Here is a 57,671-nt window from a genome sequence, read left to right on the forward strand (position 1 = left end):
CTTCACCGACTCGCGCGTCCAGGAGAAGACCTGGCGGGCGTGGGCCCGGGTGCCGGGCGTCCAGGCCGCGGAGCCGCTGGGGATCACCACGGTGAAGGCCGAGGCGGCGGGGGACGCGAAGGCGGAAACGGAGGCGGGGGCGGGGACGAGGGCAGGCGCCGGATCACAGGCCGGTAGGGGGACGGGGGCCGGTACGGAGCCGAAGGACGGGGCGGGGTCGAAGGACGGGGCGGGGCCGGGGCCGAGGACTGCCGCGTTGTCCGCGTTCGGCGTCCGGCCGGGTTCGGGCCTCGCGCCGACGGGGACGAAGGTCGCGGACGGCAGCGCCGTACTGTCCGTGAAGGCCGCCGACAAGCTGGGGGTACGGCCCGGCGACACCCTCACCCTCGCCGGGCGGAGGCTGCGGGCCGCGGCGATATCGGGGTCGGCGATGTACAGCCATACGCCGGTGATCTGGACCTCCCTTCAGGACTGGCAGCATCTGGCCGGCAGCGGAGGTCCGGACACCGCCACGGTGATCGCGTTGCGTACGGCGCCGGGCGCCTCCTCGGGCGCTTCGGGCACCGCCGCGCTCGCCGCCGCCGACCGGAAGCTGGGCACCAGGACCGTCACCACCGAGGACGCCCTGAAGGCCATCGGGTCCTTCACCGCCGAGAACGGCTCGCTGCAATTGATGCGCGGCTTCCTCTTCGCGATATCCGCGCTGGTCATCGGTGCATTCTTCACGGTCTGGACGATCCAGCGCGGCGGCGACGTGGCAGTCCTCAAGGCGCTCGGCGCCTCGACCCGGTACCTGCTGCGGGACGCGCTCGGCCAGGCGGTGCTGCTGCTCGTGGCCGGTACGGGCCTGGGCACCGCGATCGCGGCCTCGGTGGGAGCGGTGGTGGGCGGCACCGTCCCCTTCGTCCTGGAACCGGCGACCGTTCTGATACCGGCTCTGATCATGATCGCGCTGGGGGCGGCCGGCGCCGCGCTGTCCATCCGCCGCATCACGTCCGTGGACCCGCTGACCGCGCTGGGAAGTGCCCGATGACCTGGAAGACCGTAATGACGCCCAAGAGGTCCAAGACGTCCAAGACGTCCAAGACGTCCAAGACGTCGAGGACTCCGGCAGCGCCGAAGACCCTGGAGACACCGGAGACTCCGAGAACACCGGAGACTGCGAAATCGCCGAGGACTTCGGAATCGCCGACGCCCTCCGCGACGCCGCAGGCTCACAGGACGCCCGGCTCCGGGCCCGGCCGCCTCGTTCCGGCCCCCGGTCCGGGCCCGCGCCCCGGCCTGGAGCTGGCCGGGGTCACCCTCACCTACCCCGACGGCGCCGGCCGTCTGACCGCACTGGACGACATCAGTCTCCGGGTGCCCGCCGGGACACTGACCGCCGTGGTCGGACCGTCCGGCTCCGGCAAGTCCAGCCTGCTAGCGGTGGCCGCGGCCCTGATCACCCCGGACCGCGGCCGGGTGATCATCGACGGCCGGGACACCGGCGGAATGAGCCGGCGGGAGCTGACCGCACTGCGCCGTACGAGGATCGGTACGGTCTTCCAGCAGCCCAACCTGCTGCCGTCCCTGACGGCCGCCGAGCAGCTCCAGACGATGGCGCACCTGGACGGCCGCTCACCGCGCGGAGCCCGGCCGCGCGCCCTGGAACTGCTGGCCGCGGTGGGCCTGGCCGACCAGGCGGACCGCCGACCGCACCAGCTCTCGGGCGGCCAGCGGCAGCGTGTGAACATCGCACGGGCGCTGATGAACGAGCCGGCCGTACTACTGGTCGACGAGCCGACGAGCGCGCTGGACCACGAGCGGGGCGCCGCGGTCCTGGATCTGCTGGTCACCCTCACCCGGCGCGGCGCCACCGCCACGGTCCTGGTCACCCACGATCCGGCGCATCTGGACGCCGTGGACGAGATGGCCGAGGTCCGGGACGGGCGGCTGGTCTCCCGGAGCGGCCCCCGGGAAACGCCGGCCCTGTGAAGCGGGACGGGTGGGACGGGCGGGACGGGCGGACCGTGGGGCCCGGCGCATCCGGAGGTCCGGCGCGCCCGGAGCCCGGTACGTCCGGGATGCCTGGCGTATCGGGGGCCTGGTGCACCTGGAATGTCCGGCGCATCGCGGGGCCTGGCGCATCCCGGGTCCGGCATATCCGCAGGGGCTGGGCTGGTACGTGGAACCGGGCCGGTACGGTCTGGAGCCGGGGGCGTTCCGCAGTCTGGCCGGGAGTGAGCACGAACGACAGCGGCAGCCCGGCGTGTCAACCGCAGCGTGAATCGTCGTGCGTGCTGCTCAGCCCGCCTCGGGCCGGCCGGGCCGGGCGGCTTGCGCTCTGGCCTGCCGTCGTCGGCGTGCTGCGGTCCGGTCCTGTCCCGGTGGCACGTCGGTATGGTCCGGGCCCGCACAGGCCGTCGCTTCACCACCCGCAGGGCTGGTGGCTGCACCGGCAAGGGAGACCCCCTTTTCCTCGTTTCCCTCTGCTCCCTCGGTTTCCTCGGTTTCCTCGGTTTCCTCGGTTTCCTCGGTCGGTGCGTGTTCCGGAGCGTCCAGGGTCTCTCCCGCTGTCGCCGGCCCGGCCGACTCGCGGTGGGCCCGAACGATCGTGGAGTCCGCTCCGACCGGTTTTAGGCGGACCTGTCCACGTGCGGCGGCCTCGGCGATCAGCGCGGTCATCAAGCCTTGCGGGCACCCCGGCCCCGGCCCAGCCGTTGCATCGCGGGAGCGGTCTGAAGCAGACCGTGGGCCAGGCCCCGTACCGTTCCGGGACGTCACGCCGGCTGCTGCCCGTGCGGAACCGCCGAAGCACCCCGTTGAACCGGTCCCGCACCCGGCGCGGCAGCGGCCAGGTGGCCGCTGCCGGCAGATGCGGCCCGATCAGAGCGCCCTCGGCATCCGTCACATCACACCGCTCCACAGCCGAGTACTACCCGCTACCACCCGTCCGAGGTGGCGCCGCACCGAGCCGCAGCAAGATCCGAACCTTGAACAGCTCCTACTGGTCCTGAGCTCTGGACGCATCCGAGGAACCGGCAGAACCCATGGGGTCTGCGGGGTCTGTGGAACCCGCAGAGCCCGCAGAACCCGCAGAGCCCGCGGAACCCGTAGGGCCCGTGGATCCCAGCGGGCCGGCGGGCGCGTCCGGGCCATGGGCCGGATCGCCGGCTCCGTCACTGTCGCCGTCACCGCCGCGGGCGGCCCGGCCCGCGGCGGGTCGCCGGTGACCTTCCGGGCCACGTCCTGCGCCGGGTCGTCGGCCGCGTGCGAGAACAGTTTCAGTACGGGCACGCCGACCTTGTGGCGGGCGCGGGAGGCCCAGTCCCGGTGGAAGAACTCCTCGACGAAGTGCGGGGCGGTCAGCACGATCACCTCGTCCGCCCCGGTCTGGTCGACGACGCTGCGCAACAGGTCCAAGGGGTGGTTCTCGACGACCTGTCCGACGGCCTCGGCGCCGGCTCCGCGCAGCGCGGCCAGGGTGTAGGACAGGGCACGTTCGGCGGGCAGCTCGGCCTGCGCGCCTTCCGGCTCGTCACCTTCCCGTACGGCTTCGTCGAACTCGCCGAGCGCGATGTCGTCGATGGCCCGCAGCAGAATGTCCTGCTCGCCGCGCGGCTGCATGAGGACGACGAAGGAGACCTGGTCGTCACCGTGCAGTGTGGTGACGAACTCCACGTCGGCGGGCGTCAGAGGCTTCTCGATCATCAATACGCTCGTGAACACGACGGGCGCCCTTCTTCTCTTCTTCGCGGGCTCCACCGGAGCGGAACCCGACGGAAACCGTCCTGCCCCGTCGCCACACGGGGCCTGCTGGCCTTAGTGTGCCCAGCGGAAGCTAAGCGGAACGGACAACTCCGCGGATTGTCGGGACCGGCGGCCGGGACCGGCGGCCGGGGCGACGATCCGGCTCCGTCGCCGGACCCGGCGGTCAGGACCGGCGGTAACGCGTGAAAAGGAAACCGGCCTCCTCCAGTACCGATGCGAGTGTGAAATTCTGCGGAGCCGTCGCCGGCATCGCGTTCATGATCCGCGATGCGTCGCCGGCCACCACCCGTGGCGCAAGTGTCAGACACAGCTCATCGAGTGCCCCGGAAGCGGCGAACTGACCCAAAAGTCTGGGACCGCCTTCCGTGAGCAGCCGGGTGAGCCCCCGCTCGGCCAGCGCTCCGACGACCCGTGAGGGGTCGACCGCCGCGCCCTCGCCCGCGAAGACCACCTCGGCGCCGGCCTTGCGGGCCGCCCGTACCCGGTCCTCGGACGCCCCGGCACCGGTCAGTACGACGGTGGGCACCAGGGGCTCGGTGAACAGCGGCAGCCCGAAGTCCAGGTCGAGGCTGGCGCTGACGACCGCGATGACGGGCGCGGGGCCCTGGCCGGCCGCGGCCCGGCGGGCGGCGAACGCCTCACGGGCACGGGCCGGGCGGTAGCCCTCCTGGCGGACCGTTTCCGCACCGACGACCACCGCGTCGGCGAGGCCGCGCAGCACCCCGAAGATCTTCATGTCGGCCGCGCCGGACAGCGGCTGGGAGCGCCCTTCGTGGTGGGCGGCGCCGTCCAGCGAGGAGACCATGTTCGCGCGCAGCCAGCCGTTCTCGCGGGCCCCGGCCGGGCCCTCGCCGTGCGCCGGCCGGGCGGCGGGCCCGGGGTAGGCGTACGCGTCGGCCAGCTCGTCCGGAGTCCACTCACGGTCCTCCAGACTCCACTCACGGCTCTCCGGGCTCCGCTCGCGGTCCTGCGGGCTCCCCTCGCGGTCCGTGCCGGGCGCGGAACCGGGGGCGGAGGAGGATGCGGGCTGGGCGGGAAGAGGGAACAGGCGTCGCATAGGCGGCAGTGTGACATGCCTCGCTCACCGGGCCGAGCCCTTCCGCGCAGCGACTACCCTGGACGGCTGTGTCGCCTTCCCATTCCCCCTCCCAGCCCTCCCCCATAGCCGGACCGCCGGCCGACGGGGCACGGCGCCCCTCGCGCTCACCGCGCGCGCCCCGCACGTCCCGGCCGACCGCCTGGTCGCCGAGATGGTGCCGCCGCCGCGTTTCCAGGCGGCGCGCTTCGCCACGTACATACCGGACCCGAACCAGCCCAGCCAGACCGCGGCGGTAGGGGCTCTCAGCGATTTCGCCGCGAGCATCGGCGGCGGCAGCGGCAGCGGCAGCGGTGGGAACGGCGGCGACGGCGGACGGCGCCGCTGGTTCGCCAGGAAGCCCCAGGCGCCCAAGGGGCCGCGCGGCGTCTACCTGGACGGCGGCTACGGCGTCGGCAAGACGCATCTGCTGGCCTCCCTGTGGCACGCGACCGCCGCGGCCCCGGAGCTGAAGGCGTTCGGCACGTTCGTGGAGCTGACGAATCTCGTCGGCGCGCTCGGCTTCCAGCAGACCGTACGCACCCTCAGCGGACACCGCCTCCTGTGCATCGACGAATTCGAGCTGGACGACCCCGGTGACACGGTTCTGGTCTCCACCCTGCTGGGCAAGCTCGTGGACGCGGGCGTCGCCCTGGCCGCCACGTCCAACACCCTGCCCGGCAAGCTCGGCGAGGGCCGGTTCGCCGCGGCCGACTTCCTGCGCGAGATCCAGGGGCTGAGCGCGCACTTCAAGCCGCTGCGCATCGACGGCGAGGACTACCGCCACCGCGGCCTGCCCCAGGCCCCCGCCCCGTACGACGACGCGACCGTCACCGATGTCGCGCGGCGCACGCCCGGCGCCTCGCTGGACGACTTCCCCGCCCTGCTGGAGCACCTGTCCAAGGTCCACCCCAGCCGGTACGGCGCGATGTGCGACGGCATCACGGCCGTCTGTCTCACCGACGTACGGGCGGTCCCCGACCAGTCCACGGCGCTGCGCCTGGTCGTCCTGGCGGACCGGCTCTATGACCGGGAGATACCGGTGCTGGCCTCCGGCAAGCCGTTCGACGAGCTGTTCGCGGACGACATGCTGCGCGGCGGCTACCGCAAGAAGTACTTCCGTGCCATATCCCGTCTGACGGCGCTCGCCCGCGACGCCGGGCCGCTGGTGACCGCGTAACGCCACAAAGTACGGAGGTACGGGAGGGTTACGCGGACGCGCGGACGTACGGAGCGGCGGCGCGCGTACGGTTCCCGGCGGCCGACGCGCGTGCTACACCATGCGGGTCACATCAGGTCACACACCTGTCCGCCAGCAGGGAGTTGCCATGTCCGCGACACGACGTCAGATACTGGCCCGAACCGGCGCGCTGGGGGCGGGTATCGCCTTCGCCGGCAGCATCGCCGAAATCTTCGCCGGGCCGGCCACCGCCACCGCCCAGGGCCTGGCCCGGGGCGGTTACGGCCCCCTGATCCCCGACCCCGACGGGCTGCTCGACCTGCCCAGAGGTTTCCGCTACCGGGTGCTGTCCCGTGAGGGCGACCCGCTGCGCTCCGGGGAGGGCCGGGTCCCCGGCAACCACGACGGCATGGCGGCCTTCCCCGGGCCGCCCGGTGTCCCCGGCCGGTCCGGGCGCGTCCACCTCGTCCGCAACCACGAGAACCGCCGCAACTCCCGCGTGGCCGTACCCGCCGTCGAGGGCCTGACCTACGATCCGGCGGGCGAGGGCGGCTGTACGGTCCTGGCCCTGGACCGTGAGCAAGGCGTCCTGTCCGAGCGCGTCGCCATCGCCGGCACCTCCACCAACTGCGCGGGTGGGCCCACCCCCTGGAACACCTGGCTGACCTGCGAGGAGACCGAACTCAAAGCGGGCCAGGAGGGCTACACCAAGGACCACGGCTTCGTCTTCGAGGTCGATCCGTACGACCCGCGCCGCACCGGCGCCGTACCGCTGACCGCGCTGGGCCGCTTCCAGCACGAGGCGGTCGCCGTCGACCCGTACCTCGGCACCGTCTATGAGACCGAGGACGCCTTCGACAAACCCTTCGGCCTCTTCTACCGCTTCCACCCCCGCAGACCGCTGGGCGGACGCGGCTCGCTGCGCGCGGGCGGCCGGCTCCAGGCGATGCGGGTTCCGGGCGTCGCGGACCTCTCCGCCGTCCAGGAGCCCGGGACCGTCTTCGAGCACGTCACGTGGGTGGACGTCCCCGACCCGCTCGCCCGGCAGACCCCGGTCCGCCTCCAGGACTTCGGCCCGGCAGGCATCACCCACGCGCAGAAGCTGGAGGGCTGCTACTGGGGCGGCTCCTGCGTGTTCTTCGTCTCCAGCTTCGCGCGCCGCGCGGCCGGCTCGGCGGCCGACCACTACGGACAGGTGTGGAAGTACGAGCCGTACCGGAGCCGGCTGACCCTCGTGGTCGTCTTCGGCCCCGGCACGGACCCGCAACTGCCCGGCGACTCCCCCGACAACATCTGCCTCGCGCCGGGCGGCGGCCTGATGGTCTGCGAGGATGGTGACGGCGCCCAGTACGTCTTCGGGCTGACCCGGCGCGGTGAGGTGTACGCGGTGGCCCGCGGCCGACAGAACATCGGGACGCCGACGAAGCCCGAGTGGGGCGAGTTCGCCGGCGTCACCTTCGCCCCCGACCGGCGCACGATGTACGTCAACTGCTACACGCCCGGCACGACGTTCGCGATCACCGGGCCCTGGGCGCGAGGGTGAGCGTGAGGTGAGGTGAGGTGAGGGTGAGGGTGAGGCGAGAGTAAGGAACGACGGCCGGGGCACGGGGCGCCTGCCGGCCGGGTGATCCGGCGGGCGCGTCGTACGGACGTACGGGCCGAGCCGGTCACGGCCTGCCTACGCTCCGCCCATGCCCACCAGCCGCCCGCGGTCGCCGTCCACGCTGCTCGCGCTGCTCACACTGCTCGCTGTGGCAACGGCGACGGCGGCTACGGGCTGCGGTGCCCCGGCCCCCGCCTCACGGGTCGCCTCCGCACGGGTCACTGCCGCACCGGCCGCCCCCTCGGCCTCCCCCTTGTCTTCCCCCTCCTTGTCTTCCCCCGCCGCTCCCCCGATCGCAGAGGGAGGGACGGTGGCGACCTTGCCGGCCGCGCCCGGAGGCCGTACCCCCGTCTTCACACACGCAGGACGCGGTCCGGGCGGTGGCCGGGGCGACAGCCGGGACGGCGGCCAAGGGCACCGGCGCGTGGCGCTGACGTTCGACGCCGACATGACCGCGGACCAAGGGGCGCGGGCGGCGCGCGGAGAGCGCTTCGACCACCCCGCGCTGATCGCGACCCTGCGCCGCCTGAAGGTGCCCGCCACGGTCTTCATGACGGGGCGGTGGGCCGAGGAGTACCCGGACCAGGCCCGTTCGATCGGCCGCGACCCCCTCTTCGAGGTCGCCAACCACTCCTACAGCCACCACGCCTTCACGCCCTCCTGCTACGGCCTGCCGACCGTCCCGCCGGGCGGGATGCGCGATGACGTGGAGCAGGCGTTCACCGCGTTCCGGCGCGTCGGGGTGCGGTCGGTGCCGTACTTCCGCTTTCCCGGCGGCTGTTACGACGACCGGGCGCTGCGGGCCGTGGCACCGACCGGGGTGACGGCGGTGCAGTGGGACGTGGTGGGCGGGGACGCGTTCGCCCGGGACCCGGACCGGGTCGTGGACCAGGTGCTGTCGGGGGTGCGGGACGGCTCCGTGGTCGTCCTGCACTGCACGCGCAGCGCCGCACCGGTCACCGAGGAGGCGGTACGGCGCATCGTGCCGGCCCTGCGCGGGCGCGGATACCGTACGGTCAAGGTCTCGGAGCTGATCGGCGGGCCGGCGCCGCCTTCTTGAAAAGCTCGATCACCGCCAGGTAATTGTCGCCGCCGTGCCCCGTTGCGATGGCCTGCTCGGCGAATTCCCTCATCTGGCGGGGCAGTGCGGTGTGCACGTCCTGTTCCTCACTGGTCCGCAGGATGTGTTCCAGCGCGGTCAGGTTCATTTCCATGGAACCCATGTCACCCGGGTAATGCCGTTCGTCGATCGCGGGTGCCTGCGCAGCGAGGGACGCGGTCACCACGGAGGGCATGAACCAACCGAGCGCGAGTTCCGCGAACTTCGTCACTTCGACTCCCGCCGTGCCCACCAGGGCTGCGGCGTGCAGGAATCCGTTGATCGAGGCGTACCGACCAGACCGTCGGCTTTCCCGGGGGAACGATTCCATACGGTCGTGGGGTGACCGGCGGCCAACAGGGCCCGGGCCGGTGCCAGCCCCATGGGGCCGAGACCGATGAGCGTAACGGGCGTATCCGTTGCGGCGGTTGACCGGGACCGCGCCGGAGAAGACGCCCGGGAAGACGGGGCGGAAGGCGTGAGAGAAGAGGGGAAGACGTGGCGATCATCCGCGCCACCGTGCCGCCGGACGCGGCGGCCGGCTCGGCCTGCGCCCCCTGAGACGGGGACACAGGCACTCCGACGGGAGCGGGGAACGCCGGGGAAGCTCAGGTCTCAGAGAAAGGCCGGCGGGAGCGCGGGCACTCCGGCGAGAGTCAGGCTCTCAGTCCCTCAGTGCTTGGCCGCCGCCTCGGGGCGGGCTTCGCTGGGGCGTACGACCACGAAGCCCTCGCCGTCGAGCCGGAGCTGCACCGCCTCGCCGGAGCCGCCGCGCAGCATCGAGCCCAGGCTCTGCGAGCGGTGCAGGGAGGTCTGGAGGGACGCGCTCCAGGCCACCACGGCGTCGGTGTCCACGAAGACCGGGGACTGCGGCGAGACGGGGATGACGATGGGGTTGCCCTCGCACATGATGCCGAGTTTGCCGTGCCCGGTGAAGACGGAGTTGAACAGTCCGCCGGCGGCCATCCCGGCACCCTTCACGATCTTGATCTCATAGGAGAGGCTGGGGTCGAAGCACAGGACGTTGCGGCCGTTGACGGTGAGGGCGTCACCAGGTGCGAGGTCGACGATGAAACAGTTGGCGGCTTCGTGGGCGAACCACACCTCGCCCCGCCCGCGCACGGCCATCAGCGCCAGGCCCTCGCCGGTGACGGCGCGCTTGATGAACTTGCCCACGCCCTGCCCCTGCTTCTCGAACCGCAGGTCGCCGCGGTAGGCGACCATCGCTCCCTGGCGCGCGTAGCACTCGCCGTCGACGGCGTATTTGAGGGACTTGGCGTTCTGCTGGGTCATCCCGGGCGCGGTGGCCGGCTTGACCATGTTCTCGGAGGCGAAGAGGTCGCTGTGCATGGACATGATAATCGCCCGGATTGCCACGATCCGCCAGTTCAGTTCCACGCATGGGTTCCACGTGTGCCGTCCGCGCGCCGCGCCGTCCGTACATGACATGTGCTGCGCGGTCCGTACGACACACGTCGGTCCGTACATCCGCACGTCCGTACAGTCCGTACGGTCCGTACGCCCCACCGTCACAGCGCCCCACCGCCCTTCGCGCCCGGCCGCCGCGGGCACCGTCGGCGCAGGCTGGCAGACTGGCCGGGTGACCAGCACAGCCAGCAACGACCACCCCGTCCCTCCCTCCGGGACGGCCGACGGCGACGGCCCGGCAGAGGCGTTCCGCGGGGAAGCCAGCGACCGGGACGAGGCGCCCCAGTTCGTGCTCCCGCTTGTCGTACGGATGGAGCGGGCCGATCCCCCGGCACGTACGGACGCGCTGGAGACGGCGGCACGGGCCGTCCTGGTGCTGCTGTCGGACGAGCGCGCGACCGGGGACGGCGAGTGGGCCGCGGCCGTACGGGACTGGCAGGACGCCCGTATCCGCAAGGTCGTACGGCGGGCCCGCGGCGCGGAGTGGCGGCGGGCACAGGCCCTCCCGGGGATCACGGTCACCGGCGAACGGGCGGAGGTACGGGTCTTCCCGCCGGTGCCGCTGAATGGCTGGCCGAAGGAACTGGCCCGATTGCAGGTCTCGGGCACCGAGCTGGACGACCCGCGGCCCGCCGCCGCGCCGGACCCCGACCGGCCCGTGCTGTGGCTCAACCCCGGCCTGAAGATGTCGGCGGGCAAGGCGATGGCCCAGACCGGTCACGGCGCGCAGCTCGCATGGTGGGAACTGTCCGAGGCCGAGCGCACGGCCTGGCGCGAGGCCGGCTTCCCCCTGTCCGTACGCGTGGCGGAAACGACGGCCTGGCGCCGCCTGACACACAGCGGACTCCCCGTGGTCCGGGACGCGGGTTTCACCGAGATCGCGCCCGGGAAAACCGTGGTGGCCGAGGGAGGCAGTCGCTACTGCCCTCTCCCCGGTGGACGCCCGTAGGCGGTCGCCTGCGCCCGGAACGCACGGCCGGGCTTGTTGCACCACATATCGGGCCTGTTGCACCACCTATGCGGACCGGGCTCGCCACGACGGCCTTGCCCGCAGGCGCGGTCTTCGCGTGTACGGGTGTGCGGGCAAGGCCGTCGGTCCATCGCTCCTGCTCACTCGTCCGCAGGGGCCGTATCAGGTGGTGATGGTGGTGATGGGGTCGACGCCGTAGGTGCGGGCGTAGCCGTTCTCGGTGCCGACGAGGAGGTCGACGACCTCGAAATAGCGGTCCCAGAACGGTGTTTCGCGCAGGGCGTCGATGAGGAGCTGGTAGGCGTTGTGGTCGTCGGCCTCCCAGACCCAGACGTCGGTGACGCGGGTGGAGTAGAACTCCGTGTCGTAGAAGCGTGACCGGACGCCCTTGGTCTTGGCCTGGACCGCGGGCATGACCTCGGTGGCGAAGGCGTTCACCCGTTCCTGGGGGGTCATGGCGAGCCACTCGGGCATGGTCTTGATGAGCATGAAGGCGGTGACCGGCGGTGCGGTTTCCTCGACGGATGTGACGGACGTGGCGGACGTGACGGACATGGCGGGTGCCTCCAAGGTGGCGGGTTCAGGATGACGGCGGGTCACAAGACCTCGCGGGTCGTACCGAGTGGTACGACCTCATCCTGCGGAGGGCCGCGGTGTTGCCACAATGGGAACTTCAGCAACGGATCATTGCCTGAAGTGGAATAACCCTGGTGAACAATGCAGAGCCGGTCATCGACGCCCAACTCGCCGTCGCGCTGGACGCCCTGCTGACCGAACAGAGCGTCACCCGCGCCGCCGCGCGCCTGCACACCTCCCCCGCCGCCATGAGCCGTACCCTCGCCCGTCTGCGCCGCGTCCTCCAGGACCCCCTTCTGGTCCGGGCCGGACAGACCATGGTTCCCACGCCCCGCGCCCAGGCCCTGCGCGACGAGGCCGCCGCGGTGGTGCGCCGACTGGGAGCGCTGCTCGGTCCCGGCACCGGCGTCGACCCCGCGGACCTGCGCACCACCTTCACCCTCCAGGCCGCCGACCTGGTCGGCGCGGCACTGGCCCCCGGACTGCTGAGGCTGGCCCGGCAGGAGGCGCCCGGGGTTTCGCTGCGGTTCCGGGCCGAGGAGCTGGAGGCCGGGCCGGCCTTGCGCGACGGCCACATCGACCTGGAGGTCGGGGCCATCGACCACGTCGACCCCGAGACGCAGGTCGAGGAACTGGTCACCCTCCGGATGACGGCGGCCGTCCGGCCCGGCCACCCCCTCGCCGGAAAGACCCTGACCCCGGCCCGGCTCGCTGCCGCCGAACATGTCGCGGTCAGCCGGCGCGGCCGGTTCACCGGCCCCCTGGACACCGCCCTGGCCGAGCACGCCCTTCACCGGCGGGTCACCGCGGTCCTCCCCAGCCACCTGGCCGCGATGGCCCTCGCCGCCCGCAGCGACGTCGTCTGTCTCATCCCCACGGCACCTCCCGGCGCCGCCCCCTCGCCCATCACCGACGCCGCCACCACCCTCGGCCTGCGCCTCCTCGACATTCCCCTGCCGCTGCCGCCCGTGACCATCGGCATGGCCTGGCATCCCCGCCACGCCGCCGACGGGGCCCACCACTGGCTCCGCGACGCCGTCCGCCGCGTCCTTCGCGCCCCCGGCAGCCCAACTGCCTGACGCGGCCGGGCCCCTTCGGCTGCGGGGCAGCCGCGACCGGGGAGGAGTACGCGCCCGGGTCCTGCGCGGCCGTCGGGGCTGTCGGGGTCGTCGGGGCCGACTGTTACGTGGTGCGCACGGTCGGCCGTTTCAGGCGGGAAGCCAGGTGCGGCGGTTTCTGGCGATGGTGTGGATGCGTTCGATCCGGGCGGGGGCGAGTACGCCGCCTAGCGTTCCCAGGGCGGCGATGCCGCGCTCGTCGGGGATCACCTGTACGTCCCGCAGCGCCGGGTCGGTCTCCACCCGTGCGGCGCCCACGAACGCCAGTACCGGGCGTGCCTGGACGCGGAATCCACAGCCACGGGTCAGGACGTACGACGCGCGCCGGGCGTTGTGGCGGCACCAGCGCACGTACGGCTGCGGCTGGCGGTCGCGGCCGGCCCGGACGACCTCCTCACCGACCCATACGTACGCCTTGCGGACATAGTGCGTGCTGACACACAGAACGCCGCCGGGGCCGATGAGCAGATGGTCGATGCCGGTGTCGGGCGGCAGCGGTACGGAGTGCAGCACGTACCAGCCGCCGGGCGAGAGGCGGTCCAGCTCCGCACCGACGGCCTGTATGCCCGCCAGGCCGCCGCGCCAGGCGTCCTGCGGCGGATGGCGGCCCAGGAGACGGGCGAGGAGGAGCGGGAGTCCGGCGCGCGGGTGCTCGGCCAGGCGGGCGCGGAGCGTCTCGCCGGGGCGGTTCGGCGCGAGGTCGTCGTCCGGCGGCAGGAACAGCCGGTCCGGGTCGGTCGCGTAGTGCGTCTCCTGTTTCGCTTCCCAGTCAGTCACCTCCCGGGAACGGCTCAGGCGGCCGTCGTCGGGGCGGCCCCGGTCTTCGCGGCTCACCCGGCTCTCGCGGTTCTCCCGGCTCTCGCGGTTCTCCCGGCTCGCTCGGCTTTCCCTGCCGGTCCGGCGTTCGCGGCGTTCCTGGCGTTCGCGGCGTTCGCGACTCTCCCGGCCTTCCCGGCTTTCCCGGTCTTCCTCGCTGCCGCCGGAACCGGTGCCGTCCGCGGCCCTGTTGCGCCACTCGTCCATGCCCCACCACCCCGAGGGCCATAGCAGCAGCCTCCCGGCCCCCGTGCAAGAGGGACAAACATTTGGCTCCCCGGACCGCGTGCACCGAGCCGTCCACTCCTTGGGCATCAGCGCGTACGCGAACGGGTCGTCGCAGGTCAGGGGGATGGAGCAGGGGCGGGGTGAGTATGAGGGGCGCGGTCGCGGGACGTACGGTGGGATCTGCGTCCGGCCCTCGGACGGCCACCAAGCTCAAATCAACCTCTGAACCGTCCGCCCCGAGGGTTGGCCCGCACCGGACGGGGCCATCAAGTACCGGCACACCGTCCACGGCACCCGTGCCACGCAGTGAAAGGGGGAGTCATGCGGCACCTGGGAACCGGCATCGGCTGGCGGCCGGAGATCGCCACCGAGATCGCGGCCCTGCCCGGCATCGACTGGGTGGAGGTCGTGGCCGAGAACATCTGTCCGGGTCATCTCCCGCCCGCCCTTCAGGAACTGCGTGACCGGGGCACCACCGTCGTCCCCCACGGCGTCTCGCTCGGGCTCGGCGGCGCGGACCGGCCGGACGCCGGCCGGCTGGCCGCCCTCGCCGCCCGCGCCGAGGCCCTGGACGCGCCGCTGGTCACCGAGCACATCGCGTTCGTACGGGCCGGCGGCCCGCTCACCGCCTCACCGCCGATGGAGGCCGGGCACCTGCTGCCCGTGCCGCGCACCCGCGACGCGCTGGACGTGCTGTGCGAGAACGTCCGTATCGCACAGGACGCGCTGCCCGTACCGCTTGCGCTGGAGAACATCGCCGCCCTGATCAACTGGCCGGACGAGGAGATGACCGAGGGGCAGTTCCTGGCCGAGCTGGTACGGCGGACCGGTGTACGGCTGCTCATCGACGTCGCCAACCTCCACACCAACCACGTCAACCGGAACGAGGACCCGGCCGTGGCACTGGACGAGCTGCCGGTCGAGGCCATCGCGTACGTCCATGTCGCGGGCGGCGTCGAACGGGACGGCGTCTGGCACGACACCCACGCCCACCCGGTGACACGGCCCGTCCTGGACGTGCTCGGCGAGCTGTGTGCCCGCGTCACACCGCCCGGGGTGCTGCTGGAGCGCGACGAGGACTTCCCGGACGGCACGGAGCTCGCCGCCGAACTGGACGCGATACGCGCGGTGGTGACGGAGGTACGCCATGCCGCTGCCGCCTGAGCCGGATACCCAGAGGGCCGACGTACCGGAGGCCGGTATATCGGAGACCGAAGTACCGGAGGCCGGCATATCGGGGACCGAAGCATCGGGGACCGGCATATCGGGGATCGGTACGCCGAGGACCGAGACGCCCGGGCCCGGTACGCCAAAGGCTCGTGGACCGGAGCCCGGTACGCCTCGGACTCGCACGACAGACGCCCCCGCATCCGGCACCGACGCCGCGCGGCAGCGGCTGGCGCTGGCGCAGACTGCGCTGCTGTCCGCCCTCGTCGCCGGCACCCCGGCCCCGGAGGGCTTCGACCGCCGCCGGCTGCGCGTACAGAGCCGGGCGCTGGCCGCCAAGCGTGCCTCCGTGGTCGCCAAGGTGGCCCCGGAGCTGCCGGAGATCCTCGGCGCGGACTACCGGGACTCCTTCCTCGGCTATGCGTTGCACCGGCCCCTGCACGGCGGCTACCGGCAGGACGCGCTGAACTTCGCGGCCCATCTGCTGGCCGGGGACCTGCCCGCGGACCCGGCCGCCCGGCGGCGGCTCGCGCAGTGGTGGCGGGACCGGGCGGGTCCCCGGCCGCCCTCGTCCCGCCCCTGGGCCCGATTCCTGCGAGCCGCACGGCTCGCCCCGCAAAGAAAGCACCACTCGTGACCTTCGCACCACTGATGTTCCTGGCGGTCCTCCTCTCGTCGCTGCTGCTCGTGATCGCCACGGTCCGCTTCCGCTGGACGCCCGTGAAGCACAGGGTGTCCACCTGGCGCAGCACGCCGCGTGGCCGGGACCTGTGGGAATCGGCGTTCCTGGCCGGCGGCCCCGGACGGGTCGCCGACGTCGCGATCACCGCCATGCACCAGGACCGGCGGCTGTCCATCGGCGGCCCCGGCGCGGTGTCGGTACGGCGGCCCGAAGCGAACGGCGCGGTCGAGGAAGCCGTCCTCGAAGCGCTGGACCGTATTCCCGGCGGCTCGCTGGCCGCGGTGCGCCACGCCGTCATGCACAGCCCGGCGGTCCAGCAGATCGGTGACCGGCTGGCGGACCTGGGGCTGCTGCGCCGCCCCGGCCCCGCCCGGCCGTGGCGGCGGCTGGCGACCGTCCAGATCTGGCTGTGTGTGGCCGCCTTCGCCGTCAGCCTGGTACTGACCGTCACCGGGACGGTGGGCCACGGGCCCTGGGAGCTTCCGTACGTCTGGAAGACCGTGCCGGGGGCCGTCCTGGGGGTGGTCGTCGGCGCGATCTGCCGACGCGCCCTGAAGCGGCGGCTGACCGAGGCCGGCGCCGATGCCCTGCGCGCGTTCCGGAACAAGCACAGGGACATCAGGAAGGGCGCGGGTCCCACCGCCGCCATCGGCGTGGCCCTCGGCGGCACGGCCGTGCTCACGGTCAAGTCGCTGCGCGACCAGCTCACCGAGGCGCAGCTCGCCACGGGCGCCGCCGCCTCCGGCTCCTCCCGGTCCTGGTGGCCCTCCTCGGGCTCCTCCTCCGGCTCGGCCTCGGGCTCCTCCGACAGCAGCTCCACCATCTGGTTCCTGACCAACGACTCCGGCGCGGCGTGGTGCGGCTCGTCCGACGGCGGTTCGAGCTGTGGCGGGTCGTCCTGCGGTGGCGGTTCGTCGTGCGGCGGTTCGTCGTGCGGCGGCTCGTCGTGCGGCAGTTCGTCGGGCGGTTCCAGTTGCAGCAGTTCGAGTTGCAGCAGTTCGAGCTGCGGGAGTAGCTGAGTCGCCAAGGAGCGCGCGGGGCCCGGGCAACCGGTCAACGTACCAGCGGGGGACGGCCGTTGAGCGGGCTTCCCCGAAGGGGAGACAGGCGTGCCCCAGGGCGCACTAGCGTGCGGTGCCGCATCAGGAGGCATCATGCGATCCCTTACCGGCACCGGACTCGTCGTTCTCGCACTGCTCGCGACGCTCACCGCCCTGCTGTTCCCCATCTGGTCCTTCGCGAACGGTACGGAAGGCGCCGGCGGGACGGCCGGCGGCGCCGCCACCCAGACCGTCGCCACCCAGTTCGGCCCGCTGTCCGCACTCGACCGCGACTTCGTCGCACGGGTGCGGCTGGCCGGGCTGTGGGAGCTGCCCGCCGGCCAGCAGGCCCAGGAGCGCGGTACGGCCCAGGCCGTGCGCGAGGCGGGCGACCATCTCGTGCAGGGCCACACCGAACTCGACCGGCGGGTACGGGAGGTGGCCGCCCGGCTCGGCCTCGACCTGCCCAGCCAGCCCAACGAGCAGCAGCGGCACTGGCTGTCCGAGCTGAGCGCCGCGCACGGGCCCTCGTACGACCGGAAGTTCGCCAACATCCTGCGGCTGGCGCACGGCAAGGTCTTCGCGGTCGTCGCCCAGGTCCGCGCCACCACCCGCAACTCGCTCGTCCGGGGTCTCGCGGACGACGCCAACACCACGGTCCTTGACCACATCTCCGTCCTCGAACAGACCGGGCTCGTCGACTTCGACGCCATCGCCAGGGACGCCGCCACCGCCTCGCCGACGCCGCCCCCTTCCGCACCGCCGCCCTCCGGTGGCGCGGTCCCGGCCGCCCCACCGCTGCGTGCCACACCCTCAGTGACGTATTCGCTGCCTCCGGCCGCCTCCTTCCCGGCCCCTCCCCGGAACCGGATCCCCCCGCCACCGGGGCCGGGACGGGGGCCGGGGCCGGGACGGGGGCCGGGGCCGGGACCGCCCGCGCGTCCCAGGACGCCTCCGGACCGGCCGGTTCCGCCGCCCGGCCACATCAGCAGGACGAACCCGACCAGCCCCCACAGGACGAGAAGAAGTGACCGCCCATGCCAGGCCATCAGCCCACCCCCCGCCACCGTCGCCGCCTCGGCGCCCAGCATCTCGTGCTCCTCGCGCTCTTCGCGCTGCTCGGCTCCGCCGGTGTCTTCGTCTCCGTCACCTCGAACGCATCGGCTCGCAACGCCGCCTCCCCTTCTGCCAGTTCTTCCGGCCCTGCCGGTTCTGCCAGTTCTTCCGGCCCTGGCGCCGATTCCGGTTCCAGCCCCGCTTCCCCTCCCGCTCCCCCGTCCCGGGACACCTCTCCCACACCGTCGTTACCCAGCGTGACACACCCCACTGACAACCACCCCGCGCACGGCGGTCCGGCCGCCGAGGACTTCGCCGACATCCGCTCCGTACGCCCCTCCGTACAGCGCCCGCCGAACGGGCCCGGCGCCTCGACCGGCACGTTCACCAGCCGCTGCGGACGCAACGAGAACGGCCACAACAACCCCGACAACTTCATCGTCACCCCGGGTGTCACCAACGGCGCCCACCACCTCCACGACTACGTCGGCAACCTGTCCACCGACGCCTTCTCCACCGACGCCTCGCTGCGCGCGGCCGGTACCACCTGCGCCCAGGGCGACAGGTCCACGTACTTCTGGCCCGTGCTGCGCCTGCGCGACGACCGGGGCCGGCAGCCGGGCGCGAACGGGAGCGCCAACGGGAACGCGAGCGGGAACGCGGACGGGAACGTGGGCCGCGCGCTGACCCCACGGGACGTCTCCCTCACCTTCCTCGGCAACCCGGCCGGGAAGGTCACCGCGATGCCCGAGGCGCTGCGCGTCATCACCGGTGACGCCAAGGCGTTCACCAACGGGACCGCCAACGCCCGCGCCCAGTGGACCTGCACGGGCTTCGAGGACCGCCGGCTGAGCGACAAGTACCCGCTGTGCCCCGGCGGCAGCCAGGTCGTGCGCCTGCTGGACTTCCCCAGTTGCTGGGACGGCACCTCGACGGACAGCGCCAACCACCGCACCCACATCGTCTTCCCGGACCGCGTCACCGGCCGCTGCCCCGCCGCCACCAAGGCCGTCCCCCAGTTGCGGATGCGGCTGACCTACTCCGTCCCCGCCCGGCCGCTGGCCTTCGCGGTCGACAGCTTTCCCGAACAGCTCCACAAGCCGGTCACCGACCACGCCGACTTCGCCGATTTCATGCCGCGAAGCCTGATGGCGGCGGCCGTACGCTGCATCAACTCCGGCCGCCGCTGCGGCTGACGAGGCCACCGCTGCGGCTGACGGAAGGCCGGAAGGGGCGACGGGGGCCGGGCCGGAAAGGCCGGGCCCCTCTGCTTCGTCCCATGCCCCCCTGCTTTGCCCCACGCCCCTCTAGTTCCGTCCCGGCCCGGTACGCCATACCACCGGTTCCCGCCCACGGCACCTTGGCGATAACCCGATCGGACGGGGGCGGCCGGCCCGGCGACGGCTCGCGGGTGTCGCGTACCCGCCCCGCCGTACGCGGCCCGGCCGCACCCGCGCGTTCCGTTCCGCGCCCCGTACTCCACTCGTCCGGGGCATAGCCTCCGACACCGGCGCCCGGTGCTTTACTTCATCAACACTCGCGCCAATTATCCCTTTTGTATGCACACCCTCGCCGGGCTTCACGGGCCCCGCGCCGCACGAAGGGACGGCATGTGAGAGCAGCAGCGTTGTACGGCACCGTCGGATCACTGGTCGTGACCGCACTGGTCGCCTTCCCTGCCGACGGGGCCGCCGCGCCCGTCCCGCCGGCGCCGGCGCCCCCGATGGCGGCTCCGGCGTACTACACCCCCACCCCCCTGAACACACCGCCGACGACGCCCACCACTCCACGGCCCCCCACGGTGACGCCGACCCGCCCCCCGGTCCAGACCCCGGCCCCCACCTCCTCGGCGACGAGCCCGGTCCGTCCGCCCATGAAGGACCCGGTCAACTCCCCCAGTCCCGCGGTCGCCCCGTCCACGGCCAAGCCGCTCCCGGTCAGGCCGCCCACGGTCACCCTGCCCGCGGTCGCCGTACCGCCCGCGGCCCGGCCGCCCCTCCCCGTCGCCCGGCGCATCGCCTTCGGCCGCTGCGCGCCCGTGGAGCACCTGCCCTCCGTCGTGGAGTGCGGGAAACTCACCGTGCCCCTGGACTACGCCCACCCCGACGGCAAGAAGATCGATCTGACCGTCAGCCGGCTGCGCTCCAAGGGGACGGCCGCGGAGCGCCAGGGCGCCCTGGTCTACAACCCCGGCGGTCCGGGCGCCTCCAGCATGAAGTTCCCCATGTACAGCGCGATCGGCACCTTCCGCAAACTCCTGGACGCCTACGACTTCGTGGGCTACGCGCCACGCGGCGTCGACCGCTCTGCGCCCCTGTCCTGCCAGAAGCCGGCGGAATTCGCCAAGGCGCCCACCGACAGCCCGCGCGTCCCTTCGGAGCGCTACAAGCGGCAGCGGACCCTCCAGGCGGCGGCGTACGCGCGCGGCTGCGCCCGTAACGCGGGCCGGTCCCTGCGCCACTTCACGTCCCTGAACAACGCCCGTGACCTGGACATGCTGCGGGCCGGGCTGGGCGAGAAGAAGCTGACGTTCATGGGCGCCTCCTACGGGACGTACTTCGGCGCCCTGTACGCGACGCTCTTCCCCGGGCATGTCCGCCGGATGGTCTTCGACAGCGTCGTCAACCCCGATCCCCGGCAGATCTGGTACCGCAGCAACCTCGACCAGAACATCGGCTTCGAGCGCCGCTGGCGCGACTGGCGCCGGTGGGTGGCCAAGCACGACAAGACCTACCACCTCGGCACGACGGAGCAGGCCGTGCACCGCTCGTACGAGACCGCCCGGGACCGGCTGCGCGGCAAACCCGCGGGCGGCAAGGTCGGCCCGGGACAGTTGCAGGCGGCCTTCCTGAAGACGGGCTACAACGACGGTTACTGGGCACGGCGCGCCCAGGCGCTCTCCGCCTACCTCAAGGGCGATCCCAAGCCGCTGATCGCACAGGCCGCACCGAAACCGGAGTCCGCCAAGGAGGACGAGAACGGCAACGCCGTCTATACGGCGGTCGAGTGCAATGACGCGCCCTGGCCGCGTGACCTGCGCAAATGGGATGCGGACAACACCCGTGTCGCACGCGTGGCGCCGTTCGAGACATGGGACAACGCCTGGATGAACCTGCCGTGCGCCTTCTGGCCGCACAACAGCGGCGGACCGCGCGGCGACCATTCCTCCCCGCTGGACGTACGGGTCGCGCCGGGCGCGCTGCCGCCGGTCCTGCTGCTGGCCGCCGAGCACGACCCGGCGACGCCGTACTCGGGCGCGCTGGAGCTCCAGCGCAGGCTGCCCGGCTCGTCCCTGGTGACCGAGCGGGGCGCCGGGACGCACGGTGTCGCCTTCGGCCCCAACGAGTGCGCCAACGAGCACGCCGAGACGTATCTGCTGACCGGGAAGACCCCGGGTCCGCGCGCGTACTGCGCGCCGCGCCCGGAGCCGGTCGCGGACACATCGGCGTAAGGGAGCTCGCGCGGTCCGTACCGGTTCGCGGGGTTTCCCCGGTGCGTATGCGTTCGTATGCGTTCGTACGCGTACGGAGTCCGGAGCCCGGCGGTCCCACTGACGGACCGCCGGGCTCCGGAACCGCTCAGGCCAGGCCGGCGACCAGCTCGGCGACCGGCTTGCGGCGGCCCGTGTAGAACGGGATCTCCTCACGGACGTGCATCCGCGCCTCGGAGCCGCGCAGGTGACGCATGAGGTCGACGATGCGGTGCAGCTCGTCGGCCTCGAAGGCGAGGATCCACTCGTAATCGCCCAGCGAGAAGGACGGCACGGTGTTGGCGCGCACGTCCGGGAAGCCGCGGGCCATCTTGCCGTGGTCCGCCAGCATCCGCCGGCGGTCCTCGTCGGGGAGCAGGTACCAGTCGTAGGAGCGCACGAAGGGGTACACGCTCACGTAGTCGCGGGCGACCTCGTCGGCCAGGAACGCCGGGATGTGCGACTTGTTGAACTCGGCGGGGCGGTGCAGCGCCATGTTCGACCAGACCGGCTCCAGCGCCCGCCCGAGCCGGGTGCGGCGGAAGCGGTTGTACGCCTCCTGGAGGGCGTCGGAGCTCTCGGAGTGCCACCAGATCATCACGTCGGCGTCGGCACGCAGACCGGAGACGTCGTACGTGCCGCGCACCACGACGTCCTTGGCGGCGAGCTGGGCGAACAGCTCCTCGACCTCGTCGGCGTAACCGGCGCGGTCCTCGGGCAGCACGTCACGCAGCTTGAAGACCGACCACAGCGTGTAGCGGATGACCTCGTTGAGGTCCTTCGCCTTCTTGCCGGCGTTCGGGATCTTCTCGGGAGCGGCCCCGGTGGGGTTGTCAAGGGCGGAAGCGTCAGTCATGGGTACATTCTCACTCGCCCGATGCGGCGGCTTGCGGCAGGGTGTCCAGGATGTCGTCCGCGGCCGTGCGCCCGGAGGCGATGCAGGCGGGGATGCCCACGCCGTCGTAGAGCGCACCGCACACCCGCAGCCCGGGCAGCTTGCCGGCCTCGGCCCGGATACGGGCCACCCGCTCCAGGTGGCCGACCGGGTACTGCGGCAGCCCGCCGTCCCAGCGCGTCACCCGCTGCGCGACGGGCCGGGCGGCCAGCCCCACCGCCTCGCCCAGGTCGCGCAGCGACAGCTCGACCAGCTCGGCGTCCTCGCGCCGCAGGTCGGCCTCCTCGGCGTAGCGTCCGACGGAGGTACGCAGCACGAACACGTCCGGGTCGGCGGCGGCGATCCAGCCCCACTTGTTGCTCGCGAAGGTGGACGCCTTGATCGTGTGCCCGTCGACGGGCGGTACGAGGAAGCCGCTGCCGGACAGCGCCGTAGCGATGTCCGCGCGGCGGAAGGCGAGGGTCACCAGGGCCATCGAGGCGTACTCGACGGCGGACAGTTCGGTGGCGGCGGCCGGTGCCTCGGTGGCCAGCAGCGCGGCGGCGGCGGGCGCCGGGGCGGCCAGGACCACGGCGTCCGCGTCCAGCACCGCCGGGCCGCCGCCGTCGCCGTCCAGGACCACGCGCCAGCCGTCGGCGGTCCGCCGCAGTTCCCTGACCGGGGTGTGCGTGCGGATGTCGCCGCCCGCGGCCCGTACCGCCTCGGCGACGGCGGCCGGCAGCGTCCCCACGCCGCCGTCGATGCCCATGAAGACCGGCGCCGGCGCCTGGCCCGGCCCGGCGGCCCGCGCCGCCGTCCGCGCCTGGATGCCGCGTATGCCCTCGATCAGCGAGCGCCCGGCACGCGCGGCCTCGAAGAGCTGGGGGACGGCGGCGCGCATCGAGATGCGGTACGCGTCGCCCGCGTACACGCCGCCGAGCAGCGGCTCGACGAGCCGGTCCACGACCTCCCGGCCGAGCCGGGCCGCGACGTACTCGCCGACCGCCACGTCCTCGCCGACCTCCGTACGCGGCAGCGCCCGGTCCTCGGCGATCCGCTCCAGACCGGGCGGCGAGATCACCCCGGAGGAGGCGAGCAGGTCCAGGTCACCGGGAACGCCCATCAGGTGCCCCTTGGGCATGGGCCGCAGCGCGCCGCGCGTCCACAGGGCGGCGGTCGCGGTGGCGGGCGGCTGGAGCCGGTCGCCGAGTCCGACGGCACGCGCGAGATCCACCGCCTCCGGCCGTCTGGCCAGCATGGCTTCCGCGCCGAGGTCGACGGGGACACCGGCGATCTCACCCGCGAGCAGCTTTCCGCCGAGCCGGCCGGTCGCCTCCAGCACGGTCACCCGCGCCCCGCCGCCGGTCAGCCGGTGTGCCGCCGCCAGGCCCGAGATCCCTCCGCCGATGACGACGACATGTCCGGGCGCCCGGCCCGTACCCGTTTCTGCGCCCGTGTCCGGGCGCGTACTGGAATGCGCAGCGCTCATGGACCCACTCTCTCAGAGGCCCTTGGGGGACCCGCAGGGAGGCCGTACGGAGTCCCGTCCGTGACCGCATCGAAATTCCCGGACGGCAACCCGTGACGCGCGCGCCCCGTCGAAGGGCCGACACCACCACACCACTTCGGGGGTCGGGGCATGCGGTTGACCAGGAACAGGGCAGGAAGGACGTACGGGGCGGTGCGCGGGACGGGCCGGAAACGACTCCGGGCGGGCCGGCCGACGGCGGGTGCGCTGCTGGCGGGTGCGCTGCTGGCGGTGTCGGTCGCGCTGACGAGCTGCGGCGCGGCCGGCGGAGGAGACGGCGGCTCGGACAAGCAGGGGTCCGCCGCGGAGCAGCGGGACACGGCGCAGCAGAACGGCGCCGCGCGGGCGCCGGGCGGCCCGGGGAACAGCACTGCGAGCAGCGGCAAGGGCTCCGGCAGCAGCGGCACCGGCAGCAACGCCGGCAAGGGAGCCGGGAAGACGGAACTCGCACCGGCCCACATCATCCGTACGGCCACCGTCACCGTGGAGACCAAGGACGTACCGGGCGCGCTGGCCAAGGCCCGTACGGCGGTCGAAGGCGCGGGCGGCTACGTCGGGAACGAATCCACCGACCGGGACGCCGAGGGGCACGACCGCTCGCGGATCACGCTGCGGGTGCCGCCCGACGAGTACGAGGCGGTACTCGGCCGGCTCTCCCGGCTCGGCAAGCTGCTGGGGCGCCAGGTCACGGCGAAGGACGTCACCGACGAGGTGGTGGACGTCGACAGCCGCGTCAAGTCCCAGCGGCAGAGCGTGAACCGGGTACGGGCCCTGATGGAGAAGGCGGCCAAAATCAGCGACATCGTCTCGCTGGAGTCGGAGCTGAGCACCCGCCAGGCCGAGCTGGAGTCGCTGGAGGCACGGCTGAAGTCGCTCCAGGAACGGACCGGGACGGCCACCGTCACACTGGTGCTGCGCGAGCCGGACGCGGCGCCGGACCAGGGCAGGGGAACGTCCTTCGGGGAGGCGCTGGGCGGCGGGTGGCACGCGTTCACCACGGCGGTGCGCTGGGTACTGGTCGCGATCGGCGCGGTGCTGCCGTTCGCGGCGGCGGGGGCCGTGCTGTTCGTCCTGTGGCGACTGCTGCGCGACCGGCTGCCGGGCCGTGCGCGGCCGTCGGGAGCCGCCGGTGCGCCGTCACGGCAGTCCTCCGCGACGGCCACGCCGGAGGCCGTACCGGAAGCCGCACCGGAGGGTGAAGCCCCGGGCGACCGTTGACAGCCCGCGCGTGGTGGGCAAAGACTCGGCACCGGTAACGACGATCTTCGGCCGGGCACCTCAGGACGGGCAGCGGGTAACAGCCGGTAAAGGGCTCGATGACGACCAGGGTGTGCGTAACGCACGCCGGCCGCCGGCGGCTCCGGTACAGGCCCGGCGGCCCTGTGCATCCGCATTCCCGTACGAGCGCCGGCCGCTGCCCCACGCCCACAGCCGGCACAAGACCTCACGGAGGAAACATGAGCGGTCCTGTCGATCCGAGAGTGGCGTACGCGGTGGCCGCCGAGCCTTCGCCGGGGCCTGTTCCCGGCCCCACCCCGGGCCCGTCACCGTCCGGGCCGGGGTCGGGTGGCGAAAGCCCGGGCCCGGAACCGTCGCCCTCGCCCAACCCCAGCCCCACCCCGCCGGCGCCGTGGGGTTCCGATCCGGATCTCGGCGTCACCACATCGTTCCTGCGCCGGCGGGCCGAGGCATGCGAGACGGCGTCCGAGACCATCCGCAAGACGCGGGGCGTGGCCGGGGACGCGGGCACGAGCCTGACCCGCGCGGCCGACGGCTGGAAGTTCACCGGCAGTCTCGACGAGCTGCAAAGCCGCTGGGAGTCGCTGAACACGTTCATCGTGCGGCGGCTCGACCAGGGAGCGACCAACTTCCGCCTCAGTGCGGATGCCTACGACGCCAACGAGGCACGCACCGCCTCCCAGTTTTCCTGAGAATCACCGACCGCTCACCGACCGCACCGGAACACGGGGACAGGACATGCCCGGCTTCACCGCACTGCTGCACCTCGACGTCGCAGGACTGGAGGCATTCGCCGACGAATGGGCGACGGTCCACCGGAAGCTGAAGGAGGCCCGGACGGGGTTCCACGACGACGTGGTGAGCCCCCTCCACAATGATCACTGGCGCGGCAAAGGCGGCCGTGCCGCCCAGGACTACTGCGACCGCGTCCAGATGGACATCGACGCTCTGGACGACGAGGTCAGGGCACTGCGGAAGTTCCTGGACACGGAGGCCGACGGTGCCACCGGACGCGGCGGCGTGAAGGGCCTCGCGGGCTGAAGCTGCGCGCCGAGCACCTCCAGCAGGAGGCGATGAACGAAGGAATGACGATCTCCGACTCCGGCGAGGTCCAGTGGGAGGTCATGTACGACCCGGACGACCCGGAGTCCCAGAAGATGCTCGACGGGATGAAGAAGACCGCGGACTCGCTGGAGACGCGGGTGCGAAAGTTGCTGGACGACGCCGATACGGACGACGACTGGCTGACGAAGAGCCTCAAGGTCATCTTCGGCACGGTCGACAACTTCGAGTCCGAGAACCGGGAATTCGGCATCGTGGAGCCCACCGCCAAGGACCGCAAGGTCCACAACCAGCTCAACAACGTCGCGGCCTATTTCGCCACCGTGAAGGGCTGGCCGACGGCCGCCGGCCTGGTCCAGCACTACCTGGACGGCAGCGGGAAGCCCGTCGAGGTCGAACCGCAGCAGATGATGGACGACATTCCCGCTTTCCGGAAGGACGTCGACGGCACGCTGGACAAGGACGTCCGCCAACGCGGGGACGGGCCGTTCACCACCGAGTGGTCCTCCACCGCCCCCGATACCAAGGACGGCGACCGCAGCATGGAGTGGTACTACGCGCTCAACCACTTCCAGTACCGTCTCGTCGGGGAGAAGGACGGTGGCGAGATCAAGTACCACGTCGAGGTCAGGAAACGTTACGACTGGGGGATCCCCAGCGAACACCGCGCCACGGTGTCCGGCGGTGCGGGGCCGCTGGGCATGGACCTGGAACAGGCCGACATCGCCCACCTCCACAGCTCCGGCATGGCCCAGGACTTCGACGTCTCCGGCTCGTCCGACGAGATGACGGCCCGCTCATGAAGGGACGGCACACAGCGGCCAGACAGCCGCGGCCGGAGCCGGACCGCACCGCCCGTCCGGCGCGCGGCGTGCTGAAGAAGTCGGCCCTGTGGGCCGGGCTCATCCTCTGTGTCGTCTTCATCGCCTGGGTGGCCTGGGGTTTTCTCCGGTTCGACCACGATGTCGAGCATCCCCGCGAAGGCGGCTTCTCCGGCTGGCAGTGCGACGCGGGCCGCGACTGCGGCTCCTGACGACAGGGCGGCCCCGGCTCGTTCCCGGCCCGGTCCCGGCTGTGCGCGCTCTTTCAGCTGTGCGCTCTCCCGGGCGGGCCGAGGTCACGGCGTACCCGCCCCCGCCGTCCGTCCTCCGGAGCGGCACGAGAGGATGAACCGCTCGTTCATTCCTCAACCGACACTTCAGCACCGGAGGTTGCGCGATGGCCCTGCTCGACCCGAACGACTGGCTCCTGCTGCACGGAGGCAAGGCCGAGGCGACCGAGCCCGCGACCGGTGAGGCCCTGGGTCTGCTCACCCTCGCCTCCCCCGACGACGTGGCCGAGGCGGCGGGCGCCGCCGCGCGGGCCCAGCGCGCCTGGGCCCGTACGCCGTACACCGAGCGTGCCGCGGTGCTGCGCCGGGCCGGTGACCTCATCCACCGGTACGCGCCGGAGATCTCCGGGTGGATCGTGCGCGAGGCGGGCAGCATCGCCGGCAAGGCGGACTTCGAGATACGGACCGCCGCCGAGGAGTGCTATGAGGCGGCGGCGCTCGCCCACCGCCCGCCGGGCCAGGTCCTGCCCTCCGCCGCGCCCCGGCTGTCCTACACCAGCCGGATGCCGGCCGGGGTGGTCGGCGTGATCGCGCCGTTCAACGTACCGCTGGTGCTGGCGATCCGCTCGGTGGCGCCGGCCCTGGCGCTGGGCAACGCGGTGGTCCTCAAGCCCGATCCGCGCACCGCGGTCTGCGGCGGGCACGTCCTGGCGGCCGTCTTCGCCCAGGCCGGTCTGCCCGAGGGGCTGCTGCACGTCCTGCCGGGCGCTGCCGAGGCGGGCCGGGCCCTGGTCACGGACCCGCACGTACGCGTCGTCTCCTTCACCGGCTCGACGTCCGCGGGACGTGAGGTCGGCGCGCTGGCCGCGCGCCACCTCAAGCGGGCGCACCTGGAGCTGGGCGGCAACAGCGCCTTCCTCGTCCTTGAGGACGCCGACCTGGACGCGGCGATGCCGAGCGCCGCCTGGGCCTCCTTCTTCCATCAGGGGCAGGTCTGCATGACGGCGGGCCGCCATCTGGTGCACGCCTCGCTGTACGACGCGTACGTGGAGCGGCTGGCGGCCAAGGCGGACGCCCTGGCGGTCGGGGACCCCTACCGCGAAGAGGTCCATCTCGGCCCGGTCATCGACCGCGGCCAGTTGGAGAAGATCGACGCGCTGGTCCGGGCCGCCGGTGCGGCCGGGGCCCGGGTCGCGGCCGGCGGCAACCACCGCGATCTCTTCTACCGCCCCACCGTCCTGGCCGAGCCCGCCTCCGGCGCCCCCTCCCCCGCGTACAGCCAGGAGGTCTTCGGGCCGGTCGCACCCGTACGGAGTTTCGAGACGCTGGACGAGGCGGTGGCGCTGGCGGCCGACACCGGGTACGGCCTGGCGCTGGGCATCGTGACCCGCGACGCCGCGCGCGCCCTGGAGCTGGCCGACCGCATCCCCACCGGCCTGCTGCACATCAACGACCAGACCGTCAACGACGAGCCGGTGGCGGCCTTCGGCGGGCTCGCCGACTCCGGCACCGGCTCGCGCTTCGGCGGCGAGGCCAACCTCGATGCGTTCACCGAGACCCGGTGGACGACGGTGCGGGCGACGCCCGCCGCGTACCCGTTCTGAGCCACGGCCCGGGAAGTCCCATGGCCACGGCCCCGTAGCCTTCGCTGTGACGTGACGTTCCGTGGGTACGCCGACAGGACGTCACGTCTTACGGGTCCCACGGGTTACGGGTCCCACGGGCAACCGGCGGGTACGGCGAAGGGAGCACACGCGATGGCGGAGCGACTGGTGATCATCGGGGGCGACGCGGCGGGAATGTCCGCCGCGTCGCAGGCCCGGCGGCTGAAGAAGCCGGACGAACTGGAGATCGTCGCGTTCGAACGCGGCCGGTACGCCTCCTACTCCGCCTGTGGCATCCCCTACTGGACGGGCGGCGCGGTCGACGGCCCCGACGAGCTGATCGCCCGTACGCCCGAGGAACACCGCTCCCGCGGCATCGACCTGCGGATGCGCACCGAGATCACCGAACTCGACCTGGACCGCGGCCGGGTGCGCGCCCGCGACCTGGACAACGGCGGCACCGAGTCCTGGACGGGCTTCGACAAGCTCGTCCTGGCCACCGGTGCCGTACCGGTGCGGCCCGGCCTGCCCGGCATCGACGCACCCAATGTGCACGGCGTGCAGACGCTGGACGACGGACAGGCACTCCTGGAGACCCTGAAGGAGGCCGGGGGCGACCGGGCGGTGGTCGTCGGCGCGGGCTACATCGGCGTGGAGATGGCCGAGGCGCTGGTCCGGCGCGGCTACCGGGTCACGGTCCTGGAGCGCGGCGAGCAGCCGATGTCCACCCTCGACCCGGACATGGGCGAGCTGGTGTACGAGGCGATGTGCGGGCTGGGCATCGAGACGGTGCGCGGTGCGACGGTCACCGAGGTCCGTACCGACGAGCGGGGGCGGGCGCGGGCGGTGGCCACCGAGGACGCCGAGTACCCCGCGGACGTCGTCGTGCTGGGCATGGGCGTACGGCCGCAGACCGCGCTCGCCCGGGCGGCCGGGCTGCCGCTGGGCGAGTCCGGCGGGCTGCTCACCGACCTGTCGATGCGGGTGCGCGGGCAGGAGCACATCTGGGCGGGCGGCGACTGCGTGGAGGTGCTGGACCTGGTCTCCGGCCGCACCCGGCACATCGCGCTGGGCACCCACGCCAACAAGCACGGCCAGGTCATCGGCGCGAACGTGGGCGGCGGGTACGCGACCTTCCCCGGCGTCGTCGGGACGGCCGTCAGCAAGGTGTGCGACCTGGAGATCGCCCGTACCGGGCTGCTGGAGGCCCAGGCGAAGGCGGTCGGGCTGAAGTTCGTCACCGCGACGGTGGAGTCCACCAGCCGGGCCGGGTACTTCCCCGGCGCCCGGCCCATGCACGTCAAGCTGCTGGCCGAGCGGCGCACCGGGCGCCTGCTGGGCGCGCAGATCGTGGGCCGGGAGGGCGCCGGCAAGCGGGTGGACGTCGCGGCGGTCGCGCTGACGGCCCGGATGACGGTGGAGGAGATGACGGCCCTGGACCTCGGCTACGCGCCGCCGTTCTCCCCGGTCTGGGACCCGGTGCTGGTCGCCGCCCGCAAGGCGACGGCGGCGGTACGGGCCGCGGGCGCCTGACCGGGCGGCGGGCGGCCCACTCGTAGGCGTACGGTCAGCGGGCGGTCTGCTCGTGCACGTACGCGACCAGGCGGGTCAGGGCGTCCGGGTCGGTGTCCGGCAGCACGCCGTGGCCCAGGTTGAAGACATGGCCCTCCAGGCCGGCCGCCGCGTCCAGCACCTCACGGGTCTTGGCCTCGACGGCCTCGCGCGGGGCGAACAGGACGGCGGGGTCGAGATTGCCCTGGAGCGCCTTGCCGGGGCCGACCCGGCGGGCGGCCTCGTCCAGCGGGACCCGCCAGTCCACGCCGACCACGTCCGCGCCGGCCTCGCCGAGCAGGCCGAGCAGTTCGCCGGTGCCGACGCCGAAGTGGATGCGCGGGACGCCGTACCCGGCGACCGAGGAGAAGACCTTGGCGGAGGCGGGCAGCACCCGGGCCCGGTAGTCGGCCGGGGCCAGCGCGCCGACCCAGGAGTCGAAGAGCTGCACGGCGCTCGCGCCCGCCTCGATCTGCACCTTCAAGAAGGCGGAGGTGATGCCCGCCAGGCGGTCCAGCAGGTCGGCCCAGAGCTGCGGGTCGCCGTACATGAGCGCCTTGGTGTGCTCGTGGTTGCGGGAGGGGCCGCCCTCGACGAGGTAGCTGGCCAGGGTGAAGGGCGCGCCGGCGAAGCCGATGAGCGGGGTGGCGCCCAGCTCGCCGACGAGCATCCGTACCGCCTCGGTGACGTAGGAGACGTCCTCGGGCTCCAGCGGGCGCAGCCGCTCCAGGTCGGCGCGGGTGCGGATGGGCCGGGCCACCACCGGGCCGACGCCCGGCTTGATGTCCAGGTCGACACCGATGGCCTTCAGGGGCACGACGATGTCGCTGAAGTAGATGGCGGCGTCCACGCCGTGCCGGCGCACCGGCTGGAGCGTGATCTCGGTGACCAGCTCGGGCCGCATGCACGACTCCAGCATCGCGGTGCCCTCACGGGCCTTGCGGTACTCGGGCAGGGAGCGCCCGGCCTGCCGCATGAACCACACGGGCGTGTGCGGCACCGGTTCGCGCCGGCACGCCTTGAGGAAAGCCGAGTCGTACGTCGCGGTCTGCTGCTGGCCCGTAGGGGCGTCGTTGGCGCTCACGTCCCAAATCTTCGCATGCACGCCCGGACGCCTCCGAATGGGCGACGCGCGTACCGGGTGTCCTCCCCGGATGCGCGCCCGCTTCCGCCTAACCTTCCGGGCATGGCTGCGGCTCACGGACACCTCGCGGACGGCGCGGACGGCGCGGACACCACCCCGGCTCCCTTCCGTCAGGCGGTCCAGGCGCTGCGCGCCGCACGGACGCGGCTCGAGGTGGAGGTCGAGCCGATGCCGGCGCCCAAACGCCTGGCACCCTACGCCTGCGCGTTCCAGGCGTCGGTGCTGGAGCGGGGCGGCACGGGGGCGCAGGGGGAGGGAGAGGAACTGGCGGACGGCAGATTCGTCCTCCTGTACGACCCGGCCGGGCACGACGCGTGGCGGGGCACCTTTCGCGTGGTGACGCTGGCGCGCGCGGAGCTGGAGCCGGAGATGGGCGCGGACCCGCTGCTGCCGGAGGTGTCCTGGTCCTGGCTGACGGGGGCGCTGGAGGCGCGCGGGGTGCTGTACGGGGAGCCGAGCGGCACGGTGACGCGCGCCGGCTCGTCCTACTTCGGCGGGCTGGCGGAACAGGAGCCCTCGACGCAGATCGAGATCCGGGCGTCCTGGACGCCGGCCGGGGAGCCGGAGGGCGGGTCGCAGGCGCCGCCGGACCTGGGGGCGCATCTGGTGGCGTGGTGCGATCTGCTGTGCCAGGTGGCGGGGCTGCCGCCGCTGCCGCAGGACACCTCCTCGCTCGGCGGGGTGGTACCGCTGCCGCAGCGCCGGGGGCCGCAGCCGACCTGAGCGGGCCACACGGCCGCGCCACCCGGCTCCGCCCTGAGCCCTCCCCGGCCCCTTCCGGCCCCTTCCCTGCCCCTTCCCGGGCCCGGTCCGCCCGCCCGGCCGCCCCCTCGCCTCACCGCCGAGGGCGCGCGCGGGCGTCCGCGCTCCCCGGTTCCGCGCCCCGGGCTCCGCGCCCGCCGTCCCGTGCTCCCGGCCTCCCCCTCCCGCCCGCCACCTGACGCGGCCCGCCGTCGTTCTTTGTTCACGCCGTCTGCCGCCCCTGTGCACGCGGCTCGTTTCCTGCTGTGCGCCCCCGGATGCGCCCGTTTGTGCCCCGGCCGCGCCCCAGTCGATCACGCATCCGATTTGCCCGAATTGCCCCTAACTAAATCGTGATCAAACTCTAAAGTCAGGCCGGTTGGCTGCCGAAGAGGTCAGTGACCCTTCAAACACGGACTGTTCCGACTCGTCCCGGAAGTCGGCTTCCGTTCCGCCACTCCCCCCAGGAGGCCCGGTGTCTGTTCTCCTCGAGCAACCTTCGAGCCTGGTCGCCTACCGCCCGAACAAGCCGACGGCCATGGTCGTCGTGGCCGACCCTCGCGTCCGCTCCACCGTCACCCGCCACCTGTGGGCCCTCGGAGTACGTGACGTGATCGAGGCGTCGTCCATCGCGGAGGCCCGTCCCCGCGTCGGCAACCCGCGCGACATCTGCGTTGCCGACGTCCACCTTCCCGACGGCTCCGGCCTGACGCTGCTGTCCGAGACGCGGGCGGCGGGCTGGCCCAACGGCCTGGCCCTGTCCGCCGCCGACGACATCGGAGCCGTCCGCAACGCCCTGGCCGGCGGCGTCAAGGGATATGTCGTCACCGGCACCCGTACGAACCTCGGACTCCCGGGCCGCCCCGGCGCCGCGCCCATCGGCGCCAACGCTGCCCGTATGCACCGCCGCCCGCCGGGCACCCCCGGCCACCCGGGCGGCTACCGCGAACTGTCGGGCCGTGAGGTCGAGGTGCTGCGGCTGGTGGCGGAGGGCCAGTCCAACAAGGCCATCGGCGTCTCGATGGGCCTGTCCGCGCTGACCGTCAAGAGCCACCTCGCCCGGATCGCCCGCAAGCTGGGCACCGGCGATCGCGCCGGGATGGTCGCGGTGGCACTGCGTACCGGCATCATCCACTGACCCTTTTACGCGTCCGCCGCGCCCGTCGAGGGAACGTTCCCTCGACGGGCGCACTGCATACACAGATACTCTTGACCGGTGACCGACGCCCAAAAGACCGCAGAAGACACGACACTGCGAACCTCCGAGGACTCCCCTCCGGAAGCCCGCACGGCGCCGGTCCCCCTGTTGGAGCCCCGCGAGGGCATCCCCCCGGTGGTCGCCACCGAGGAGGCACTCGCCGAGGTCGTGGCCGCCTTCGCCGGTGGCACCGGGCCGGTCGCCGTGGACGCCGAACGGGCCTCCGGCTACCGCTACGGCCAGCGCGCCTACCTCGTACAGTTGCGCCGCGAGGGGGCGGGCAGCGCCCTGATCGACCCCGTGGGCTGCCCCGACCTGTCGGTGCTGGGCGAGGCCATCGGCGATGCCGAATGGGTTCTGCACGCCGCGACCCAGGACCTGCCCTGCCTGCGGGACATAGGCATGATCCCGGACCGCCTCTTCGACACCGAGCTGGCCGGACGGCTCGCGGGCTTCGCCCGGGTCGGGCTCGGCGCGATGGTCGAGAACGTTCTCGGCTACGCCCTGGAGAAGGGTCACTCGGCCGTCGACTGGTCCACCCGCCCGCTGCCCGAGCCCTGGCTGCGCTACGCCGCGCTGGACGTGGAGCTGCTGGTGGACCTGCGGGACGCGCTGGAGGAGGAGCTGCGGCGGCAGGGCAAGCTGGAGTGGGCGCACCAGGAGTTCGCGGCCATCGCCGCGGCGCCGCCCGCCCCGCCCCGCAAGGACCCCTGGCGGCGTACGTCGGGCATGCACAAGGTCCGCCGCCGCCGGCAGATGGCGGTCGTACGGGAGCTGTGGACGGCCCGGGACCAGGTCGCCCAGCGGCGCGACATCTCGCCCGGCAAGGTGCTGGGCGACGCCGCCATCGTCGAGGCGGCCCTGAACCTGCCGCCCAACGCCCACGCGCTGGCGGCCCTGCCCGGCTTCGGCCACCGCATGGGCCGGCGCCAGCTCGAACAGTGGCAGGCGGCGGTCGACCGGGCCCGCGCGCTGCCCGAGAGCGAGCTGCCGCAGCCCGGGCAGCCGCTCAACGGCCCGCCGCCGCCCCGGTCGTGGGCGGACAAGGACCCGGCCGCCGCGGCCCGGCTCACCGCGGCCCGTACGGCGGTCAGCGCGCTCGCCGAACGGCTGAACCTGCCCCAGGAGAACCTGATCACCCCGGACACGGTCCGCCGGCTGTGCTGGGAGCCGCCCGCCGACCCGGCCCCGGACGCGGTGGCCGCGGCGCTCGCGGCCCGGGGCGCCCGCCCCTGGCAGGTCGAACAGGTGGCACCGGTCCTGGCCGAGGCCCTGCGGACCCCGACGGCCTGACGCCGCCGCGCCAGCCTCTCATTTTTCCCGTCCCCGGTCACCGGCAGGCGCTCCGCCCGCCCGGTGGCCGGGGACGTCTGCCGTGTCCGCCGGGGCGCCCCTCACCTCCCCGGACGCCTTTTCCCTCCCCCTGCCGGGCCGCGTGGCCCGGCGGACGGAACGGTGCGGTCCGCCGGACGGTGTGACGTTCGCCGCTTGGCCCGAGGGGGCTGGGCAGCTTGGTTACCCGTAAGTAGCATGAAGGCGTGACGCGCGCCCCCGGCGCGCCGTGCAGCAGTGCCATCCCGCACCTGGAGGAGAGCCAACGTGCCTCGTACCGCTAGGGACGTCGTCTTCGTCGACGGCGTCCGCACCCCGTTCGGCAAGGCGGGCCCGAAGGGCATCTACCACGAGACCCGCGCCGACGACCTGGTCGTCAAGTGCATCCGGGAGCTGCTGCGCCGCAACCCGGACCTCGACCCGGCCCGTATCGACGAGGTCGCCCTCGCCGCCACGACCCAGATCGGCGACCAGGGCCTGACCCTGGGCCGTACCGCCGGAATCCTGGCCGGTCTCCCGCAGTCCGTGCCCGGCTTCTCCGTGGACCGGATGTGCGCCGGCGCGATGACCGCCGTGACCAGCGTCGCCGGTGGCGTGGCCTTCGGCGCGTACGACATCGCGGTGGCCGGCGGCGTCGAGCACATGGGCCGTCACCCCATGGGCGAGGGCGTGGACCCCAACCCGCGCTTCGTCTCCGAGAAGCTGGTCGACCAGTCCGCCCTCTTCATGGGCATGACGGCGGAGAACCTCCACGACCGCTTCCCGCACCTGACCAAGCAGCGGGCCGACGAGTACGCGGTGCGCAGCCAGGAGAAGGCCGCCAAGGCGTACGCCGACGGCAAGATCCAGGCCGACCTGGTACCGATCTCGGTGCGCCGCACCAGCGCCGAGGCCGGCGAGACCGGCTGGGGCCTGGCGACCGCCGACGAGCCGATGCGCCCGGGCACCACGCTGGAGAACCTGGCGAACCTCAAGACCCCCTTCCGCCCGCACGGCCGGGTCACCGCGGGCAACGCGGCGGGCCTGAACGACGGCGCCACCGCCTCGCTGATCGCCGCCGAGGACGTGGCCCGCGAGCTGGGCCTGCCGGTCAAGATGCGCCTGGTGGACTACGCCTTCGCGGGCGTGGAGCCCGAGGTCATGGGCATCGGCCCGGTCCCGGCGACCGAAAAGGCGCTGGCCAAGGCCGGTCTGACGATCGACGACATCGGCCTGTTCGAGATCAACGAGGCGTTCGCCGTCCAGGTGCTGTCGCTGCTGGACCACTACGGCATCGCGGACGACGACCCGCGCGTCAACCAGTACGGCGGCGCCATCGCCTTCGGCCACCCGCTCGCCTCCTCCGGCGTGCGTCTGATGACGCAGCTCGCGCGGCAGTTCGAGGAGCAGCCGCACGTCCGTTACGGCATCACGACCATGTGCGTCGGCTTCGGCATGGGCGGCACGGTCATCTGGGAGAACCCGCACTTCGAGGGAGCAGGCAAGTGACCACCACCACCGAGCTGTTGAAGGGTGCGGCCGAGCTGTTCCCGGACGAGGTCGTCACCCAGGCGCACGTACGGCACCTGGAGCTGCCCGGCGCCGGCACCTTCGCGCTGATCACGCTGGACAACGGCCTGGACCACACCAAGCCGACCACCTTCGGCCCGCAGTCGCTGGCGAACCTGAACACCGCGATCGACCAGGTCGAGGCGGAGGCCAAGGACGGAAAGATCACCGGCGTCGGCATCACCGGCAAGCCGTTCATCTTCGCCGTCGGCGCCGACCTCAAGGGCGTGGAGCTGCTCAAGCGCCGCGAGGACGCGCTGGCCATCGGCAAGGGCGGCCACGACGTCTTCAAGCGGCTGTCGGGCCTGGCCGTGCCGACCTTCGCGTACTACAACGGCGCCGCGATGGGCGGCGGCGTCGAGGTCGGTCTGCACTGCACGTACCGCACCGTCTCCAAGGCGCTGCCCGCCTTCTCGCTGCCCGAGGTCTTCCTCGGTCTGGTGCCCGGCTGGGGCGGCTGCGTCCTGCTGCCGAACCTGATCGGCGCCGACCGCGCGGTCTCGGTGATCATCGAGAACTCGCTCAACCAGAACAAGCAGCTCAAGGGCCAGCAGGTATTCGACCTCGGTATCGCCGACGCGATCTTCGAGGGCGCGGACTTCCTGGAGCAGTCGCTGCTGTGGACCGCCTCGGTCCTCAAGGGCGACACCGAGGTCGTACGGGCCGACGTCGACCGCGGTGAGGCGTGGGACCAGGCCGTCCAGCGCGGCAAGGGCATCGCGGACGGCAAGGTGCACGGCGCCGCCCCGGCCGCCTACCGCGCGCTGGACATCATCGCCGCCGCCAAGAACGGCGACCTGCGCCAGGGCTTCGACGCCGAGGACCAGGCCCTCGCCGACCTGATCATGGGTGGCGAGCTGCGCAGCGGCATCTACTCCTTCAACCTGGTGCAAAAGCGCGCCAAGCGCCCGGCCGGCGCCCCGGACAAGTCCCTGGCCCGCCCGGTGACCAAGGTGGGCGTGGTCGGCGCGGGCCTGATGGCCTCGCAGCTCGCGCTGCTGTTCGCGCGCCGCCTGGAGGTGCCGGTGGTGCTCACCGACATCGACCAGGAGCGCATCGACAAGGGCGTGAAGTACGTCCACGACGAGATCGACAAGCTGCTCCTGAAGGGCCGCGTCAACCAGGACAAGGCCAACCGCCTCAAGGGCCTGGTGACCGGCCACCTCGACAAGGCCGCCGCCTTCGGCGACGCGGACTTCGTCATCGAGGCCGTCTTCGAGGAGATGGGCGTCAAGCAGCAGGTGTTCGCCGAGGTCGAGGCGGTCGTGCCGGAGCACGCCATCCTCGCCACGAACACCTCGTCCCTCTCGGTCACCGAGATGGCGTCCAAGCTCAAGCACCCCGAGCGGGTCGTGGGCTTCCACTTCTTCAACCCGGTCGCGATCCTGCCGCTGCTGGAGATCGTGCGCGCGGAGAAGACCGACGACGCGTCGCTGGCCACCGCCTTCTCCGTCGCCAAGTCGCTGAAGAAGACGGCCGTGCTGGTCAAGGACGCCCCGGCGTTCGTGGTCAACCGCATCCTGACCCGCTTCATGGGCGAGATCCAGAACGTCATCGACGAGGGCACCCCCGTGGAGACCGCCGAGAAGGCCGTCGAGCCGCTCGGTCTGCCGATGTCGCCGCTGGTGCTGCTGGAGCTGGTCGGCCCGGCGATCGGCCTGCACGTCTCCGAGACGCTGCACGGCGCCTTCCCGGACCGCTTCACCGTCTCGCCGAACCTGGCCGCGGTGGTCAAGGCCGGCAAGCGCGGCTTCTATGTGTACGACTCCGGCAAGCCGGAGCTGGACCCCGAGGTCAAGGCGCTGCTCAAGCAGGGCGACACCGTCCTGACCGAGGAGCAGGTCCGCGACCGCGTCCTGGACGCCGTCGCACAGGAGATCGGCCTGATGCTGGAGGAGGGCGTGGTCGCCGAGGCGCAGGACATCGACCTGTGCCTGATCACCGGCGCCGGCTGGCCCTTCCACCTGGGCGGCATCACGCCGTACCTGGACCGTACGGGCGTCTCCGAGCGCGTCAACGGCAAGAAGTTCCTGGCCCCGGGCGTGGCGAGCGTCCCCGCGTAAACCCCGGGACCTTTGTCCCACCCTTCCGGTGCCCGGCCGGGAGCACGGCACGTGCCACGCTCCCGGCCGGGCACCGGTGCGTCCGGGACCGGTGGGTCAGGAGGTGGGCACGCCGGGCTGCGAGGGTAGGAGGGACGCAGGGTGGGGGATGTGGGGCACGGGCACGTGGAAAGGTGGCTTGATGGGTGGCTTGGTCATTGTCGACGCGGCGAACGTGGTCGGCTCGGTGCCCGACGGGTGGTGGCGGGACCGGCACGGCGCGGCCGAGCGGCTGCGTGACGCGCTGGCCGGGTACGCCGGCCGGGGGCTGCCCGGGCTCGTCGAGCCGCCGGTGGAGATCGTGCTGGTGGTGGAGGGCGCGGCCCGTGGCGTGACGTCGGTGGAGGGCGTCCGGGTGGAGTCCGCGAGCGGCAGCGGCGATGACCGGATCGTGGAACTCGTACGGGACCAGGGGCTGCGGCGGGACGGGGAGGGGCCGGCCCGGGAGGGGTCGGCGGAGGCCGATTCCGGCTGTCTGGTCGTCACCGCGGACCGTGGACTGCGGGAGCGGGTACGGGCCCTGGGGGCGCGGGTGACCGGCCCACGGGCGGTGTGGGGTCAGGGCGGCACCCGCCCCGGGCGCGGCACATAGAGGACGGCGCCGTCGACGGTGCCCGCCCGCACGTAACCAGCGTCGAGGAAGGCACGCAGCGGCGGCGTACGGGAGGGGGCGTACGGCTCGCCGCGCGAGTCGTCGAGGACCAGCGCGGGCGGCCTCGCCGCCAGTTCACGGCGCAGGACGGTCCAGGCGCCGGGGACGGCGTACCGCGGGCCGACGCGGGAGCCGTCCCGCCCGCCGCTGAAGTTGGTGAGCAGCCCGGCCGTCAGGAAGCGGCTGGCCGGCGGGCGGCCGGCCAGCCAGTACTGCTCGGGATGCATGCCCCAGATCAGTACGGGCTCGGTGGCGGCGGTCCGCCCCCGCACGGCGGCCACCACGGCCCGGGTGTGCGCAAGTCCGGCCGGGCCGGCGGCCAGCCCCCAGGCCAGGAACGTGCCGCAGGAGAGCGCGCACAGGGCCAGGCAGCGGCGTGCGGCGCGGCGCGGCAGACGGTCCAGGGCCGCGGCGCCCAGGAGCGCCAGCGGCGGGAGGACCTGGAGGTAGTAGTGGCCGAAGAAGTGGAAGCCGGCGGTGACGGCCGCGGCGGAGGCCAGGAGCCATGACCACAGGCCGGCACAGCGGCCGGGCCGGCGCATGAGCAGGGGGACCAGGAGGCCGGCGCAGGACGCGGCGAGCAGGCCGGCGTTGACGGCGGCTCGTCCCGCGGCCCGCAGGACGGAGCCGTCCACGGAGACGTACGCGGCGGAGCCGGTGACGGTCCAGAACAGGAACCGGCCGGGGCCCGTGGCCAGGGCCACCGCCGTCAGCGGTCCGGCGAGTCCGGCGGCGAGCAGGGCGAGAGCGCGCAGCCGGGCGAAGGCGCGCGTCTGTACGGAGGCGTACGGCCGGGCGGAGGTGTACGGCCGGGCCGGGGCGTACGGCCGGGCCGGGGCGCCCCGCAGCAGGCACAGGACGGGCAGCAGGACCGCTCCCCCGGTCTGCTTGGTGAGCAGGGCGGCGGCGACGGACAGACCCGCGGGCAGCCACCGGCCGCGGTCGGCGCACCACAGCGCCGCGGCCGTCCACGGCAGCATGAACACCTCGAAGTTCGCGGCCTGGGCGTCCTGCGGGTTCAGGCCGATGGACACCAGGAGGTAGAGGATCGGGGCGGTGCGGCCCACGCGCTCGCCCCAGCGGCGGCGGGCGAGCGCGGCGAGCAGTACGGCGGTGGTGCCCTGCGCCAGGACCGCCGCCGCCCTCAGGGGCCACAGCGTCTGGTCCCCGAAGAGCGCGAAGGCCGCCTCGTACGTCCAGGGCAGCAGCGGCGGCTTGCGGTCGACCACCGTCCCGTACAGCGTGCCGCCCGCGGCCAGCATCCTGGCCTGGGTCGCCACGAAGCCCTCGTCGGGGTAGCAGCACGGGTGGCGCAGGGACGGCAGCCGGGTGAGCAGCGCCAGCGCGGCCAGGACGGGCAGCAGCGGCGGCCAGAAGGACGGAGGGGGGCCGGGGCCGTCGCCGGGTACGGAGGGCGCGGCTGCGGGGGGACGTGGCAGGGAGAGGCCGGGTGGCCGGGGTACGGGCACGGCGCTCAATTTAAGACCCCATACACCACCTAAAGGGGCATATGGGGTCTCAATGCCGGGTGTTGTCAGCCCGGCTTCAGGCTCGGTCGCGGCTCCCCAGGCGGCTGTGCGTCCGCCCGTACAGGAAGTAGACGAGGAAGCCCACGACCATCCAGATCCCGAACCGCAACCAGGTCTCGGCGGGCAGGTTGAGCATCAGCCACAGCGAGGCCAGGACGGAGAGCACCGGCACCAGCGGCACCAGCGGCGTACGGAAGGCGCGCGGCAGCTCGGGACGGACCCGGCGCAGGATGATCACGCCCAGCGCGACCACGACGAACGCGAAGAGCGTGCCGATGTTGACCAGTTCGGCCAGCTCGTCGATCGAGGTCAGACCGGCGACGACGGCGACCACGGCCCCCAGCGCGACGGTCGAGCGGTACGGCGTGCCGAAGCGCGGGTGGACCTGCGAGAAGACCTGCGGCAGCAGCCCGTCCCGGCTCATGGCGAAGAAGACCCGGCTCTGCCCCAGCAGCAGGATCATGCACACCGACGTGAGGCCGACGGCGGCGCCGAAGCTGATCAGTCCGGCCCAGAAGGGGTGCCCGAGGTCCTTGAAGGCGTCGGCGAGCGGGGCGTCGGTGGACAGGTGGCTGTACTTCTCCATCCCGGTGACCACGACCGACACGGCGACGTACAGGACCGTGCAGATCGCCAGCGAACCCAGGATGCCGCGGGGCACGTCGCGCTGCGGGTTGCGGGTCTCCTCCGCGGCGGTGGCCACGATGTCGAAGCCGATGAAGGCGAAGAAGACCACGGCCGCCGCCGCGAAGATCCCCATCACGCCGAAGTCGGAGGGGGTGAAGCCGAACAGGAGCTGGGACAGGGGCGCCGCCATGCCGCCGGCGCCGTGGGACGGCTCGCTGTCGGGGATGAACGGGTGGTAGTTGGCACCGGTGATGAAGAAGGACCCGACGATGACGACGATCAGTACGACGGTGACCTTGACGCCGACCACCACGGTCGTCACCCGGGAGGACAGCTTCATGCCGACGACCAGGATGGCGGTGAGCGCCAGCACCAGCAGGCACGCCAGCACGTCGAAGCCGAACCGCCCCTCGTGGGTGCCGGAGAGCGACTGCGGCAGGTGCCAGCCGGCCGTGCCCAGCAGCGAGCGGATGTAGCCGGACCAGCCGACGGCGACCACCGCGCAGCCCAGCGCCAGCTCCAGGACGAGGTCCCAGCCGATGATCCACGCCGGGAGCTCGCCCAGCGAGGCGTAGGAGAAGGTGTACGCGGAACCGGCGACCGGCACGGTGGAGGCGAACTCCGCATAACACAGCGCGGCCAGCGCGCACACGGCGCCCGCCAGGACGAAGGACAGCGCCACGGCCGGCCCCGCCGTCTCCTTGGCGATCTTCCCGGTGAGCACGAAGATGCCGGTCCCGATGACGACGCCGACCCCGAAGACGGTCAGGTCCAGCGCGCTCAGGGACTTCTTGAGTGTGTGCTCCGGCTCCTCGGTGTCCTGGATCGACTGCTCGACCGACTTGGTCCGCAAGACACCGCGACCTCGGCCTCTCACCTGCTGCGCACTGCTCATGGGCGTACCTTTCGCCTGGTCGACCGTCACCACTGCTGAACTGACCGAGTCTCCGCAATGGCCCGGAGGAGTCCGGTGCGGCAGGGCGACCGCCGGCGGTGATTCACCCGATGGGGCGTGCGGGGGGTGTGCGCCCGGCGGGACGGGCCACCCGTACGGCCGATCCGCGCGGCGGGACGGCACGGGGCCGCCGAGACTGGGACACCAGGGGCGCGAGAGCGCCGGAAGCACCGGTGGCAGGAGCCGCGCCGGAAGCCCCAGCGGTACCAGCCGCACCGGAAGCCCCGCCCGCACCGAAGGCACCCAGAGCACAGGAGACCGGCATGCTTCTCACCCGCCGTAACCGCCGTCACGACATCGGACTGCTCGCCCTGCGGCTGGGGACGGGCGGGGTGCTGGTCGCGCACGGCACGCAGAAGCTCTTCGGCTGGTTCGGCGGCCACGGGCTGCAGGGCACGGCCGGGGCCATGGAGCAGATGGGCTTCAGGCCCGGCCGGCACAGCGCGCTGGCGGCCGGGCTCGGCGAGGCCGGCGGCGGCGCGCTGCTGGCGCTGGGGCTGGCCACGCCGGCCGCGGGGGCGGCGGCGGCCGGCGCGATGGCGGGCGCGGTCTCGGTGCACGCCCCGGCCGGCTTCTTCGCCACCTCCGGCGGTTACGAGTACCCGGCGTTCCTCGGCCATGTGGCGGCCGGGCTGGGCCTGACCGGCCCCGGGCGCTACTCGCTGGACCACGCGACGGGCCACCGGCTGGACCGGCCGTGGATGGTCGCCGTCGCCTTCGGCGCGAGCGCCGTCGCGGCGGCCATGGTCGTCTCCCGCCGGGCGAAGGCCGCCGCCACGGCGTCCGACGGCGCCGGGGGCGGCCCGGACGCCGGGTGAGCCGGCTCCTGGAGCTCCTGGCTTCCGGAACTGCTGACTCCCGGAACTCTTCGGGAACAGGACGGGGCCCGCCCGAAAACGCTCCGGGCGGGCCCCGTCCTTGCCGCTGAACGGTAGGTGCGGCCGGGGTTCGGCCGCGTCAGTCGCGGGCGATCTCGGCGCGCTCCGCCTCGGACGCCGCCTCGGCCTCCGCCGCGTCGTCCTCGTAGCGCCCGTCCAGTTTGGCGACCAGCCCGGTCACCTGACGTGCGATGTCCGGCGCGGTCAGCCCGATCTCGGCCATGACCTCCTTGCGGGAGGCGTGGTCCAAGAACCGCTCCGGAATGCCGAAGTCGCGCAGCGGCAGATCCACACCCGCGTCCCGCAGCGCCTGGGCGATCGCCGAACCGACGCCACCGGAACGGCAGTTGTCCTCGACGGTCACCACGACCCGGTGCCCGGCCGCCAGGCCCGGCAGCGCCGGGTCGACCGGCTTGACCCAGCGCGGGTCCACGACGGTGGTGGAGATGCCCTGCTTGTCGAGCAGACCGGCGATCTCCAGGCACATCGGGGCGAGCGCGCCGACCGAGACGAGCAGGACGTCGGGCCGCTGAACGCCCTCGGCGGGCTCGCGCAGCACGTCCATGCCGCCGACCTGCCCCACGGCCTGGACGGCGGGGCCGACCTTGCCCTTGGAGTAGCGCACCACCGTGGGGGCGTCGTCGACCTCGACGGCTTCGCGCAACTGGGCCCGTACCTGGTCGGCGTCGCGCGGCGCGGCGATCCGCAGGCCGGGGACGACCTGGAGGAGGGACATGTCCCACATGCCGTTGTGCGAGGCGCCGTCGTCGCCGGTGACACCGGCCCGGTCCAGGACGAAGGTGACACCGCACTTGTGCAGCGCGACATCCATCAGGACCTGGTCGAAGGCGCGGTTGAGGAAGGTGGCGTAGACCGCGAAGACCGGGTGGAGGCCGCCGGTGGCCAGGCCCGCCGCGGAGACCGCGGCGTGCTGCTCGGCGATGCCCACGTCGTACACCCGGTCCGGGAAGGCGTCCGCGAACTTCTGGAGGCCGACGGGCTGGAGCATCGCGGCCGTGATCGCCACGATGTCCGGGCGCTCCTGGCCGAGCTTGACCATCTCCTCGCCGAAGACCGAGGTCCAGCTCGCGCCGGAGGCCGCGACCGGCAGTCCGGTGTCGGGGTGGATGACGCCGACGGCGTGGAAGCGGTCGGCCTCGTCCTGGACGGCCGGGGTGTAGCCGCGGCCCTTCTCGGTGAGGCAGTGGACGATGACCGGGCCGCCGAAGCGCTTGGCGCGCTGGAGGGCGGACTCCAGGGCCTCGATGTCGTGGCCGTCGATGGGGCCGACGTACTTCAGGCCCAGGTCCTCGAACATGCCCTGGGGCGCGATGAAGTCCTTCAGGCCCTTCTTGGCGCCGTGCAGCGTCTCGTACAGCGGCTTGCCGACGACCGGGGTGCGCTCCAGCAGGTCCTTGCCGCGGGCCAGGAAGCGTTCGTAGCCGTCGGTGGTACGGAGGGTGGCGAGGTGGTTGGCCAGGCCGCCGATGGTGGGCGCGTAGGAGCGCTCGTTGTCGTTGACGACGATGACCAGGGGGCGGTCCTTGGCGACGGCGATGTTGTTCAGCGCCTCCCAGGCCATGCCGCCGGTCAGCGCTCCGTCACCGATGACCGCGACGACCTGGTCGCCGCGGCCCAGCACCTGGTTGGCCTTGGCCAGGCCGTCGGCCCAGCCCAGGACGGTGGAGGCGTGGGAGTTCTCGATGACGTCGTGCTCGGACTCGGCGCGGGAGGGGTAGCCGGACAGGCCGCCCTTGGAGCGCAGCGTGGAGAAGTCCTGGCGGCCGGTGAGCAGCTTGTGGACGTAGGACTGGTGCCCGGTGTCGAACAGGATCCGGTCCTTGGGCGAGTCGAAGACGCGGTGCAGGGCGATGGTCAGCTCGACCACACCGAGGTTCGGCCCGAGGTGTCCGCCGGTCTTGGAGACGGCGTCCACGAGGAAGGTACGGATCTCCCCCGCCAGCCGCCCGAGCTGCTCCGGGGTGAGCCGGTCCAGATCGCGCGGTCCCTTGATACGGGTCAGCAGCGCACGCCCGTCACCCGCCGTCACCCCGGATCGTCGCGCTTCGCGCGGCACCTGCTGCACTGTGCCTCCTTGCTGTCGAGCTGATTGGAGCTGATTCGCGCTGATTCGCGTGGGAATCGGGAATCGGGCTGTGGTCGAGATGGCCGATCAGTCGAGTCTAATGTTCCGCCTGCGACGGCGGAGATCGGGCTCTGCGATGTATGTCACGCGTATGGCGGCGGGCGGACGGGAAGGGCGCGGGACCGGCGGGCGGCTCCGCGCTCCCCTGTCCTTGGACGATTCCCCGGGCCTGCCTCGCAGCCGCCGGCCCGGGGGCCGCCGGCACCGGGGCAGGGGCCCGCGGCGGGGCGCCGCCGCCGGGCGGAGCGTGGCGAGATCGTGACGAACGTCGGCCGGATCGGCTCCGTCCCGCCGCGCACGGCCGTACGCGGTTATCCGTACCCGTCCGTACGCCGTCGCAAGCAGCCGGGGACCGCCGTTTCCACCAACCGTACGCGTCGGTACGCGCCCGTACGCATCCGCGGGCGGCCATTGGTGGGCCCGCGCCGCCGAAGTCGGGCCCGGGACCCGGACCGTACGCAGCGCAGACCCGGCCCCGCACCCTGGAGCGGGGTGCTGGGCCGGGTCTGCGTGGAAGGCCGCCGCTACGCGCGGCCCGCCGTCTTCTGCGTCCGGCGGGAGACGGAGTCGATCACGACGGCGGCCAGCAGCACCGCGCCGGTGATCATGTACTGGACGGCGGAGGCGATGCCCAGCAGCGCCATGCCCGAGGCGATCGACTGGATCACCAGCACGCCCAGCAGCGCCGACCAAGTCTTGCCGCGCCCGCCGAACAGGCTCGTACCGCCGATGACGGCCGCGGCGATGGCGTTCATCAGCAGGCTGCCGGCGCCCGAGGACTGGTTGGCGGCGTTGATCTGCGAGGCGAGGAACATCCCGCCGACCGCGGCCATGGTGCCGGACAGCGCGAAGACCGAGATCCGGATGAGCGGGACGTTGATGCCGGCCCGGCTCGCCGCCTCGACGCTGCCGCCGAGGGCGAAGATCTTGCGGCCGTAGGAGGTCCGGCGCAGCACGAAGTCCAGCGCCACGACCACCCCGAGGAAGATCACCACGGCCAGGGGCAGCCCCTTGTACTGGTTCAGGAGCCAGGCCACCACGTAGGCGGGCACCGCCAGCACGACCGTACGCAAGGCGGTCTCGCTCAGCGGGCGGCTGGGGACGCCGGCGGCCTCACGGCGGCGGGAGTCCAGCAGGGACAGCCCGAAGAAGGCCAGTACGGCGACGGTGGCCAGGCCGTAGGCGGCGGAGATGTCGGTGAAGTAGTAGTTGGTGAGCTGGGCGACCAGGCCCTTGTCGTGGAGGTTGATGGTGCCGTTGGAGCCCAGCACCTGGAGCATCAGGCCGTTCCAGCCCAGCAGGCCGGCCAGGGTGACGACGAAGGCCGGGACGCCGACGCGGGCGAAGAAGAAGCCGTGCAGCGCGCCGGCGACGGTCCCGGTCAGGACCGCCAGGACCAGTGCGAGCGCCTCGGACATGCCGTTGTTGATGTTGAGTACCGCGAAGACGGCGGCGGCCAGGCCGCTGACCGAGCCGACCGACAGGTCGATCTCGCCCAGGATCAGTACGAAGACGACGCCGACCGCGATCAGGCCGGTGCCGGCGCTGTTGACGAAGAGGTTGGAGAGGTTCTCCGCGCCCAGGAAGGCCGAGTCCTGCATCTGGAAGACCAGGCCGATGACGAGCAGGCCGATGACGACGGGCAGCGACCCGAGGTCCCCGCTGCGCATCCTGCGCCGGAACTCCTCCAGATAGCCCTTGAAGCCCTGCTGGCGTACGAGCAGCCGGGGGTCGACGGCCGTGACGGCGCCCGGGGCGGCCGGGGCGGCCTCGACGGGGGTGTTGTCCGGCTCGGCCGGGTCGCCGCCGGCCTTGGAGAGGTTGGTGGTCACTTGTCGGCCTCCGCGGTGCGTGCCTTGCGGCGGGTCACGGCGTTGTCCGTGGCGCCGGTGATGGCGGAGATGATCTCTTCCTGGGATGTGGCTTTCACGTCGAACGTGCCGTTGTTGCGGCCCAGCCGCAGGACGGCGACCCGGTCGGCGACGGCCTTGACGTCGGCCATGTTGTGGCTGATGAGGATGACGCCCAGGCCGCGCTCACGCAGCCGCTCGACCAGGTCCAGGACCTGGGCGGTCTGTTCGACGCCGAGGGCCGCGGTGGGCTCGTCGAGGATGACGACCTTGGGCTCGCCCAGCAGCGAGCGGGCGATGGCGACGGTCTGCCGCTGGCCGCCGGAGAGCGAGGCGATGGGGATGCGGACGCTGGGGATGCGGATGGAGAGCGTGGCGAGCAGTTCGCGCGCCCGGCGCTCCATCTCCACCTCGTCCAGTACGCCGAAGCGGCGCAGCTCACGGCCGAGGAAGAGGTTGCCGACGACGTCGAGGTTGTCGCACAGCGCGAGGTCCTGGTAGACGGTGGCGATGCCCAGTTCCTGGGCGGTGTGCGGCCGGTCGACGGTGACCGGCCGGCCTTCCCACTCGATGGTGCCGTCGTCGGCCGGGCCGACCCCGGCGATCGTCTTGACCAGCGTGGACTTGCCGGCGCCGTTGTCGCCGACCAGGGCGACCACCTCACCGGAATGGATCTCCAGTTCGACGTCGGTGAGCGCTTGTACGGCACCGAACCGCTTGGAGACTCCGCGCAACGCCAGCACGGGCGTAGCGGACACGTGAATCATCTCCTTCGCCGCCTGACCGGCGGGGGATGTGCCGTCCGGCGCCCGGCCGCCCCAAGGAGGGGGTGGGGGCGGGCGCGGGCGCCGGACGAGTTCAGGGTTGAGGGGACGTACGGCTGCCTCGTACGCAGGGCGGGCGCGGTGCGCGGCGCGTGCGCACGGCATGCCTACGGCACACGGAACACGGCACCGGGGCGTACGGGAACCGGTGGGAGCGGCTTACTTCAGCCCGGCCTTCTCGCACTCCGCCGCGAACTCGGCGGTGCAGATCTCGTCCTTGGTGAAGAAGCCCTCCTTGCCGACGTACTTGGCGATGTCGTCCTTGGTCAGCGCGAAGGGGGTGACGATGACGGCGGGGATCTTCTTCTGGGTGCCGCTGTCGACGGTGGCCTTGGCGATGCTGCCGAGCGTCTCGCCCCGGGCGAGCGCGACGGCCATCGAGGCGGCGGCGTCGGCCTCGGGCTTGTAGGGCTTGTAGACGCTCATGAACTGCTCGCCGCCGAGAATGCGCTGTACGGCGGAGAGTTCGGCGTCCTGGCCGGTGACCGGCGGGAGCTTGGCGAAGCCGGCGCTCTTCAGGGCGGTGATGATGCCGCCGGCCATGCCGTCGTTGGCGGAGTACACCCCGACGATCTGGTCCTTGCCGAGCGAGGAGATGGCGCCCTTCATGTTCTCGTTGGCGTTCTCCGGCTTCCACTCCTTGGTGTCGTACTCCTTGCCGATCTTGACCTTGCCGTCGAGTACGGAGTGGGCGCCGTCCTTGTACATCTTGGCGTTCGGGTCGGTGACCGACCCGTTCATCATGACGATCTGCCCCTTGGAGGCGTTCGGGCCCAGCTCCTTCAGGAGCGACTCCCCCTGGATCCTGCCGACCCGCTGGTTGTCGACGGACGTGTACGCCTTGACCGGCCCCTCGGCCAGGCGGTCGTAGGCGACGACGGGGATGCCGTTGTCGTTGGCCTTCTTGACGGAGACAGCTATGGACTTGGCGTCCACGGCGTCCACGATCAGGGCGTCGACCTTCTTGGTGATCATCGTGTCGACCTGCTGCTGCTGGACGGCGGAGTCCTGCTTGGCGTTGTCGTAAAGGATCTTGGTGTCCTGGCCCGCCAGCTCCCGGATCTTCTTCTCGATCAGCGGCTTGTCGAACCGTTCGTAACGCGCTGTCTGGTTCTCCGGGAGGAGGAGCCCGATCGTCAGCGGGCCGTCCTTCTTGCCCTTCTTGCCGCCGTCGTTCCCCGCCTCCTTGGCGGAGCCGCAGGCGGCGAGCCCGGCGGCCATCGAGACGGCGGCCACGGCCACGGCGGCACGACGCAGATGCGTGTTCACTTCGAAAACCTCCCTGACGAGGCCGCGTCATTGCGGCCGAGGTGGCTGGAAGTCAACTCGGCCGCTCGCACACCGTCAAGGAGTAAATACTTAACGAGATGACAACGGTGCCATACGTTAGCTGTGTGAACTCAGCGTGCGCTGAGACCTCAGACGACCACGGGAGCGTCGCCGGACATCGCACCGTCCAGAAGCGTGGAATCACCCATTTCGCTGAGCACCAGCGCCAGCGCCCCGAGCACCTCGGCCCGGCCGCCGAGGGTGCCCGGCACCACGCCCAACTGCCGTGCGGCGCTGGGGATCGCATACCGCGAGACGGACTCCCGGATGGGCGCCAGCACCAGTTCACCGGCCTCCGCGAGGTCCCCGCCCAGAACGACCCTGCTGGGGTTGAGCAGGTTGCACAGGTTGGCCACGCCGCTGCCGATGTGCCGGCCGACGTCCGCGATCACCCGGCGGCAGCCCGGGTCGCCCTCGCGCGCCAACTGCACCACCTTGGCCATGGTCAGCCCCGGTCCGTGGCTCGGCTGGAGCAGCGGGAGCACGTAGCGGGCGGCGGTGAAGGTCTCCAGGCAGCCGCGGTTGCCGCAGCGGCACACCGGCCCCGACTCGTCCAGCGTGATGTGCCCGATCTCGCCCGCGGTGCCGCCCGGGCCGCGGTAGATCTGCCCGCTGATGACCAGCCCGGCGCCGACCCCGCTGGCGACCTTGATGTACGCCAGGTCGGCGGCGCCGCGCCCGCTGCCCCACACCAGCTCGCCCAGCGCGCCGAGGTTGGCGTCGTTGTCGACGTACACCGGCACGTCCAGCCGCTCGGAAAGCGCCTCGCTGGGCTTGGTGCCGCTCCAGCCCGGCAGGATGGCGGTCGAGCCCAGCGTCCCGGACTCCACGTCGATGGGGCCCGGCACACCCAGCCCCACGCCGATGACCTTGCCCGCCCCGATGCCGGTGCCCTCGATCAGCCGGGTGACGAGCTGCTGCGCCCGGTCCAGGCCCTCGGCGGCCGAGGCGTCCACGTCGATCGGCTCGGTCTCCTCGGCGAGCACCTGGTGCGCGAGGTTGCCGACCGCGACCCGCAGGTGGGAGTGGCCGAAGTCGACGCCGACAACGATCCCGGCGTTCCCGGAGAGCGAGACGCTGCGGGCCCGGCGGCCCCCGGCGGAGGTGGGGGTGACCTCCACCGTCCCGCCGTCCTTCAGCTCCCGGACGATGTTGGAGACCGTGGCCGCGGACAGCCCCGTGGTCCGGGCGATCTCCGCCTGGGTGAGCGAGCCCGCCATGCGTACGGCGCGTACCACCCGCTCCAGATTGGCCCGGTGCAGCGAGGACTGCGACCCCGGAGTCTCCATCGACTCATCCACTCCCGCCTGGGGCGACCGGCACGACGACCGGCCGCCGGGCCGGGCCACGCCAGCGGAGCCCGGCTTGTCTCCAACATGTGAATCTAAGCTGAGCCGCCTGGGCCGTCTCCCGTCAAGTCCTCCAGCCGGACACCCCGGGAAAGGGGGTGTGCGCGCCCGCGTCACACGCCCGGCGCCGGCCCGCCGCCGTACGCGTACGGACCTCTGATGGTCCGTACGGACGCAGCCGTACGACGCAGCAGTACGACGCAGCCGTACGCCCCGGGCGGGCGGCCCCGGGGCGTACGGCCGCGCCGATGCGACGGATGCGGGCGGACGCGGCGGATGGGGGTGGATGCGGCGGACGCGGCGCGCGGTTACTTCAGCGCGCCGGCGGTCAGTCCCTCCACCACCTGCCGCTGGAAGATGATGTACGCGGCGAGCACCGGCAGCATGGCGATGGTCAGCCCCGCGAAGAGGCCGGACCAGTCGCCCTTGTACCCCTGGCTGACCGCCAGCGCGACCAGCCCCTGGGTCAGCATCTTCTTGTCGGGGTCGCCGACGTTGAGCACGGTCGGCAGCAGGTACTGGTTCCACTGCCCCAGGAAGTTGAAGATACCGACGCTGATCAGTCCCGGCTTGGCCATCGGCAGCATGACCTGGAAGAACGTCCGGGTGTGGGACGCGCCGTCGATGAGCGCGGCCTCCGCCACCGACGTCGGCAGCGTTTTGAAGAACCCGCTGAGGAAGAAGACGGTGAACGGCAGGGAGTAGGCGATGTAGACCAGGATCAGGCCGTGGTAGGAGTCCAGCAGCGCCATGTTCTTCATGACGAAGAACAGCGGGACCAGCGCCAGGATGATCGGGAAGCCCATTCCGCCCACGAACAGGAAGTAGATGAAGCGGTTGCCGGGGAAGTCGAACCGGGCCAGTACGTACGCCGCCATCGAGCCCAGCAGCATCGTGCCGATCAGCGAACCGCCCACCACGATCAGCGAGTTGAAGAAGTACTGGCCCATGTTCGCCTTGTCCCAGGCGCGTGACCAGTTGTCGAAGTGCAGGGCCGAGGGCAGGCCCCAGGGCGAGCCGAAGATCTCCCCGTCGTCCTTGAAGGAGCTGATCACCGCCCATAGCAGCGGCATGGTGACCAGCAGGCCCCAGATGACCAGGACGCCGTGGGAGAAGACGTTCAGGACCCGGCCCTCACCGCCCCCGCCGGCTTTCACTCCCTTGCCGCCCGCGCTGCCCTGGCCCGTCACGGCCGGGGGCTTGGTCTGCACGCTCATTCAGAACTCCAGTCGCTCGCGCCGGCCCAGCCGCATGACGACGGCCGAGAAGATCAGGGTCACTATCAGCAGGGAGACGCCGATCGAGGTGGCGTATCCGGCCTGACCGTCGCGGAAGGTCTTCTGATAGACGTACAGCGGCAGGACCTCGGTGGAATAGTCGGGTCCGCCCGGCCCGACGCTCATGATCTGCACGAATGCGAAGGCCGACACGTCCAGGGCCAGAATGCCCATGTAGATCCATCCGGTCTGCACCGTGTCCCACAGCAGCGGCAGCGTGATTCTGAAGAACGTGTTGAACCGGTTGGCGCCGTCCAGCAGCGCGGCCTCGTAGAAGTCCTTCGGTATGGAGCTCATGCCGGCCGAGAAGAGCACGACGTAGAAGCCGACATTGGCCCAGATCATCGCGCCCATGATGCACCAGAGCGCGATCTGCGGATCGCCCAGCCAGTCGGGCTGTACGTTGTCCAGCCCGATCGCCTTGAAGAACGCGTTCAGTGCGCCGCTCTCCGGGTTGTAGGCGAACTGGAAGAGCAGGGCGACGATCGGGATCGACAGCACCTGCGGGAAGAAGTAGAGAATCTTGTACGTGCCCGATCCGCGCACACCGCCGATGACCGCCCGCTTCCTGCGGCGGCCACCGACGTTGAGCATGAAGGCGAAGAAGAGCCCGAGCGAGAGCGTCACCACCGGCAGCAGCAGCAACAGCGTCACGCTGTTTCCCACCGAGGCCCAGAACACGCTGTCCTTCAAGAGGCGCGCGTAGTTGTCGAACCCGACCATCTTCATGTCTGAGCTCAGGCCGGTCCAGTCCGTGAAGGAGTAGTAGATCGCCTGCACGAACGGCGATATCACGAAGATCGCGTATATCGCCAGCGGGATGATCAGGAACCCCACGATGAAGCGGTATTTACCGTGCTGCATGACTACCGATCCCGTTCTTTCCCCGCGGCGTGCGCACATGCCACCGCTGGTGACGCGTCCGACGCACCGGTCAGCGCTTGTACTTCTTGACGCTGCTGTCCTCGCGCGTCTCGTCCGCGTACTTCTGGATCTTGGTGATCGCTTCGTCGGGAGTCATCCGGCCCGCCATCATCTCGCCCAGTGCGCCGACGCCGATCTTCTCCTTCTGCAGCGCGACGTACCAGTCCTGGAGCCGCGGGTTGACGATGTTCCGGCCGGCCTTCTGCAGCGCCTGCTGCGCCGAGTCCAGGCCCGGGGGCAGCTTCAGCCCCTCCGTGCCGCCGTTGAGCGAGGTGAGCGAGGAGACCTGCTTGATGAAGTTCTGCGAGGACTTCTTGCTGAGCATGATGCGCAGCATCTCCATGCCGCCGGGGGCGTTCTTGGCCTCCCGGGGCACGATGTACGGTTCGCCGCCGGAGGCCCAGATCGTGCCGAACGGCATCTTGTCGGAGGAGGAGAGGCTGGACGGCGCGCCGACCGCGAGCTGGAAGTCCGGGTTCTTCTGGATCTGCTTGGCGGATTCGTTCTCCACCCACGAGCCGTTCGGGATGAACAGGGCCTTGCCCTCGGCCCACGCCTTCTGTGACTGGAGGTGGTCCAGGCCCGGCGAACCCTTGAGGATGTATCCCTTCTTGTACAGCTCGTAGTACGCGTCGAAAGCCGCCTTGACGGCCGGGTCCTTCCAGGCGTTCGGCTCCAGGTTGTCGATTCTGCGCAGCACCTCTTCGCCGCCGATCTTGGCGATGAACGGGTAGAGGCTGAAGGGGAGGTAGTACGGGTACTTGCCGGGATAGGTCCACCCGGCGACGCCCTTTTTCTTCGCCTTCTCGCACACGGCGAGCATCTCGTCCCAGGTCTGCGGGTATTCCGCGTCGGCGACCTTGCGCAGATTGGTCTTGGAATACCAGACGCCGTAGACCGTGTACGCGTAGTACATGATCCAGGTTTCCTTGCCGCCGAACCGGCCCATTTCCACGACACCGGGGCGCAGGGTGTCGCGTACCTTCTTGCCCGGGTCGTCGATCGACGGGGCGTCGAGCAGCGGGGTGAGGTCGGCGAGCTGGTTCTTGGCCACCAGGGTGCCGAAGTCCATCTGTTCGGCACCGGAGTTGTCCACCAGGTCCGGCGGATTGCCGCCGTTGAAACGCGGCTGGAGCGTGGACTGGATCTTCTGGGTGGAGGTGAGCTTGACCTTGTCCTTGGTCTTCGGGAAGGCGGTGACGTATACGGCCAGGGCGTCCTTGGCGTATTTGTCGCCGAATCCGCCGTCGAAGATGACGACGTCGAGGGCCGCGCTGTCATTCACGGCCAGCGGATTCTTGGCGGACTTCTGCCCCTTCTCGGCCTTCTCGCCGCCCCCGCCGCCGCTACTGGCACACGCCGACAGCGCGCTCACGGCCGGTACGGAGACGATTCCCAGCGCCACGGCCCGTTTGATCAGGTCGCGACGGCTGACATCTGAGGTGGATCCCATGCGCAAGTCCTCGCCTTCTTCAGGACTCAGGCGGTGTACCGGAGCCACCCCGGCACCGCGGGTCAGATGAAGCTGGGTTGTACGGGATGTGCACCGGGCGCGCCAGAGATGTGCGGGGCCGGTTTCCTGTGCTGCTCCGCAGGTCTTCCCGGGTCCGCGACGTCTTCGCGCAGTCGCTCGGACGCCGACAGGTATAGTCCACTGCGCGTCAACTCGGCAAGATCATAAGCAAGTTCGCACCGCCATCTTTCCCGAGTTGAGACCTCGTCGGTATGCGTCGCTTCCGCCGGAAACTTCTGGCCGCCGCTCGCAGGGGCCCCCTTGACGACACAGGCCCCACGCACCTTACTTATCTCTGCGCCAGGCATCTGACAACGATGTCACCGTCGTCGGAACCGTCGTCGGAACGTCACCTTCGCTGAGAGGTACACGTGCGGCTCAGACCCCGGCACAGACCACCGCGCGGCATCGCCCGCCCCGTCGCCCTGGCGACGGCCGCGCTGCTCGTCCTGGCAGCGCACGGCCCGGCGCTCGCCGCGCCCTCCCCCGCTCCTCCGGCAAGTGCGAGCCCGGGATTCCACTCCTCCTTCGAGCCCGGCCAGCCCGCCCCCGACTGGCAGGACACCCCCGAGACCGGCCCGGACGGCACCCCGAAGACCTCCGGCGTCACCCCGCCCGGCGGCGGTCCCGGCAGCGGCATGCACAGCCGTCCCGGCACCGGCCCGGCCAACTCCCCCACCGCCAAGAAGAACGCCGGCTTCTCCGGCCGGTACGCGCTGCGCTACGCGGGCACCCACACCGCCGCCGGCCGCGGCTACGCGTACAACAAGATCTTCGACGTCGACATCCCCGTCACAGCGGCGACCTCGCTCTCGTACAAGATCTTCCCCGAGATGCCGGTGACCGACCTGGGCTATCCGGCCACCCACGCCGCGCTCGACCTGGCCTTCACCGACGGCAGCTACCTCAGCGAGCTGCGCGCCACCGACCGGCACGGCGCCCCGCTCACCCCGCAGGGCCAGGCCGCCTCCAAGACCCTGTACGTCAACCAGTGGAACAACAAGGAGTCGCGGATCGGCGACGTCGCCGCCGGCAGGACGATCGCCCGCATCCTGGTCGCGTACGACTCCCCCACCGCGCCCCGGACCGACGCGGTCTTCCGCGGCTGGATCGACGACATCACCATCGGACCGGAGCCGCCCGCCAAGCCCCTCACCCACCCCTCCGACCACGTCTCGACGCTGCGCGGCACCCACTCCAGCGGCAGCTTCTCGCGCGGCAACACCTTCCCCGCCACCGCCGTCCCCCACGGCTTCACCTTCTGGACGCCGGTCACCGACGCGGGCTCCACCGACTGGCTGTACGAGTACGCGCGCAAGAACAACGCCGACAACCTGCCCACCCTCCAGGCGTTCGCCGCCAGTCACGAGCCGAGCCCCTGGATGGGCGACCGGCAGACCTTCCAGGTCATGCCGTCCACCGCCGCGGGTGTGCCCGACGCCCGGCGCACCGCCCGCGCGCTGCCCTTCCACCACGCGAAGGAGACCGCCCGGCCGCACTACTACGGCGTCACCTTCGACAACGGGCTCAAGGCGGAGATCGCCCCCACCGACCACGCCGCGCTGCTGCGCTTCACCTTCCCCGGCGAGCACGCGAACCTGATCTTCGACAACGTCGACAACAGGGGCGGGCTGACCCTGGACACCGAACGGGGCGTCGTCACCGGCTTCTCCGACGTCCGCAGCGGCCTGTCGGTGGGCGCCACCCGCCTGTTCGTGTACGGCGTCCTGGACGCGCCGGTCACCGCCGGCGGCGGACTGCCGGGCGGCGGGGGCCCGGAGGTGACCGGCTATCTGCGCCTGGCCCCCGGCGCGGACCGTACGGTCACCCTGCGCATCGCCACCTCCCTGATCGGCGTGGACCAGGCGCGGGCGAACCTGGAGCGGGAGATCCCGCCCGGCACCTCCTTCGACGCGGTCAAGGCACGCGCCCAGCAGCAGTGGGACGGCATCCTGGGCCGTATCGAGGTCCAGGGCGCGAGCCGCGACCGGCTCACCACCTTGTACTCCAGCCTCTACCGGCTCTATCTCTACCCCAACTCCGGGTACGAGAGGGCCGGTTCGCGCAGCCGGTACGCCAGCCCCTTCTCCCCGCGCACCGGACCGGACACCCCGACCCGTACCGGTGCGAAGATCGTGGACGGCGAGGTGTACGTCAACAACGGTTTCTGGGACACCTATCGGACCGCCTGGCCCGCCTATTCCCTGCTCACTCCCCGGCAGGCCGGGAAGCTGGCCGACGGTTTCGTGCAGCAGTACAAGGACGGCGGCTGGATCTCGCGCTGGTCCTCCCCCGGATACGCGGACCTGATGACCGGCACGAGTTCGGACGTGGCCTTCGCCGACGCGTACGCCAAGGGTGTGGAATTCGATGCCGGGGCGGCGTACGAAGCGGCGGTCAAAAACGCCACGGTGGCCCCGCCGACCCCCGGCGTCGGCCGCAAGGGCATGGCGACCTCCCCCTTCCTCGGATACACCAGTACGCGGACACGGGAGGGAATGTCCTGGGCACTTGAGGGCTACCTCAACGACTTCGGCATCGCCCGTATGGGGAAAGCCCTGTACGAGAAGACCGGAAAAGCACGCTACAAGGAGGAGTCGGGGTACTTCCTGAACCGCGCCCGCAACTACGTCAAGCACTTCGACCACCGCGTCGGGTTCTTCCAGGGCAGGGACGAGGCCGGGAACTGGCGGCTGCCGCCGCAGCAGTTCGACCCGCGCGTCTGGGGTCACGACTACACCGAGACCAACGCCTGGACCTTCGCCTTCACCGCTCCCCAGGACACCCGCGGCCTGGCCAACCTGTACGGCGGCCGGGCGGGCCTGGCCAGGAAACTGGACGCCTACTTCAGCACCCCGGAGACCGCCGCCAAGGAATTCGCCGGGTCCTACGGAAATGTCATCCATGAGATGACCGAGGCCCGGGACACCCGCATGGGCATGTACGGGCACAGCAACCAGCCCGCCCACCACATCGCCTACACCTACGACGCGGCCGGACAGCCGTGGAAGGCCCAGGAAAAGGTCCGCGAGGTCCTTTCCCGGCTCTATCTGGGCAGCGAGATCGGCCAGGGATATCCGGGCGACGAGGACAACGGTGAGATGTCCGCGTGGTACGTCTTCAGCGCGCTGGGCTTTTACCCGCTGGTGATGGGAGCACCCGAATACGCGGTGGGTTCACCGCTGTTCACCAAGGCCACCGTCCACCTGGAGAACGGCCGTGACCTGGTGATCAGGGCCCCACGCAGCAGCGACCGCAACATCTACGTACAGGGCCTGCGGGTCAACGGAAAGCCGTGGAATTCCACCGCACTGCCGCACGCCCTGCTCGCCCGCGGCGGCACCCTGGACTTCACCATGGGCCCACGGCCGTCCGCCTGGGGCACCGGGAAGCACGCGGCCCCGTCCTCCCTCACCCGGGACGACAAGGTGCCCACCCCGAGGAGCGACGTCACGGCCCCCGGCAGCGGCCCGCTCTTCGACAACACCTCCGAGACCTCGGCAGCCGTCACCGGCGCCCCGGTCGCGCTGCCGGCGCCCGCCCGGGTCACCTCGTACACCCTGACCTCGGCCGCCGCGGCGGATGCC

General features: G+C 72.0%; 43 protein-coding genes and 4 pseudogenes (2 of these 47 only partly in view). 27 read left to right on the forward strand and 20 right to left on the reverse strand.

Annotated features, from left to right (window positions below; translation table 11 throughout):
- Together KGS77_RS07320 and KGS77_RS07325 are read left to right on the forward strand one after the other, a co-directional pair.
- Window positions 1-1,033, forward strand: partial view of an ABC transporter permease gene (locus KGS77_RS07320; RefSeq protein ID WP_242579608.1) — the 3' portion only. The gene continues 200 nt to the left of window position 1, outside the view; the window shows 1,033 of its 1,233 coding nt (coding positions 201-1,233); the start codon falls outside the window, past its left edge; it ends in the stop codon at window positions 1,031-1,033.
- 248 nt (window positions 1,034-1,281) lie between these two features.
- Window positions 1,282-1,974, forward strand: a complete 693-nt coding sequence (locus KGS77_RS07325; RefSeq protein ID WP_242587337.1) for an ABC transporter ATP-binding protein — start codon at window positions 1,282-1,284, stop codon at window positions 1,972-1,974.
- Window positions 1,975-2,283: 309 nt separating this feature from the next.
- On the opposite strand, the gene KGS77_RS07330 is transcribed toward KGS77_RS07325, so the two are convergent.
- The 3 genes and pseudogenes from KGS77_RS07330 to KGS77_RS07340 all read right to left on the reverse strand — a co-directional run bounded on the left by KGS77_RS07330 (window position 2,284) and on the right by KGS77_RS07340 (window position 4,807).
- Complete coding sequence (locus KGS77_RS07330; RefSeq protein WP_242579609.1) at window positions 2,284-2,664, reverse strand: hypothetical protein; 381 nt, start codon at window positions 2,662-2,664, stop codon at window positions 2,284-2,286.
- Between the two features lie 582 nt (window positions 2,665-3,246).
- A pseudogene (locus KGS77_RS07335) lies at window positions 3,247-3,690 on the reverse strand (indole-3-glycerol phosphate synthase); the annotation flags it as partial.
- A 223-nt stretch (window positions 3,691-3,913) separates the two neighbouring features.
- Complete coding sequence (locus KGS77_RS07340; protein WP_242579611.1) at window positions 3,914-4,807, reverse strand: pyrimidine reductase family protein; 894 nt, start codon at window positions 4,805-4,807, stop codon at window positions 3,914-3,916.
- A 104-nt stretch (window positions 4,808-4,911) separates the two neighbouring features.
- On the opposite strand from KGS77_RS07340, the pseudogene zapE reads away from it, so the two are divergent.
- From zapE to KGS77_RS07355, 3 genes and pseudogenes are all read left to right on the forward strand, one after another.
- Window positions 4,912-6,005: pseudogene (gene zapE / locus KGS77_RS07345) on the forward strand (cell division protein ZapE).
- Between the two features lie 148 nt (window positions 6,006-6,153).
- Entirely contained in the window at window positions 6,154-7,548 is a 1,395-nt protein-coding gene (locus KGS77_RS07350; RefSeq protein WP_242579616.1) for an alkaline phosphatase PhoX, read from the forward strand.
- Window positions 7,549-7,696: 148 nt separating this feature from the next.
- Window positions 7,697-8,668, forward strand: a complete 972-nt coding sequence (locus KGS77_RS07355; protein ID WP_242579618.1) for a polysaccharide deacetylase family protein — start codon at window positions 7,697-7,699, stop codon at window positions 8,666-8,668.
- Here the strand turns inward: KGS77_RS07355 and KGS77_RS07360 are convergent.
- Window positions 8,625-8,939 (reverse strand): hypothetical protein, encoded by a 315-nt coding sequence (locus KGS77_RS07360; RefSeq protein WP_242579621.1) that lies wholly within the window; start codon window positions 8,937-8,939, stop codon window positions 8,625-8,627. The genes KGS77_RS07355 and KGS77_RS07360 overlap by 44 nt on opposite strands.
- Window positions 8,940-9,379: 440 nt before the next feature.
- Window positions 9,380-10,057, reverse strand: coding sequence for an AIM24 family protein (locus KGS77_RS07365; protein WP_242579623.1), 678 nt, complete (start codon window positions 10,055-10,057; stop codon window positions 9,380-9,382).
- Window positions 10,058-10,307: 250 nt separating this feature from the next.
- Between KGS77_RS07365 and KGS77_RS07370 the strand changes: the two genes are divergently transcribed.
- Complete coding sequence (locus KGS77_RS07370) at window positions 10,308-11,084, forward strand: peptidyl-tRNA hydrolase (RefSeq protein WP_242579624.1); 777 nt, start codon at window positions 10,308-10,310, stop codon at window positions 11,082-11,084.
- A gap of 183 nt (window positions 11,085-11,267) precedes the next feature.
- Here KGS77_RS07370 and KGS77_RS07375 read toward each other — a convergent pair whose 3' ends face one another.
- Window positions 11,268-11,660, reverse strand: coding sequence for a darcynin family protein (locus KGS77_RS07375; RefSeq protein ID WP_242579626.1), 393 nt, complete (start codon window positions 11,658-11,660; stop codon window positions 11,268-11,270).
- 146 nt (window positions 11,661-11,806) lie between these two features.
- Between KGS77_RS07375 and KGS77_RS07380 the strand changes: the two genes are divergently transcribed.
- The gene (locus KGS77_RS07380) at window positions 11,807-12,760 is read left to right on the forward strand and encodes a LysR family transcriptional regulator (RefSeq protein WP_242587338.1); all 954 of its coding nucleotides are present in this window, start codon (window positions 11,807-11,809) and stop codon (window positions 12,758-12,760) included.
- Between the two features lie 129 nt (window positions 12,761-12,889).
- Here KGS77_RS07380 and KGS77_RS07385 read toward each other — a convergent pair whose 3' ends face one another.
- Window positions 12,890-13,822 carry a nuclease-related domain-containing protein gene (locus KGS77_RS07385; protein WP_242579628.1) on the reverse strand — a complete coding sequence of 311 codons (933 nt, stop codon included), beginning with the start codon at window positions 13,820-13,822 and terminating at the stop codon, window positions 12,890-12,892.
- A 342-nt stretch (window positions 13,823-14,164) separates the two neighbouring features.
- Between KGS77_RS07385 and KGS77_RS07390 the strand changes: the two are divergent.
- From KGS77_RS07390 to KGS77_RS07410, 5 genes and pseudogenes are all read left to right on the forward strand, one after another.
- Window positions 14,165-15,647 (forward strand): annotated as a pseudogene (locus KGS77_RS07390) (DUF692 domain-containing protein).
- Window positions 15,644-16,711: a TIGR04222 domain-containing membrane protein gene (locus tag KGS77_RS07395; protein WP_242579630.1), complete on the forward strand. Its 1,068-nt coding sequence runs from the start codon at window positions 15,644-15,646 to the stop codon at window positions 16,709-16,711. The pseudogene KGS77_RS07390 and the gene KGS77_RS07395 overlap by 4 nt, the downstream one beginning before the upstream one ends.
- Before the next feature lie 135 nt (window positions 16,712-16,846).
- Window positions 16,847-17,590 (forward strand): annotated as a pseudogene (locus KGS77_RS07400) (DUF4142 domain-containing protein); the annotation flags it as partial.
- A gap of 455 nt (window positions 17,591-18,045) precedes the next feature.
- Window positions 18,046-18,984, forward strand: coding sequence for a DUF1996 domain-containing protein (locus KGS77_RS07405; RefSeq protein WP_242579633.1), 939 nt, complete (start codon window positions 18,046-18,048; stop codon window positions 18,982-18,984).
- Window positions 18,985-19,400: 416 nt separating this feature from the next.
- The gene (locus tag KGS77_RS07410) at window positions 19,401-21,239 is read left to right on the forward strand and encodes an alpha/beta hydrolase (protein WP_242579635.1); all 1,839 of its coding nucleotides are present in this window, start codon (window positions 19,401-19,403) and stop codon (window positions 21,237-21,239) included.
- 127 nt (window positions 21,240-21,366) lie between these two features.
- Here KGS77_RS07410 and hemQ read toward each other — a convergent pair whose 3' ends face one another.
- Complete coding sequence (gene hemQ, locus KGS77_RS07415; protein ID WP_242579636.1) at window positions 21,367-22,113, reverse strand: hydrogen peroxide-dependent heme synthase; 747 nt, start codon at window positions 22,111-22,113, stop codon at window positions 21,367-21,369.
- 10 nt (window positions 22,114-22,123) lie between these two features.
- The gene (hemG, locus tag KGS77_RS07420; RefSeq protein WP_242579637.1) at window positions 22,124-23,620 is read right to left on the reverse strand and encodes a protoporphyrinogen oxidase; all 1,497 of its coding nucleotides are present in this window, start codon (window positions 23,618-23,620) and stop codon (window positions 22,124-22,126) included.
- A 192-nt stretch (window positions 23,621-23,812) separates the two neighbouring features.
- Between hemG and KGS77_RS07425 the strand changes: the two genes are divergently transcribed.
- The 7 genes from KGS77_RS07425 to KGS77_RS07455 all read left to right on the forward strand — a co-directional run bounded on the left by KGS77_RS07425 (window position 23,813) and on the right by KGS77_RS07455 (window position 30,148).
- Window positions 23,813-24,877, forward strand: a complete 1,065-nt coding sequence (locus KGS77_RS07425) for a DUF4349 domain-containing protein (protein ID WP_242579638.1) — start codon at window positions 23,813-23,815, stop codon at window positions 24,875-24,877.
- A 239-nt stretch (window positions 24,878-25,116) separates the two neighbouring features.
- Window positions 25,117-25,590, forward strand: coding sequence for a hypothetical protein (locus tag KGS77_RS07430; RefSeq protein ID WP_242579639.1), 474 nt, complete (start codon window positions 25,117-25,119; stop codon window positions 25,588-25,590).
- 46 nt (window positions 25,591-25,636) lie between these two features.
- Window positions 25,637-25,939 carry a hypothetical protein gene (locus tag KGS77_RS07435; protein WP_242579640.1) on the forward strand — a complete coding sequence of 101 codons (303 nt, stop codon included), beginning with the start codon at window positions 25,637-25,639 and terminating at the stop codon, window positions 25,937-25,939.
- A 32-nt stretch (window positions 25,940-25,971) separates the two neighbouring features.
- The gene (locus KGS77_RS07440) at window positions 25,972-26,763 is read left to right on the forward strand and encodes a hypothetical protein (protein ID WP_242579642.1); all 792 of its coding nucleotides are present in this window, start codon (window positions 25,972-25,974) and stop codon (window positions 26,761-26,763) included.
- Window positions 26,760-26,993 (forward strand): hypothetical protein, encoded by a 234-nt coding sequence (locus tag KGS77_RS07445; protein WP_242579645.1) that lies wholly within the window; start codon window positions 26,760-26,762, stop codon window positions 26,991-26,993. The genes KGS77_RS07440 and KGS77_RS07445 overlap by 4 nt, the downstream gene beginning before the upstream one ends.
- Before the next feature lie 185 nt (window positions 26,994-27,178).
- Window positions 27,179-28,615: an aldehyde dehydrogenase family protein gene (locus KGS77_RS07450; protein ID WP_242579647.1), complete on the forward strand. Its 1,437-nt coding sequence runs from the start codon at window positions 27,179-27,181 to the stop codon at window positions 28,613-28,615.
- Window positions 28,616-28,768: 153 nt separating this feature from the next.
- Window positions 28,769-30,148, forward strand: a complete 1,380-nt coding sequence (locus KGS77_RS07455) for an FAD-dependent oxidoreductase (RefSeq protein ID WP_242579649.1) — start codon at window positions 28,769-28,771, stop codon at window positions 30,146-30,148.
- A gap of 34 nt (window positions 30,149-30,182) precedes the next feature.
- On the opposite strand, the gene hemE is transcribed toward KGS77_RS07455, so the two are convergent.
- Window positions 30,183-31,250 (reverse strand): uroporphyrinogen decarboxylase, encoded by a 1,068-nt coding sequence (gene hemE / locus KGS77_RS07460; protein ID WP_242579651.1) that lies wholly within the window; start codon window positions 31,248-31,250, stop codon window positions 30,183-30,185.
- A 102-nt stretch (window positions 31,251-31,352) separates the two neighbouring features.
- Between hemE and KGS77_RS07465 the strand changes: the two genes are divergently transcribed.
- The 6 genes from KGS77_RS07465 to KGS77_RS07490 all read left to right on the forward strand — a co-directional run bounded on the left by KGS77_RS07465 (window position 31,353) and on the right by KGS77_RS07490 (window position 38,823).
- Window positions 31,353-32,033, forward strand: coding sequence for a DUF3000 domain-containing protein (locus tag KGS77_RS07465; protein ID WP_242579653.1), 681 nt, complete (start codon window positions 31,353-31,355; stop codon window positions 32,031-32,033).
- Window positions 32,034-32,526: 493 nt separating this feature from the next.
- A complete protein-coding gene (locus KGS77_RS07470) occupies window positions 32,527-33,189 on the forward strand; it encodes a response regulator transcription factor (protein ID WP_242579655.1) in 663 nt (220 codons plus the stop codon).
- A 78-nt stretch (window positions 33,190-33,267) separates the two neighbouring features.
- The gene (locus KGS77_RS07475; RefSeq protein ID WP_242579656.1) at window positions 33,268-34,542 is read left to right on the forward strand and encodes a ribonuclease D; all 1,275 of its coding nucleotides are present in this window, start codon (window positions 33,268-33,270) and stop codon (window positions 34,540-34,542) included.
- A gap of 306 nt (window positions 34,543-34,848) precedes the next feature.
- On the forward strand, window positions 34,849-36,069 hold the full coding sequence (locus tag KGS77_RS07480) for an acetyl-CoA C-acyltransferase (protein WP_242579658.1): 1,221 nt from the start codon (window positions 34,849-34,851) through the stop codon (window positions 36,067-36,069).
- Window positions 36,066-38,192, forward strand: a complete 2,127-nt coding sequence (locus KGS77_RS07485) for a 3-hydroxyacyl-CoA dehydrogenase NAD-binding domain-containing protein (RefSeq protein ID WP_242579660.1) — start codon at window positions 36,066-36,068, stop codon at window positions 38,190-38,192. The genes KGS77_RS07480 and KGS77_RS07485 overlap by 4 nt, the downstream gene beginning before the upstream one ends.
- Window positions 38,193-38,373: 181 nt before the next feature.
- Window positions 38,374-38,823 (forward strand): NTP pyrophosphohydrolase, encoded by a 450-nt coding sequence (locus KGS77_RS07490; RefSeq protein ID WP_242579661.1) that lies wholly within the window; start codon window positions 38,374-38,376, stop codon window positions 38,821-38,823.
- Here KGS77_RS07490 and KGS77_RS07495 read toward each other — a convergent pair.
- Entirely contained in the window at window positions 38,790-40,352 is a 1,563-nt protein-coding gene (locus KGS77_RS07495) for a glycosyltransferase family 39 protein (protein WP_242579662.1), read from the reverse strand. The genes KGS77_RS07490 and KGS77_RS07495 overlap by 34 nt on opposite strands.
- Before the next feature lie 76 nt (window positions 40,353-40,428).
- Window positions 40,429-41,934 (reverse strand): amino acid permease, encoded by a 1,506-nt coding sequence (locus KGS77_RS07500; protein WP_242579663.1) that lies wholly within the window; start codon window positions 41,932-41,934, stop codon window positions 40,429-40,431.
- A 323-nt stretch (window positions 41,935-42,257) separates the two neighbouring features.
- Between KGS77_RS07500 and KGS77_RS07505 the strand changes: the two genes are divergently transcribed.
- Window positions 42,258-42,812: a DoxX family protein gene (locus tag KGS77_RS07505; RefSeq protein WP_242579664.1), complete on the forward strand. Its 555-nt coding sequence runs from the start codon at window positions 42,258-42,260 to the stop codon at window positions 42,810-42,812.
- Between the two features lie 139 nt (window positions 42,813-42,951).
- Here the strand turns inward: KGS77_RS07505 and dxs are convergent, their stop codons facing one another.
- The 8 genes from dxs to ngcE form a co-directional block, all read right to left on the reverse strand.
- Window positions 42,952-44,898, reverse strand: a complete 1,947-nt coding sequence (dxs, locus tag KGS77_RS07510) for a 1-deoxy-D-xylulose-5-phosphate synthase (protein ID WP_242587339.1) — start codon at window positions 44,896-44,898, stop codon at window positions 42,952-42,954.
- A 644-nt stretch (window positions 44,899-45,542) separates the two neighbouring features.
- Window positions 45,543-46,850: a sugar ABC transporter permease gene (locus tag KGS77_RS07515; protein ID WP_242579665.1), complete on the reverse strand. Its 1,308-nt coding sequence runs from the start codon at window positions 46,848-46,850 to the stop codon at window positions 45,543-45,545.
- Entirely contained in the window at window positions 46,847-47,635 is a 789-nt protein-coding gene (locus tag KGS77_RS07520; protein WP_242579667.1) for an ATP-binding cassette domain-containing protein, read from the reverse strand. The genes KGS77_RS07515 and KGS77_RS07520 overlap by 4 nt, the downstream gene beginning before the upstream one ends.
- 216 nt (window positions 47,636-47,851) lie before the next feature.
- Window positions 47,852-48,961 (reverse strand): substrate-binding domain-containing protein, encoded by a 1,110-nt coding sequence (locus KGS77_RS07525; protein WP_242579669.1) that lies wholly within the window; start codon window positions 48,959-48,961, stop codon window positions 47,852-47,854.
- Window positions 48,962-49,110: 149 nt separating this feature from the next.
- Window positions 49,111-50,310 carry an ROK family transcriptional regulator gene (locus KGS77_RS07530; protein WP_242579670.1) on the reverse strand — a complete coding sequence of 400 codons (1,200 nt, stop codon included), beginning with the start codon at window positions 50,308-50,310 and terminating at the stop codon, window positions 49,111-49,113.
- Window positions 50,311-50,678: 368 nt separating this feature from the next.
- On the reverse strand, window positions 50,679-51,587 hold the full coding sequence (locus KGS77_RS07535; protein ID WP_242579671.1) for a carbohydrate ABC transporter permease: 909 nt from the start codon (window positions 51,585-51,587) through the stop codon (window positions 50,679-50,681).
- The gene (locus tag KGS77_RS07540) at window positions 51,588-52,511 is read right to left on the reverse strand and encodes a sugar ABC transporter permease (RefSeq protein WP_242579672.1); all 924 of its coding nucleotides are present in this window, start codon (window positions 52,509-52,511) and stop codon (window positions 51,588-51,590) included.
- Between the two features lie 70 nt (window positions 52,512-52,581).
- Window positions 52,582-54,024 (reverse strand): N-acetylglucosamine/diacetylchitobiose ABC transporter substrate-binding protein, encoded by a 1,443-nt coding sequence (ngcE, locus tag KGS77_RS07545; protein WP_242579673.1) that lies wholly within the window; start codon window positions 54,022-54,024, stop codon window positions 52,582-52,584.
- A gap of 431 nt (window positions 54,025-54,455) precedes the next feature.
- On the opposite strand from ngcE, the gene KGS77_RS07550 reads away from it, so the two are divergent.
- Window positions 54,456-57,671, forward strand: the 5' portion of a protein-coding gene (locus KGS77_RS07550; protein WP_242579675.1) for a GH92 family glycosyl hydrolase. The gene runs 192 nt beyond the window's last position; only the first 3,216 of its 3,408 coding nucleotides appear in the window; the start codon lies at window positions 54,456-54,458; the stop codon falls past the right edge of the window.

It is taken from the genome of Streptomyces sp. MST-110588 (assembly GCF_022695595.1).
In the GTDB taxonomy this organism is placed as follows: Bacteria; Actinomycetota; Actinomycetes; order Streptomycetales; family Streptomycetaceae; genus Streptomyces.

What these genes read in the sequence shown, in the direction of transcription:
- KGS77_RS07505 (WP_242579664.1), top strand. Translation starts at nt 42,258, where the DNA reads ATGCTTCTCACCCGCCGTAACCGCCGTCACGACATCGGACTGCTCGCC.
- KGS77_RS07530 (WP_242579670.1), bottom strand. Translation starts at nt 50,310, where the DNA reads ATGGAGACTCCGGGGTCGCAGTCCTCGCTGCACCGGGCCAATCTGGAG.
- KGS77_RS07540 (WP_242579672.1), bottom strand. Translation starts at nt 52,511, where the DNA reads ATGCAGCACGGTAAATACCGCTTCATCGTGGGGTTCCTGATCATCCCG.
- KGS77_RS07435 (WP_242579640.1), top strand. Translation starts at nt 25,637, where the DNA reads ATGCCCGGCTTCACCGCACTGCTGCACCTCGACGTCGCAGGACTGGAG.
- KGS77_RS07440 (WP_242579642.1), top strand. Translation starts at nt 25,972, where the DNA reads ATGAACGAAGGAATGACGATCTCCGACTCCGGCGAGGTCCAGTGGGAG.
- KGS77_RS07455 (WP_242579649.1), top strand. Translation starts at nt 28,769, where the DNA reads ATGGCGGAGCGACTGGTGATCATCGGGGGCGACGCGGCGGGAATGTCC.
- KGS77_RS07340 (WP_242579611.1), bottom strand. Translation starts at nt 4,807, where the DNA reads ATGCGACGCCTGTTCCCTCTTCCCGCCCAGCCCGCATCCTCCTCCGCC.
- KGS77_RS07365 (WP_242579623.1), bottom strand. Translation starts at nt 10,057, where the DNA reads ATGCACAGCGACCTCTTCGCCTCCGAGAACATGGTCAAGCCGGCCACC.
- KGS77_RS07500 (WP_242579663.1), bottom strand. Translation starts at nt 41,934, where the DNA reads ATGAGCAGTGCGCAGCAGGTGAGAGGCCGAGGTCGCGGTGTCTTGCGG.
- ngcE (WP_242579673.1), bottom strand. Translation starts at nt 54,024, where the DNA reads ATGGGATCCACCTCAGATGTCAGCCGTCGCGACCTGATCAAACGGGCC.
- hemQ (WP_242579636.1), bottom strand. Translation starts at nt 22,113, where the DNA reads ATGACTGACGCTTCCGCCCTTGACAACCCCACCGGGGCCGCTCCCGAG.
- KGS77_RS07430 (WP_242579639.1), top strand. Translation starts at nt 25,117, where the DNA reads ATGAGCGGTCCTGTCGATCCGAGAGTGGCGTACGCGGTGGCCGCCGAG.
- KGS77_RS07450 (WP_242579647.1), top strand. Translation starts at nt 27,179, where the DNA reads ATGGCCCTGCTCGACCCGAACGACTGGCTCCTGCTGCACGGAGGCAAG.
- KGS77_RS07355 (WP_242579618.1), top strand. Translation starts at nt 7,697, where the DNA reads ATGCCCACCAGCCGCCCGCGGTCGCCGTCCACGCTGCTCGCGCTGCTC.
- KGS77_RS07465 (WP_242579653.1), top strand. Translation starts at nt 31,353, where the DNA reads ATGGCTGCGGCTCACGGACACCTCGCGGACGGCGCGGACGGCGCGGAC.
- KGS77_RS07490 (WP_242579661.1), top strand. Translation starts at nt 38,374, where the DNA reads ATGGGTGGCTTGGTCATTGTCGACGCGGCGAACGTGGTCGGCTCGGTG.
- KGS77_RS07445 (WP_242579645.1), top strand. Translation starts at nt 26,760, where the DNA reads ATGAAGGGACGGCACACAGCGGCCAGACAGCCGCGGCCGGAGCCGGAC.
- KGS77_RS07520 (WP_242579667.1), bottom strand. Translation starts at nt 47,635, where the DNA reads ATGATTCACGTGTCCGCTACGCCCGTGCTGGCGTTGCGCGGAGTCTCC.
- KGS77_RS07330 (WP_242579609.1), bottom strand. Translation starts at nt 2,664, where the DNA reads ATGACCGCGCTGATCGCCGAGGCCGCCGCACGTGGACAGGTCCGCCTA.
- hemG (WP_242579637.1), bottom strand. Translation starts at nt 23,620, where the DNA reads ATGAGCGCTGCGCATTCCAGTACGCGCCCGGACACGGGCGCAGAAACG.
- KGS77_RS07535 (WP_242579671.1), bottom strand. Translation starts at nt 51,587, where the DNA reads ATGAGCGTGCAGACCAAGCCCCCGGCCGTGACGGGCCAGGGCAGCGCG.
- KGS77_RS07375 (WP_242579626.1), bottom strand. Translation starts at nt 11,660, where the DNA reads ATGTCCGTCACGTCCGCCACGTCCGTCACATCCGTCGAGGAAACCGCA.
- KGS77_RS07385 (WP_242579628.1), bottom strand. Translation starts at nt 13,822, where the DNA reads ATGGACGAGTGGCGCAACAGGGCCGCGGACGGCACCGGTTCCGGCGGC.
- KGS77_RS07350 (WP_242579616.1), top strand. Translation starts at nt 6,154, where the DNA reads ATGTCCGCGACACGACGTCAGATACTGGCCCGAACCGGCGCGCTGGGG.